The organism is Chitinophaga sp. sic0106 (assembly GCF_019219075.1).
Classification (GTDB): Bacteria; Bacteroidota; Bacteroidia; order Chitinophagales; family Chitinophagaceae; genus Chitinophaga.
On the sequence record NZ_JAHUWJ010000004.1, the window covers coordinates 57672 to 115342 of the forward strand.

Genomic DNA, 57671 nt, shown 5'->3' on the forward strand with positions numbered 1-57671 from the left:
TTACAGGTGTATGATACTGCGAATGTATTACTATATAATGCTGTTGGACTACAATATATAGATAAGCAGTAAAAATAGCCTATATTTGGCTGCCGGGTAGTTTTTTCATACTGTTTTAGGGAGATGTAACCGCTGCCCGCAGAAAAATCATACTGCCATGGATACACTCGATCATACGGACAAACGGATATTACAGCTCCTGCAAACAGATGCAAAGCTCAACACCAAAGAAATCGCTCACCGTATAGGCCTCAGCATTACACCTACCTACGAACGCTTAAAGAAAATTGAGAAACTGGGAATCATCCGTAACTACGTCACCCTGCTCGACCCGGAGAAGATCGGGAAAACATTAATGGCCTACTGTAATGTATCGCTGCAGCTGCATTCCCTACCGCTGCTTCGTAAATTTGAGGACGCCGTTATGAACCTGGAAGAAGTAATGGAATGCTTTCACCTGGCGGGAAATTATGACTACCTCCTGAAAGTGGTGGTCGACGACATGAAAAGCTACCAGCAGTTCATCACCCTAAAACTGGCCAGCATCGAAAATATCGCACAGGTGCACAGTTCCTTCGTGATGACGGAAATTAAGCACACCACCGCTTTTCAGCTGTAGCAGCTATTTGAGCACGCTCATGCCATTGGTACCACCATTCTGAACCACCAACGTGTAGCCTCTCACGTTAGCATCCGTTTCTTCTGAAAGCGGCACGGTAAAAGAAAAGCTGCTGCCGCTGCCTGGCGTGCTATGGAACCAGATACGCCCATTGTTGCGTTCCACAAAATCCTTGGATAAGTGTAACCCAAGCCCACAACCTTTTTCATTGCGGGTGCCGTTAGTAGAGTAGTAGATGTTGGAAAAAATCCGGTGCTGGTTTTCGATAGGAATGCCGGTACCATTATCGCGCACCATCACTTCTACCGAAGTTTTATCAATACGGGCACTCACTGTAATGCGCCCGCCTCCGGGGGTAAACTTAATAGCGTTGTTGATCAGGTTGCGGACTACCATCCGGATCATCTCCGGATCGCCATATACCAGCACCGCCCCGTTTATTTCATGGTGCAAAGCCACATCTTTTTGTCGCGCCAGCGTTTGCAGCAACTCAAATTCCTGGTTTAGCAACAACGTAAAATCAAAATCATCTGCCCTTACGCCAATACCTTTCATCTGGTTGCTGGCCCATTGCAGCATATTGTCCATCATATAGGCCGTGTTTTTTACATCTCTCCACAGCTCATCGGTATAATAGCGAAACTGTTCCGGCTCAATCTTTTCATCTTTCAATAAAAACAACAAACCTTCCAGTATAGCCAGGGGAGAGCGTAAATCGTGACTGATAACAGAAAATATTTTGTCCTTCACCTGGTTCAGACTTTCCAGCGTGGTATTTTGTTCCAGTATGATGTGATTTTGCAGGGATACCTCCTGGTTCTTGCTGTTCAGCGCGTGGGTAAGCACCTGCTGCCGCTTGTACATACGGTAAAGGATAAACGTAATGATCAGCAGTATAACAAACAGCAGGGCCGCCGACAATACCAGTATCCGCTGTTGCTGTATGGTGGCCAGGTGTATCTGTTGCTCTTTTTTCAACAATTCGTTTTCCTGCTGCTTTTTTTCGGCTTCATATTTTTCCTGCGATCGTGATATCTGCCGGCTCTTCTCCAGGTTGAAAAAGCCCATATTGCGGTCGGTAAACGCTTTGAAGTGCTGGAATGCTGCCTGGTAGTCCTTTCGGGCGCTATCCAATTCGTACCTGATCTTGTAATAGATCATATCATTTTTAACGTTCTTCAGGGTACTGTTTACGTCAAAGGCATGCGCCAGGTTTTTTTCAGCTTCAGAAAAATTGCCCATGAAGGTCTGCACTTCGGCCAGGTTCAGGCTCGACTTCACGATCCCCAGCTGATTATCCGCATCATGGTAGCAGGTGGATGACAGCTCGTGATAACGCAACGCATCCGGGAGTCGCCGTTGCAGCATAGCCACCAGACCCAAATTTTCGTAAGTATAGGCCAGTCCGCGCTGATCGTTCAGGGAAAGTTTGATGGCTTCGGCCTGGTGCAGATAGTGCAGGGCGGAGTCGAGTGTGTGTAAAGCCAGGTAGGCAGATCCAATATTGTTGAGCGTTTTACTGATTTCAGGGGCTTCTTTTAATTTGTTTTTGATTACCAGAGATTTATGGAGATAAATCAATGCATCCCTCGGACTATTTTGTTCCGTGAAGATGTTACCCATGTCGTTATACAAAATGCTGAGGGTATGTTCATCGTTCACGGCCTCGGCCAGCTTCAAAGCGCTGAGGGTAAGCTGCATCTGCTTATCCAGGTGCCCCCTGGTATTTTCTACCAGGGCGAGGTTGCGTTGTGCCCAGATTTTTCCTTTGGTGTAATTGAGGCGCTGACTGATTTCCAATGCTTCCACCGCATATTTCTCCGCCATCACCGGGTTCCGGGTAAAATAACTCCTGGAAGTGGTGTTCAGCAAATCGATTCTGGCCTTATCCTGCTCGGTATGTTGATGCAGGGCTTGTTCAAGGCTATCGGTAGCGGGTGACTGCGCACGGGCGGCAGGCGTGAGTAATAATAAGTACAGGGGCACCAGTAGGCATCTTCTCAAAGGATTGGCCGGTAGCATAGCAAGAGATTAATTTTGGCAGATGAAGGACCGGTTTGGGGCGTGTCCTACGTAAAATTGAGATAAAAATAATCATAATGCGTGATCAAACAAAACGGAATTCCCAATTGGCGGCCCCGCAGGTAAATTTTCCGGCCTGATACGTTGATATCCAATTACGTTTGTATTTTGCAAAAAATTAAACCTGCAACATGGCTGTTAAGAAAAGTGCGGCACTGGGCTTTATCTTCGTTACCCTGCTGATCGACGTTATAGGATTTGGGATTATCATTCCGGTGATGCCGAAATTAATCGAAACCCTTACTGGTGAAGGCCTTAGCGGCGCATCCTGGTGGTCGGGCTGGCTCACTTTTGCCTATGCCATCACGCAGTTTTTTATGGCGCCGGTGATTGGTAGTCTCAGTGATGCTTATGGCCGCCGGCCTGTATTGCTCTCCTGTCTGGCCGCATTTTGTCTTGATTATATCTTTCTCGCCTGGGCGCCTAACATCGCTTTGTTGTTCGTAGGAAGGATCATTGCAGGCGCCACGGGCGCCAGCATGAGCACCGGCGCAGCCTATATTGCGGATATCAGTACGCCGGAAAAGCGTGCGCAAAATTTCGGTATGATCGGTGTGGCCTTTGGCCTCGGCTTTATCATAGGACCCGGGCTTGGCGGTGCGCTTAGCCATTGGGGACCAAGGGTGCCATTCCTGGCGGCAGCCGGTCTCACCCTGCTCAACTTCCTGTACGGCCTTTTCGTACTGCCGGAATCGTTAGCACCTGAAAACAGGCGTCCATTTGAGTTGTCGAGGGCTAACCCCTTCGGCGCACTGAACCAGTTGCGGAAGTATCCCGTGATCTCCGGCCTCATCTTCTCCCTGCTACTCATATACATAGCCAACTTTGCCGTGCAGTCCACCTGGGCATTTTTTACCATGGAAAAATTCAAATGGACAGAGCAGTGGGTAGGTTACTCACTCATGTTCGTAGGATTAATGGTTGCACTGGTGCAGGGAGGCCTGATCCGCATCATTATGCCAAAGCTGGGTGCCAAGCGCTCCGTGATCATCGGGCTGGCCCTGTATGCCATCGGCATGGCCTTGTTTGCCTTCGCCGGTAAAGGCTGGCAGATGTTCGTATACCTGGTGCCGTATTGCCTCGGCGGAATCTGCGGACCTGCTTTACAGGGTATCATGAGCAACCAGGTGCCGCCCACCGAGCAGGGGGAGCTGCAAGGCGCCATGACTTCACTTGTGAGTCTCACCATGATCTTTGGACCGCTGATGATGACGAGCATCTTTACTTACTTTACCAAAGCATCGGCCCCGGTATATTTCCCCGGTGCGCCATTTCTGACCGGTAGCCTGTTGCTGGTGCCCAGTATCATCCTGGCTATTATTTCATTTAAGAAAACGCACGCACCGGCATCTTCCTAAAAACCTGCTGTTCAATGTGCTGCATGTTTCGAATTCCCGTTACATTTGCAAACTATGTTCAGAAGAATTTTTGCTGCGGCTATATTGACAGGAACGGTTATCAGTGTAAAAGCCCAACAGGACTCTGTTGGCAAACGGGAGCGCCCGTTATTCGGCACCCAGGATACGGTATTGCGTAAACGAAGTTTCTTTCCGCTTCCCGTCCTGGGATACTCCCAGGAAAAAGGACTGGAAATAGGAGCGGCTATGCTGTATTCGTTTTATACGGATAATAAAAATCCGCACCCGCAAACGCGTAATTCCACCATCAACCTGATTCCCAGTATCACCACGGAAAATCAGTACAAAATAGATCTCAAGACAAATATCTGGACAAGGGCCAATCTGTGGCATTTTAAAAGCAACTTCCGGTACCATGATTTCCCTATGTATTTTTATGGTTTGGGAGATACTACCCATGCATCGGACAAGTCCCTGTTAAATAACACCCGTTACAAGTTCCAGGTAGAAGCGGAGCGCCGCTTAAGCGGTAATTTTTACGTAGGGGCTACGGCGTTATACCAAAATGATACCTACAGCAGCGAAGATCATAAAGGGATCTACGAAACGATGCCTTTGATCGGCAAAACAGGCGGTCATGTTACTTTCCTCGGGCTTACCGGCATATTCGACAACCGCGATAATCAGAACTATACCCGCAAAGGAACCTGGCTCAAACTCAATGTTTCCTTCGCACCTAAATTCCTCAGCTCCGAAGAGCTGACCCGCATCGAAGCCCAGGGTACGCAGTTTTTTTCTTTCGGGAAAAAGAGCACCATCGGCTTCAATGGTTATTTCAATACCATCCAGGGCGGTCAGATTCCATTCTATCAGCTCTCTGAAATGGGGAACGATATGATCATGCGCGGCTACTATACGGGCAGATACCGGGATCAGAATTACCTCGCCCTGCAAACCGAATACCGCTACCTGATCGATCCGAAGATGCGTATCAAAATATGGTTTGTAGACCTCCATCCTAAATTTGCACTGGCCGCTTTTGCGGGTACCGGCACGGTATATAAAAACAAAGATTTTCATTTCGATGGATTTAAGCCCAGCTATGGCGGTGGCATCCGTTGGTTCTATGATGAAAGTTCAAAACTCACCATTCGTATAGACTATGCCGTAGGGGAGAAGCGCCCCGGCGAAAATCGCCAGAGTGGTTTCTATCTGTCTCTGGCTGAGGCGTTTTGATTCGCCAAATTATCAGGATAGGTCGCTTGTTATGTGCTAACTATTGAGTAACTTTCAATAGACTGCAAACGGAATGCAGTCATAAACAAATCACCAAAACCATGTTTATGATGCGACCCATCCTGTTATCAGCAATGGCCCTCATGCTGGCTGCTACTAGTACCCTATATGCGCAGGACAAATCTTCCCGTCCTCCGCATTCTAAGTTTTACCTTAAAGTTGCCGGTGGCTATTTCTTCAGCATTACGCCCGGGCAGTTTCCTAACGTAGGTCCATACCCGCCACAGGATTTGCATACGGAATATAATCCCGCCAACGCTAATCCGTTTGATACCGTGAGCCGCAAGGTGCTGACAGGCTCCTACGGGCAAGGTGTAAGAGGTGGACTCAGCTTCGGGTATAACATCAACAAGTACATCGCCATTGAAGGAACCTTTAATTATTATCATAGCTCCAAGAACCTGATGACCCGTACACTCACCACCGTAGCAGGGTCCGGACAGGTGTTGGGAAACATAACCTCACACGGTCACGTAAATGCAATTGATTTTGCGCCCAGCTTTGTGTTCAGTCCCGGCCTGGAAAAAGTGAATCCATATGTGCGATTTGGTGTAGTGGTGCCACTCTGGGGTCGCCTGTACATAGAAACGGACGCACTGCAAACTTCCAACCCACCGGCCGGCCTGCCGCTGCCTCCGGGCACCCTGGTGAAAACCGTCATCCACCGCGAAGAGGAAATCAAGCCTAACGTTACCTTTGGTATGCAGGGCGCACTGGGTGTGAGCTTCAATGTATCTTCCCGTTTTGATGTGTTCGTGGAAGCAGAATACCGTAACGTACCAGTAAAAAGCAAAAGCAAGGAAGTCACTGAATACAGTGAAACCAATACCGCCATCAACGGCAGCACCGGTGCTGAATTGCAGGTGCTCAGTCAACGTGGCCTCGGTGACCTCAGCGTGGCGGAGAAAAATACAGACTACGTTACCACCCTCGACAGAAATTCAAATACTGAAGTCAATAAGCAAGGCACTAAAACCTTCTACAAGGATGATAACGCCCCTTCCAATGACTTAAAGTCTTATATCAACATTGGCGGCATGGGCTTTAATGCTGGCCTGAAATTCAGGTTGTAATCTCTGCAAATGAAAAGCTGGTGTTTCTTGCGCAAGGTGGCACCAGCTTTTCAGATTGTAGTGCGAGGCTTACCGTTCAGGTTGTGATCCATATGCTGCTTTGCTGCCACCCCTTGCAAATGAAAATGTTGGTACCGCGCGCGACGCGGCACCCCAGGAATGACACCGAAGGTGTCATCCCTACCCACAAAAATCCCATAAAACAGGTATAGTTTATCTAAACTTTTGTTTATATATTAGTAGGGAACAATCCATAAAACCCTACGAACAATGAAAAAAATCTACCTCCTGAGTGCGGGCCTCCTATGCGCACTCCATTCCTTTTCTCAAACCAAAAAAGTCCTCTTACTGGGCATCGACGGCTGCCGGCACGACGCAGTAATAGCCGCCAACGCACCCACGCTGGACTCCCTCATCGGAACATCGGTATACAGCTTTGATGCACTAACGGAAACGCCTACCTGGAGTGGTGTTGGCTGGAGTGCCATGCTTACCGGTGTATGGAGAAATAAAACCGGCGTAGTCGATAACTCCTTTGCCGGCTCCAGTTACACCGTATATAAATCATTCCTGGAACGGGTACAAAACGTAACGCCTGCACGCCGCGTGGTGTCAGTTGTCCATTGGACACCTATCAACACTTTTGTAGTCAACAACATCGACGCGGAGGTAAACGTAACCACCGACCTGGATGTTAAAAACAATGCCGTAGCTGAACTCACAAACAACAACCCTGACGTGCTTTTTGTGGACTTCGACGATGTAGACCATGCGGGACACTCCTACGGATTCGGCCCTGGCGTCTCCCAATACCTCAGTGCAATACAAACCACTGATACCTATATCAAAAATATACTGACCGCCCTGAAAAGCCGCCCCAACTACGCCAATGAAGATTGGCTGGTAGCTGTAACCACCGATCATGGTGGTAACCTGGCCGGCCACGGCGGCAGCTCCTTCGACGAAAGAAATATCTTCTCCATATTTTCCAACAGTAACTTCACCCCCGCACAGATATCCAAACAAGTGGTGAGCTTTAACATGGGTGGCCAATACCTTTCCTTTGATAATGGGGCCTATGTACAAGCCGCCGCCGCACCGCATAGCTTCGGCACTTCCACCGATTTCACCATCGAATGCCGCGTGAAACTCACCGCAGGCTTCTCCGGTGATCCGGCCATCCTCGCCAATAAAAACTGGGCCAATGGCCTTAACAAAGGGTTTATTTTGTCCGCCGTAAGTGGCAACTCCTGGAAGGTAAACGTTGGTGATGGGAGTCACCGCGTAGACCTCAACGGCAACATCATTGCTGATGGCCGCTGGCACCACCTGGCCATTGTGGGAAAACGTAATGGCAACATCAGTATGTATGAAGATGGTACACTGGTAAGCAGCAAAAGCATGACCACCATCGGTGATATCACCAGCAACCTCCCATTAGCCATTGGGCAGGATGGAACGCTGAACTATGGCTACCATCCTAATGGTAACATAGCAGAAGTGCGCATCTGGAACAAGGCGCTGGCAGAATCAGAGCTGATCACCTGGATGTCGCAACCGGTGACCAGCAGCCACCCCTCCTGGAGTAACCTGCTCACGTATTTTAAAGGCAACGAAGGTAGCGGCAGCAGCTGGACAAATACGAAAAGCAGTGGTAACGGTACTATAACGGGAACGCCTGTATGGCAAGGACCTGTAGCACAACCAGCAGCGCTGAATTTCGCTGCCGCCTACGCGAAACCGGTAAATGCGTTGAACTACAGCTTCGATACCGGTGATTTTACCATGGAATGTAAAGTGAAAGTGGCCAACTGGTCCGGTGATCCGGCTATCCTTGCGGATAAAAACTGGGCCAGCGGCACCAACAAAGGCTATGTGCTGGCACTCACTTCCGGCGGCTGGAAAGTTAACATCGGTGACGGTTCCAACCGCGCAGATGTGAACGGAGGTAACCTCATCACCAACACCTGGCACCACCTGGCATTTACCGTAAGTCGCAGCGGTAATCTGATCACCTATCTTGACGGGGTACAAACCGGTAGCACTTCCTTGTCGGCAGTGAAAAAAGGGATTGCCTCCGGCTTACCTTTCGCCATTGGTCAGGATGGTACTTTAACCTATGGCTATGCGTTTCAGGGCAACATCTCCGATGTAAGAATATGGAATAAGGTGCTGTCGGCAACAGTGATCAACACCTGGAAAAATACAGCCATTACTTCTGCCCATCCGGATTATACCAGTCTCACTGGTTACTGGCCAGCTCATGAAGGTAGCGGCAGTACCTTGCTGGATGGCCTGAGTGCAGGCAACAACGCCGCTATCACCGGAACGGCCAGCTGGCAAACTGCTCCGCCCGATACCACTTTTACTTACGGCGTATTTAACAATACTCCACGACAGGTGGATATGGCAGTCAGCTGCCTCGACTTCCTCGGCATCAACATTGATACGGCCTGGCAACTGGATGGGCGTAGCTGGATACCACCGGTATCATCTCTTGCAGCCAGCGCTGGTAAACAAGTAACCACCACAGCAAACATGCTGACGGTAGCGCCAAATCCGGTAGGTAAAACCATGCGTGTGAATGTTGAAACGAAAAAAGAAGAGGCAGGATTATTAGTGCTATATAACCTGCAACGCCAGCCAGTGAAAGTTTATCGGCAGCAATTGCGTAAAGGCAAACAATTATTAACGTTGGATGTGCCGGACCTGCCTGCTGGCCTGTATTTCCTGGATTTGCAGACAACCGGGGTGCACCAGGCAGTGAAAGTATTTGTTCAACAATAATCCATTTTGTAGAGACGGGCTGCGCCCGTCTCCCAAATTCGAGGAGACGGGCGCAGCCCGTCTCTACATTATTTTAATAGGCACTCGCTTTATTCAGTACATCCAGATCTTGTTGGTTCAGCGTCAGCTGCACCCCTTTAATCAGCTCCTGCAGCTGCGCAATACTGGTAGCACTGGCAATTGGGGCTGCAATAGCAGGGCGGGTGAGGAGCCAGGCCAGTGAAATTGCAGATGGCGTTACGTTATATTTTTTCGCGCAATTATCCAGCGCCTCCAGAATCTTAATGCCGCGGGCACTGAGGTAGCTCAAGGCTTTCTGTCCGCGCGCACTGCTTTTATTGATGTCCGCTTCCGAGCGATATTTTCCGCTCAAAAATCCACTGGCCAGGGAATAATAGTTGATCACGCCAATATTTGCTTTCAGGCAGATGTCAGCGTATTGTTGTTCATATTTTTCACGGTCATATAAATTGTATTCCGGCTGGAATGTTTGGTAGCGGGGGAGTCCATGCTGATCACTTGCGCGCAGACTTGCCAGTAACCGCGAAGCGCTCATATTGGAAGCACCAATGGCGCGTATTTTTCCTGCCTTTATCAGTTCATGATAGGCCTCAAGTGTTTCTTCCACCGGGGTATCCTCATTATCGTAATGTGTTTGGTAGAGATCAATGTAATCGGTTTGTAGTCGCTGCAGCGAGTCTTCCACACGCTTACGGATATACGATTTTGACACATTGATGCCTTCTCCCATATCAGCACCTACTTTGGTAGCAACAATTATTTTGCTGCGGTTGCCACGGGCTTTCATCCACTGGCCAATGATGGACTCCGATTCACCACCCTTGTTGCCCGGCACCCAGCGGGAATAAACATCCGCGGTATCCACCAGATTAAAACCCTGCGCGGCAAATTCATCCAACAGGTCAAACGATGTTTTTTCGTTGGCCGACCAGCCGAAAACATTTCCACCAAATGCCAACGGCGCTACTTCCAGTCCTGAATTTCCTAATTTACGTTTTTCCATATCTGAGCGTTTAAATTTATTCCAGTTCAGCTTCCCCCTAATTTAACTAAATTTGGGCGTTTATACGAATACATATGACACTTAATATATCAGCTGCGGATTTCGCACACATCACCTCCACGTATGGTAAAATTAATGGCCACTCCATCCTGGATGCCCGTGAAAATGTAACCCACGAAATCTTTCCGGACAAGGTGGTGATCGGTACCAACTTCGCCAACTTTGCCACTTACCAGCTGTACTTTACAGCCGATACACTGCATGTACATAAATATGCTTTGGAAGATGTAAATGCTGACAACGCAAAAATGATTCCGGATGAAATGTCGGAAGAAGACCAGGAAGAACTCCAGTCACGCTGGGATACGCTTGTGCAGGACATCAAAGCTGCTGAAAAGCTCCAGCAAAGCGGTAATGCCAGGCAAACCCTGGCGCAGTTGTACCTCGATATTTTTGATGAAGATACCGCTGTTGCATTAACAGATGAACTACCTCCCTTCGTAAAACCAGATCCACACGCCGTTTGGGAAGAGCTGGCCGTAGCCTTACAGAACAGTGGCAACCTCGCCGAGTTTGAATGGTCGGACCTTACCGACACCGGCGTTTACGCACTCAACGAACTGGAACCACTGCAGCTGGAAGGTATCATCCTCGAAGTTCCTGCTGAAGATGAGTATGAAGAAATCGTTTCCGCCGATGATTTTGCGCAGGCCTCTATTGATTTTGTAAACAGGCAGCTGGAAGAATATGAACTCCGCATCGTAGCCCTGGGGCCCGTGCTGGACGAATACCAGGCATTCACCTGTATCTCCACTGCGGATGATAAACTGGCCCGCGTAGGAAAAAAGTTGCGCGCACTTTGCCTCGTCTATCTCTACTAAATAATTAAAATCAGATTAAATATTATAAACGGTTTTAAGTGTTACATAAATTTTTATAATTTAACGGTTCATAATTCCGTTGGGTTGTGAAAGTTGTTGTTAGGTTAGCTATATTATTTGTCCTTGCTTTATTTCTATTGCCATCCGGCAAAGAAGGCGCCCTCGTTGTGCCCGGAGGAAAAATACCCGCACTTACAGCCAGCCTGCTTTCACAGCATCCCTTCGTAGCGCCCAAACTTAAGAGCGAAAAATTTAAATCTTCACTTACCCGACATAAGCGCAGGCCCGTTGGTATTAACGATTATAGTGATCATCCCTGTAATGTTAACATCACTACACTGAAGAACCGCTTCATTTATGTAGTTCATACCACTGGCTTTTTGCGCCCTTGCTACCATGAAGTTTTTACCCCGCTTCGTAGCTGGAGAGGTCCGCCTGTAGCCTGATCCATATTATTTCTATTTCAATTTACATTTCAGTAATTCTACGATTTTATGCACATACATAACATCGTGAAGCATTGCTGCGCGGTATGCCTTTGCCTGCTTACCGCCAGTAGTGGCTTCGCGCAACAGCCTGCGGACAGCTTTTCGCTGCACATGGCTATATCCCGCACGTTACAAAATTATCCTGCCATACAGGCTAAACAGGCACAGATCAAATCAGGGGAAGCCAACCTGACAGATGTTAAACATGACTGGTATCCAGCCCTGCGGGTACATGAACAGGTAGACGTAGGTACGGATAATAGTATCTATGGTTCCTATTTTACCATGGGTATGATACCATCGACCTCCGGTGGCATCCGCGAAAAAAATACTAACCAGTTAATGAGTGGCAATATCGCCATGGCCCAGATGCAATGGGAAGTCTATAACTTCGGCGCCTTCGGAAGTCGCACCATGGTTGCCCACGCAGCTTTAAACACGCGCAAATCAGATCTCTCCAATACCCAAAACCAGCTGACCATTGCTATCATTCAGGACTACCTGGAACTATTGCGATTAACAGCATTGCAAAAAGTTACCGCCGATAATATTCAACGCACAGAAGCCATCCAGCGCGCGGTAAACGCCACGGTGAAGTATGGTCTCAAACCGGGGGTTGACAGTGCCGTGGCCGCCGCCGAGCTATCCAAAGCAAGGTTAAACCTCCTGGAAGTAAAGGGTCAATACAACCGCCTGCGAATTGAATTGGCAGCATTTACTGGTATTGATACCACGAATATAACAGCAGATACATTGAATGAGTTAAAGCTGGCAGGTCTCCTGGCACGCTTTGCCCCGCAGGAGGCAGTCACCACACAGCACCCGCTGCTGCAATTTTATCAGTCGCAATATGAGCAGCAGAAAGCATTGGAAACCGTAATCCGCAAAGCCAACCTGCCAAAAGTAAATGTAATGGCAGCAGGCTGGATGCGCGGCTCCAGTGGGGAGTTCAACGATTACTATAATAAAAACCTATGGAGCGGATTGGGATATAAAAGATACAACTACCTGCTCGGCCTGGGTATCACCTACAATTTTACGGACCTGAAGCGGACCCGCGAAAAAGCAGCCGTACAACACTTTACCGCCGATGCGGCAGCAAAAGAACAGGAAACCATGGCGGTGAAACTACAGCAGTCACTCGATGAAGCACAGTCAGATATCGCCATCGCTCAACAGCGCCTGGCCGAAATTCCTTCGCAACTGCAAGCTGCACAGGCAGCCGCTATACAAAAAACAGCGCTGTATAAGGCCGGTCTCACCAACATTATTGAGGTCACCAACGCCCTCTTTTTACTGAACAGAGCGGAAACCGATATGATCCAGGCCCGCGATGCCGCCTGGAAAGCCTTGTTCAGAGCTGCATACGCCGGAAATACTTTACAGGACCTGTTACCGGCATTACACTAATCCTAAACTGAGATAATTATGTCATTAGTGACTTCCGCATTAAAAAAACCAGTCGCTGTAGTGATCATCACTACAGGGGTGCTGTTGTTTTCGTTGCTGTCGGTGTTCAAAATACCGATTGATATCTTTCCTAAACTCAACCTGCCCACTATTTACGTGATTGAGCCGTACGGCGGTATGTCCGCCAAACAAATGGAAGGCTTTTTCTCTACCCGCCTGCAGGACCAGTTCCTCTACGTGAATGGGGTGAAAAATATTACCAGCAGAAATATTCAGGGACTCACCATGCTTAAACTTACTTTCTACGAAAGTACAGATATGGCGGAAGCCTCTGCACAAGTAGCTTTGCAGGTAAATCGCGCAATGAAATTTTTCCCTCCTGGCGCGCTGCCGCCACAGGTGGTGCGCTTCGATGCCTCCTCCTTGCCGGTAGGGCAGCTGGTGCTTAGTAGTCCCACGCGCACACTCAAAGAAATGGCAGACCTGGCCGGAACCCGTATCAGACCCATGTTTTCAACAGTGCCGGGATTGTCGGCTCCGCCGCCGTTTGGAGCAAACTCACGATCCGTAGTGGTCAGCGTAGATCCGCAAAAACTCAGGAGCTTCAACCTCTCTGCGGATCAGGTGGTAGAGGCCATCGCGAAAAATAATGTGATGACGCCTTCGGGTAATATTCGCATCAACAACACGATGTATGTAACCACCCTTAACAGCCTGGAAAAAGAGGTGGCCGACTTCGGCGATATTCCGATTGCCAGCAATGGGAACAGTAACATATTCATCAAAGATGTGGCCCGGGTGGCTGATGGGTCGGACGTTACCGTGGATTATGCCCTGGTAAACGGAAAGCGCTCGGTGTATATCCCTGTTGTTAAAACGGCGGATGCCAGCACCTGGGACGTGGTGAAAACATTGAAACAACGCATTCCCGAAATGCAGTCGCTGCTGCCCGACGATGTAAAGCTCAGCTATGAATTTGATCAGTCAGTATTTGTGATCAATGCCGTGAAGAGCCTGATGACGGAAGGGATCTTAGGTGCGCTGCTGACCGGACTCATGGTGCTGCTATTCCTCAAGGACCTGCGTAGCTGCCTGGTGGTGGTTGTCACCATCCCCGTGGCAATAATGGCGGCTGTATTATTCCTGCAGCTGAGCGGACAAACCATTAATATCATGACACTGAGCGGGCTGGCCCTGGCCATTGGCATCCTCGTGGATCAGGCCACTGTTACCATTGAAAATATTCACCAGCATCTCGAATTAGGTAAGTCCAAAAAACAGGCGATATACGATGCCTGCGAAGAAATTTCTTATCCGCTGCTGCTTATCTTACTCTGTATCCTGGCGGTTTTTGCCCCTTCCTTTATTATGACGGGGGTACCTAAAGCCATGTTCCTGCCGCTGGCACTGAGCATCGGCTTTGCCATGATCGCTTCCTATTTTGCCGCGCAAACATTAGTGCCGGTAATTGCCAACTGGTGGCTGAAAGCGGAGAAATATCAACACACACATCATAGCCTGGCACTGGACGCAGCAGAAGTGGAAGAAATACAGGAACAGGTAGCTTACGAAACCACGCATGCGGGTGAGCTGAAAGGCTTTGAACGCTTAAAAGTTGGTTTTATGAATTTACTGGAGAGATGGAAGTCCCGCGCCGGCCTGATCACGGGTGTTTACCTCGTGCTCGCACTGGCAATTGCTGGCGGCTGTTATTGGTACATTGGTAAGGACCTGATGCCGCATGTAAACGGCAACCAGTTTCAGGTGCGACTCCGCGAGCCGGATGGTACCCGCCTGGAAAGAACGGAAGCCAGGGTACATCAGCTGCTCAACCTGATCGACTCCACCACCCATGGGCATGTGGCTATCAGCTCAGCGTATGTAGGGCTGATTCCCAGCAGCTACGGCACCAGCAACCTCTATATCTTTAACAGCGGCACTCACGAAGCAGTATTACAGGTAAACCTGGAGGAGGAGTATAAGGTGGATATGGATGAACTGAAAGAAACGTTGCGCAGTCAGGTAGATAGCCTGTTTCCCAAGTCGCGCATTTCCTTTGAGCCCATTGACCTCACAGAAAAAATCATGAGTCAGGGAGCCAATAATCCCATAGAGGTAAGAGTGGCTGGAAAAGATATAAAACAAATCGAAGACTATGCAAAAAAGATAGTTGGCAACCTGCAACAGGTACCATTCCTTCGGGATGTACAAATTGCACAGCCCCTGCATTTTCCGGTGATCAATATCAATATTGATCGCTTTAAGCTCGCACAAATGGGGCTGGACATCAGCCAGGTCGCTAGGTCTATTACCGCTTCCACGAGTTCCAGCAGATTTACGGAAAAGAACCAATGGCTCGATGAAAAGGTGGCGTATACCTACCAGGTTCAGGTGCAGGTGCCGGAATATAACATGACCTCTTTATCTGATCTGAAAGAGATTCCGTTGGTCAAAGGCCAGGCACGGCCAGTGCTATCTGATGTAGCTACTTTTAGTATGGGGGAGATGCCAGGGCAGCTGGACAGATCAGGGCCGCGTAGGTTCGTTACCGTTAGTGCGAATATTCACAAGATGGACCTTGCTACTGCCACGGAAGCAGTGCAGAAAGCGATACACGACGCAGGAGAGGTGCCCAAAGGCCTGAAAACGGAAGTAAAAGGAGCAAGCAGCCTGCTGGTAGAAACCCTGGATAGTTTGCAGTCCGGACTATTAATCGCCGTACTGGTGATATTTCTCCTGCTGGCGGCCAACTATCAGTCCATGCGTGTTTCGCTGGTGGTGCTCACCACTGTGCCTGCGGTGATAGCAGGATCATTGATAGCCTTGTTGCTGACCGGCGCCACGCTCAATCTGCAATCTTACATGGGCATGATTATGTCCACCGGTGTATCAGTGGCCAATGCGATTCTGATTGTTACCAACGCTGAAAAGCTGCGGCTTGAATACCGCGACGCCGGGAAGGCAGCGGTGGTAAGTGCGGGCATTCGTTTGCGCCCGATATTGATGACAAGCCTGGCAATGATTGCTGGTATGATTCCCATGGCTTCAGGCCTCGGTGAAGCAGGTGATCAAACAGCACCATTGGGCCGTGCCGTAATCGGTGGTCTGATAGCTTCTACTATTGCGGCCCTGCTGATATTGCCACTGATCTACGCCTGGGCGCAACGGAAGGCCGGCTTTAAGTCACCTTCCCTGATGCCGTCAGAAAAAAAAGTTTCTCATTCAACTAAAAATAATATTCATGCAACCATATAAATTATTCAGCACCCTGGTTATTTCCGGATCAGCATTACTCTTAGGTGCTTGCCATAGTACTGCACCACAGGTGAAATCCAACCGACATAAGGCTAAAGCATATGAACTAGCCACCGTGGTGAAACAGCCACTGGCATCTTCCATACAACTGCCGGGCGCGCTGGAGGCTTTTGAAAAAGTGAGTATTTATCCCCGCATCAACGGCTTCATTAAAACAGTAGCGGTCGACAGAGGGAGTCGCGTAAAAAAGGGCCAACTGTTATTGCAACTGGAAGCACCGGAAGTGATGCAGCAATATTTCGCTGCACAGTCGCGCTACCACCAGGCGGCAGCCTTGTTTGCCGGCAGCAGGGATAATTACGAACGTATGCTGGCTACGAGTGCCACACCGGGTACTATCGCACCGCATGACCTGGAATTATCTAAAGCAAAAATGATTGCCGACAGCGCATTGATGAATACCGAACGTTCTAACCTGGCAGGTGCTGCGGCGATGAAAGATTACCTCACTGTTACCGCGCCTTTTGATGGCGTAATTACAGAGCGTAATATACATCCCGGTGCATTGGTAGGATCTGCAACTAAATCAGAAGACAAACCGATGCTGATGTTGGAGCAGGAAGATAAGCTCAGGTTGGTATTACAGGTGCCGGAAATTTTAAGTGCGCAGTTGCAGGAAGGGGCATTGGTAACCTTTAAGGTGAATGCGATTCCTGGTCAGCAATTTCAGGGAAAAATTTCCAGGCAGGCAGGTACGCTGAATAATAAATACAGATCAGAAGCAGTAGAAATTGATGTGCTGAATGTGAATGGTCGTTTAAAACCGGGCATGTATACCGAGGTGAATATTCCCGTGAGCGGTTCTTCAGGGGCCATGGTAGTACCTGCAACAGCTGTGGTAACATCTACCGAAAAAAAATATGTGGTATTGGTAAAAGACAAAAAAACAAAATGGATAGATATCCAGGAAGGCAATCACCACAATGATTCCACAGAAATTTTCGGGTTGTTGCATCCTGGTGATCAGGTAGTAGAAAATGCAACGGACGATATCAGAGAAGGAGAAATAATCAACTAGAACAGCTATAAAAACCGGCCGTCCCGAAGAATCGGGACGGCTTTTCTGCTAACTGTTCCGTCTATATTGATTTTTTTTAGTTCCTATTGAAAAAAGGGAACGATAACATCCACCTAGTAATCAATAACGGATTTTACCTGTTGTTAATCGAAAAAATATCCTCGCGCCATTTTGCAATGACGGTTTAATGTCTTTATATAAGTTAAAGGATTGTGGAAGATCACAGATAGATCGGGTAGGGGCCGATGTTTTCTTTGCTATAAGCCTATTTATACTTTAATAACACCAGCTAAAATAAAATTGTTCTCTATGTGGAAAGAAAAAAAATTAAAGTTTAAAAAGCTCCATAACTCCCAATGCGAGCATCTGTACGCCGATCACAGCCAAAATCAGACCCATCATTTTTGTGATTACCATCATTACGTTGGTACCAATTACATTCACTATTTTATCGCCTGCAAGAAACAGCAGAAAAGTGATATAGCAAATCAATCCGTATACGCCCATAACGATAGCAAGGTGATAAACATCTTTGGCAGCGGAGTAACTCATGGCAGTGGTAATGGTGCCGGGGCCAGCCAAAAGCGGCATCGCCAGCGGGGTAATGGCAGCACTGATACCGTGGTCTGCTTTAACGGGCTGATCGCCCAGTTTGGGATTGCTTTTTTCTTCGTCCTTGCCGCGCACCATTTCGTATCCGATCACAAATACCAGTATACCGCCCGTTACGCGCAAGGCGGCGAGGGTGATTCCAAATACATGAAAAATCAATTTGCCCGCCACACTAAATACTGCGATAATACAAAACGCAATCAGCACTGATTTGGTCGCAATATTTCTTCGCTGCGGCTTGTCCATATTGGACGTAAGTTCCAGGAATACCGGTATGGAAGAAATGGGATTCACGATGGCGAATAAACCCATGAACACCGTGGTGGCAAAAGCAAAATAATTATCAAATATTTCCCTCATAACAGCAATATAGGAATTTTATATTATGTAGAGAAGAATGAATTTTGGTGCCTGGATTACCCGCGCAAGCGTGGTAGCTGCCAGTTATAACGCAGGCTCACCAAGCGTATGGCGACTATAACGGCAACGGCTACACTCTGTAGAAAATCTGCATCGGCATTGTAATAAGTGCCGGCCACATAAATTGTTCCGCCCACAATGGATGCGGCAGCATAAATTTCACGGGTAAACAAAATGGGTTGCTCACCTGAAATGACATCGCGAAGTAAGCCGCCAAAGGTACCGGTGATAGCACCCAGGGCTACGCATATCGGCATGGGGAGTCCTGCCGCAATACCCTTATTGATACCGGTTACGGTAAACATCGCCAACCCGATGGCGTCAAATACCGTGAGCCAATGATGCAATTTTTTTACATAGGAGAAAAATAAGGAAGCAATGATGGCAGCAATGATAATGGCACTGTTGCTTAATTCGTCCTGCATCCATGCTACGGGCGTAGCACCGATCAGCAGGTCCCGGATGGTTCCTCCGCCTATGGCCGTCACAAATGCCAGGGTGAGCAAACCAATTACATCATATGATTTGTTGATAGCGGCAGTAGCGCCGGATATGGCAAAAGCAAATGTTCCCAGTAGTTCCAGGACGTGAATAAAAGTAAGATGCATCCGCTGTTCTAAGATTTAGCTGCAAGTTATAGAATAGTTATACGCAGTGCATATAACAGCGGAAATGTTTTACAGATCAATAGTCGTAGTCATACTCACCACGCAGGGTGCGTTCAATCTGATCCTGCAATCCGCTGCTGAATCCTTCTACTTCAATTTTGGGATGGTTGTCGAGGTTAATGCGGAAATGACCCTTTTCCTGGATCAGCAGATCGTAAATATCTTCCAGCAAAGCATACAGTAGCTTTTTGGTGTTCTCGGCAATCTGCGCCAGAAATGAATCTTCCAGTTGTACAAATTCGCGGTTTTTGTAAGACAGTGTAACTTGAATCATAACTTATTATGGTTTTTCTAACAGGATAATAATTTTGTTCGATCTCGTCAGTCAGGCTGCCACCAATGGGTGCAACCCGCTGATACTCATTATGTAATTGTTATTTCTTGCATAAAAATAGATAAAAACCTATGAATATTTTTGAATTACACATGTTTTTTTATCCACATAATAAAAAATAGTTTAAAATATTTTTACCTTACCTGGTTTCCGCTTCTTTTAACAGAACGTTCCCCCTTTTGTTCAAATTGTTATTATTTTTTAGTTACCATTGCAACTTATTCTAATTGACAATGAAGAAAATAGCCCTGTTGATACTGCTGCTGCCAGGAGTAGCCGGTATCGGGAAAGCCCAGCCTGGTCCGCAGTTTAACTGGAGCACGGATGGTAAAGCCTATTACGACATTCGCGAAGAAGGCATTGCCTACGTTCCATGCGATGGTACCACCCCTACCGTGAAAGTACCCATGAACCTGCTCAAACCCGCTGGTGCCGGCCAACCGCTGGAAATCAAAACATTCCGCTTTTCGGAAAATGAACAACAGGTACTGATCTACACCAATACGCAACGCGTATGGCGTTACGAAACGAAAGGTGACTACTGGCTGCTGGATCTGCGCACGCAAAAGCTCCGCCAGCTGGGCAAAACACTGCCTGCCGCCTCGCTGATGTTTGCCAAAATTTCACCCGATGGTAAGTTTGCCGCCTACGTTAGTCACTCCAACCTATACCTCGAAGACCTTGCCACCGGCATCATCAAACCGATGACCACCAACGGCAGCCGCCGTTTTATCAACGGTACCTTCGACTGGGTATATGAAGAAGAACTGGATTGCCGCGATGGATTCCGCTGGAGCCCCGATAGTAAATCCATCGCCTACTGGCAGCTGGATGCTACCAAAACCCGCGACTTCCTCATGATCAATAACACCGATTCTATCTACTCCTTCACCATCCCGGTAGAATATCCGGTAGCAGGTCAGGACCCATCTGCCGTGAAAGTGGGCGTAGTGAATATCCAGACTGCCCGCACCACCTGGATGAACGTGCCTGGTGATAATCGACAGCACTACATCCCACGCATGGAATGGATTCCCGGTACAAATGAACTGATCATTCAGCAACTCAACCGCCGCCAGAATCAGAGCAAAATCATGATCTGCCGTGCTGATAACGGTAGCACCCGCACCATCTATACCGAAACAGATAAAGCCTGGATCGATGTAAAAAGCATGTGGGACGATAACGGTATCAAGGGCTGGGACTTCCTGCCCGATGGCAAATCGTTCCTCTGGCTCAGCGAGCAGGACGGATGGCGCCACCTGTACCGCATTGCACTCGCCGATGGTAAAGCCACGCTGCTCACCTCCGGCAATTACGATGTGATGAAACTGCTGCGCGCAGATCAGGGCACGGGCAAAATTTATTTTCATGCTTCGCCCTACAACCCGGTGCAGCAATACCTCTACAGTATCCCGCTGAACGGAGGCGATACGACCCGCCTCACACCGCACCAACTGGACGGTACCAACAAATACGAACTATCACCCTACAGCCTTTGGGCTGCCCATTCCTTCAGCAGTTATAAGCTGGTAAGGCCTGCGGCCGAATTCCTTCAGCTGGGCGATACGCCGGTATTGAAGCCGGCAATGGCCAATGCACTGCAACGTTTCTCCGGCAGAGGGAAAAATATGGAATATCTCCGCATTACCACCGCAGACGGAGTACCAATGGATGGATATATGGTGAAGCCCGATAACTTTGATCCGGCTAAAAAATACCCGGTTGTTTTCAGTGTTTACGGCGGGCCTGCTATGGCCATGACGCTGGACAACTACTACACCGGTGAAGATCCATTGTATAAAGGTAGTATGGCTGCCGATGGCTACATCTACGTGTGTTTCGACAACAGGGGTACGCCATTGCCAAAAGGCCGTGAATGGCGCAAAAGCCTTTACGGGAAAATAGGTGTCATCGATACCCGTGATCAGGCACTTACCGCCCGTGCATTATTTGAGAAATATCCGTTTATAGATTCCACCAGGTCCCTGATCTGGGGCTGGAGTGGCGGTGGTACCATGACGCTGAACATGCTGTGCCAGTATCCAGGCTTATTCACGGCAGGCGTGGCAGTAGCACCGGTGACCAATCTGCTCACCTACGATAATATTTACCAGGAGAGGTATACCGGCTTACCGCAGGAAGATATGGAGGCTTACAAAAAAGGTTCTCCCGTAACCTATGCGGCACAAATGGAAGGTAAACTGCTGCTGATCCAGGGTACAGGCGATGATAACGTGCATTACCAGAACTCAGAAATGATGCTCAATGCGTTTATCCGCTACAATAAACAGTTCCAGTTTATGGCGTATCCTAACCGCACCCACAGCATTTCAGAAGGCGAGGGTACCAGCGAACACCTGTCCACCCTGTTCACCGACTTCATTAAATTACATTGTCCTCCTGGTGCACGTTAGGAAATAAGCGTTTATTCTTTACCTTCGCATCCCTAAAATTAGAGTTATGGCAAAAACCAGGATAATTGGTATTGTTGCATCGCTGGCAGTGATTATCTGTGCATTCCTGCCTTGGTCTGAAGTCAACGATAGTCACCTGAAACACTTGGTGTTCACAGGCGTAAACACGGCAGGCTCCAACTATGGAGAACCCGGCAAATTGAATATTTTCCTGGCAACAGCGGCCCTGCTATTTTTTGCGCTTCGTAAAAAATGGACCTTAAGGGTGAACCTGTTTATCTGCGGATTTATGCTGGCGTGGACTTTCCGCAATGTGATGATTTTCGGAAGATGCGAGATAGGTATCTGTCCACAAACCCATCCCGCTTTATATATTTCCCTGGGAGCGGCTATAATAGCCTTTGTGTCTGTATTGCTGACACGCACCGATAAATAACTAGAATACTTTCTGGAGTATCCATGCTCCGCCTAAAACACCGGCGCCCATTAACCAATAACGAATGATGATTGGTAATGGGCGTTGTGCTGTAATCCTGGCCTTGAAAAAGCTGAAAGCAGTTAGTCCCAGAAAAACCAGCATCATACTGGTTTTAGCGGCAGCCGCAAAGTTTTCATTCGCCAGATAAGGACATACTGATAAGGCGCCGCCGCCAATAAAAAAGAGGCCGGTCATGATGGCGCTGCGGATGGCACGGCCACGACTAAACGTAGTTTCCCGCACATTTTCCGTTACAAGTGTTTGTTCCCACAAGTCGGCATCCTTCTGCATTTCACCGGCAATATGCGCGATGGTGGCATCGTTGATATCCAGTTTTTCCAGCTTTCTTTTTTCTTCAGGCGTCAGCAGTGGGCTGTCGTGCTGCAGGTCGCCCCTGTTGGCACGATAGGCGCTGAACATCACCAGCAAAGCACCGATGAGCCAGATGGCCAGCTGAATGTTATAGAAAGTTTGTACTGCAATGGTGAATCCCTGCATTACCTGGGTAGTAAAGAAGAGCAGAAATAATCCGTCCGGGAACCCAATTAATAAATCCGTTTTCCATCCGGAGCTGCGGATGGCTTTGTGGCTGTCCGCCATGTATATAAATTTTCAGCGTACTTAAATCAAATTATGAGCGGTGGAAGGTGGCTTCCAGGCTGCGTTGGATGATGTTCACACAGTCTTTCACCTGTTCTGCGGTGATCAGCAGGGGAGGTGCAAAGCGGATTTTATCGCCATGGGTTGGTTTAGCCAGTAATCCGTTTTCTTTTAGGGAGAGACATAAGTCCCATGCGGCTTCGGGGTCATCGTGTTTCACCACGATTGCATTAAGTAAGCCTTTCCCGCGTACCGTTGTGATATAGGGTGATTGCAGATCCAGCAGGCCTTGACGGAGCAACTGGCCCATGGCAGCTGCGTTTTCAGCCATTTGTTCTGATTTCAGCACTTCCAGGGCAGTAATAGCCACCTTACAAGCCAGCGGGTTACCACCGTAGGTAGAACCATGTTCGCCTGGTTTGATCGTGAGCATGATCTCATCATCGGCTAATACGGCGCTCACCGGCAAAGTGCCACCAGATAAGGCTTTGCCGAGAATCAGGATATCCGGATGTACGTTGTCATGATCACAGGCCAGCATCTTACCGGTACGGGCAAGGCCGGTCTGGATTTCATCAGCAATGAATAGTACATTGGCATCTTTACAGTACTGGTATGCTTTTGCGAGGTAGCCCTCCTCAGGTACTACTACGCCGGCTTCGCCCTGTATGGGCTCCACCATGAAACCTGCTACGTTCTTGTCCTGTAAGGCCTGTTCCAGTGCAGGGAGGTTGTTAAACGGAATGATTTCATAGCCCGGCATATATGGACCGAAATTATTACGTGCGTCCGGATCAGTGCTGAAAGAAATTACGTTCAGCGTACGTCCGTGGAAGTTATGACCGCAAACGATAATTTTTGCCTGGTTGGCAGGAATGCCTTTAACCTGGTAGCCCCAGCGGCGGCAGAGTTTCAGTGCCGTTTCCACTGCTTCCACACCGGTGTTCATGGGCAGTACCTTATCGTATCCGAAGTATTTAGTAATGTATTGTGCGTATTCTCCCAGGAGGTCACTGTGGAACGCGCGGGAGGTAAGCGTCAGCTTTTGCGCCTGCTCTATCAGCGTAGCAATAATGGCAGGGTGACAATGCCCCTGGTTTACTGCGCTGTAGCCGGACAGAAAATCATAGTATCTTTTGCCATCTACATCCCACAGGAAAACCCCCTTGCCGCGATCCAAAACCACTGGCAGCGGGTGATAGTTATGTGCGCCATACTGTTCTTCCAGCTCCAGAAAATGTTGCGTTCTTTCGGTCATTATATTAGTGGGTATCATGATGCAAAATTAATGTAATTATCCTTTTAATCGCTGTACCAGCGCTACATATTCCTTCATGGCATCTTCCCTGGACTTGCCTTTCAGCTCTTCCCAGGCATTGTGCTTGGCTTTCGCTACAAAATCAAACGGATTGGATGGACCCTCGCCGCTCACATCACCTTCTGTAGCCTGTTTGTATAAGGAATACAACTGCAATAGGATTTCGTTCGATGGTTTTTCAGCTAAGGTTTTGCTCTCTGCCACTGCAGTTTCAAATTGTTGTGCGAGTTCCATAATCCTGTTTTTTTTATGAAGAAATAGGTGTTGTTTTACTAAGGTGCTAATAAATTAATCATTCACCAAATAAACCAACTTATTTTAATACCTTTGCGGGCTGAAATGGCCGGTACTGAATCGGATCGGACATTGGACCAGTAAATCATCATATGAAGAATATTCGCAATTTTTGTATCATTGCCCATATTGACCACGGTAAAAGTACCCTGGCTGACCGCTTATTGGAGTTTACCAAAACGATTTCTGACCGCGATATGCAGGCCCAGGTTTTGGACGACATGGACCTGGAACGTGAGAAAGGTATCACCATTAAGAGTCATGCTATCCAAATGACCTATACCGCCAAAAACGGTGAAAAATATACTTTCAACCTGATTGATACTCCCGGACACGTTGACTTCTCCTATGAAGTTTCCCGCGCACTGGCTGCCTGCGAAGGTGCCTTGCTGCTGGTAGATGCTGCCCAGGGTATCCAGGCTCAAACCATATCCAACCTCTACCTGGCCCTGGAAAACGACCTCGAAATCATCCCTGTTATCAACAAAATTGATATGGCGGGCGCTATGATCGAGGAAGTAAAAGACCAGATCATCGAGCTCATCGGTGTGAAAGATGAAGATATCCTCCTGGCATCCGGAAAAAGCGGTATCGGTATCGAGGAAATCCTCGAAGCCATCGTTGCACGTATCCCGGCACCAACCGGCGATCCGGAAGCACCACTGCAGGCGCTTATTTTTGACTCTGTATTCAACTCTTTCCGTGGTATCATTGCCTACTTCCGTATTTACAACGGTACCATCAAGAAAGGCGATAAAATTCAATTTGTTAATACCGGCGAAGAGTATTTTGCAGATGAAGTAGGTATCCTCAAACTGGGCCTCGACCCAAGAAATGAAGTGCATACCGGCGACGTAGGCTACATCATCACCGGTATCAAAAATGCCAAAGAAGTAAAAGTAGGGGATACTATCACACTCGCTGCCAATCCTTGCACAGCTGGGATTAAGGGCTTCCAGGAAGTAAAACCAATGGTATTTGCCGGTATATTCCCGGTAGTAACGGAAGACTTCGAAGAGCTGCGCGATTGTATGGACAAACTGCAGCTGAACGATGCTTCCCTGACCTATGAACTGGAAACTTCCCAGGCCCTCGGCTTCGGTTTCCGTTGCGGATTCCTCGGTATGCTCCACATGGAAATCATCCAGGAACGCCTAGAACGGGAGTTTAACCAAACCGTGATCACCACCGTTCCCAACGTAGGCTTCATTGCGTATGATACCAAGGATACCAACAAAAAGATCATTGTAAACAATCCATCCGAAATGCCTGACCCTACAAAAATGTCGCGCATTGAAGAACCATGGATTCGTGCTCAGATCATCACCAAACCTGACTATATCGGTAACATCATGACCCTCTGCCTGGGTAAACGTGGACTGCTACTCAATCAGAGCTACCTGACCACCACCCGCGTAGAACTCATTTTTGAGTTACCGCTGACAGAAATCGTATTCGATTTCTATGATAAACTGAAAAGCCAGACCCGCGGTTACGCCTCTTTCGACTATACCCCAATCGGGTTCCGCGAAAGCGATATCGTGAAAATGGATATCCTGCTCAACAGCGAAAAAGTGGATGCCCTCAGTGCCCTGATTCACCGCAGCCGCGCCCACGATTTTGGCCGCAAACTCTGTGAAAAACTGAAGGAACTGCTGCCACGTCAGCAATTCCTGATCGCCATCCAGGCCGCTGTAGGTGCTAAAATCGTTGCCCGTGAGAACATCTCCGCCATGCGTAAAGACGTTACAGCCAAGTGTTATGGCGGTGACATCTCCCGTAAACGCAAACTCCTGGAGAAACAAAAAGAAGGTAAAAAACGTATGCGCCAGATCGGAAACGTAGAAGTACCACAGGAAGCCTTCCTGGCCGTACTGAAACTGGATGATTAAGGTGTAATATTCCTACTTCATTATAAAGAATGAGGGTGTTTCTGCTCAATAGAGACACCCTCATTTTTTTTATGCCAGCCTCCGCCAGACAGCGCAGCTGCGCACAAATTAAACTCCACCAATGAACTTTTTACCCCAGACGGTCGTTCCACTATTGTAAGGAAGCTATTCATTAACGGTCAAAATCTTGTTTGTTATGAGTACACACACAGTAAGAGAAGTGAAGAAAACGACGGATGTATCCCTGGAAGAATTCCTGGGTATCATGTTCTCCTTCAACAGTAGCCTGAAACTGATCCACTGGGATATCCAGGGCAAAGGCAGCTATGCCGCGCACATCGCATTGGACCAGGGACACCACGATACGCGGAAAATCCTGGATCGCCTGGTAGAAACCACCATGGCTACCAAGGGAGACATGAACATCATTGTTCCGGAAACCAGGCGCCCGAAAGATTATATCGCCTATATAGAAGGATTTTACATGGTGGTAGATGCAAAACGGGAACTATTCCCGGACCAGTTTACCCAATCAATTATTGATGAATACCAGGAATCCATCAAGCAAATGCTTTACCGGCTTAAACGGTTACAATAACTACTAATTAGGTGTAAAAGAGGGGGGCGCAAAAGTGATTTTTGCCCGAATCCTGATGGAGAGCGTTTTGATCGCTGTCATTCTCAGTGCCACAGATTACTTTTGGAGCACCCCCTCTTAGTCTTATCAAGTGCTTTGCAAAAATGATAGGTTTCAGTACCAGATTTTCTGTCCGCATCCCCTATAAAACCGATCACCGTTTGTACTCTATATAGAAAAATGAAAATATAGCCAATAAAAACAATACCATTGGAGTGCTATATCTTACTACCTCTGCCTCAACTTAAAAAGTCCTTTCCATCTCCCAAGAAATTATGTAAATCATTATAAAAGTTCTGTAACAATTCCGGGACCATGCTGACCGACCTTTGTATTGTTAATTCAAAACATATGCAAGCAACGGATCAGATAATAAAGAAGACATTTCCTATCACAGGCCTCAGCTGCGCCTCCTGTGCAGTGAGTGCAGAATCAATGCTCAGCGCTACGCCCGGCGTCATCCACGTCGGTGTCAACTTCGCTAACGCCAGTGCAACAGTAGAATATGAGCCTCAGCAGGTAACCCTGCAACAGCTGAAATCCGCCGTGCAATCCATCGGCTACGATCTCGTTACCGACGAAAGCCCTGAAGCAGCAGAAGCCCTGGAAGACCTCCATCAGCAACAGTTCCGGACGCTGAAGAAAAAAGCAGTCTGGTCCATTATATTCTCCGTACCACTGGTGATCATCGGTATGTTCTTTATGGACATCCCTTATGGCAACTATATCATGTGGGCGCTCTCCACCCCGGTGGTACTGGTTTTTGGCCGACAGTTCTTCGTTAACGCATGGCGTCAGGCCAAACACCGTAATGCCAACATGGATACCCTGGTGGCACTCAGCACCAGCATCGCCTATATCTTCAGTGTATTCAATACTTTGTACCCTGAATACTGGCATAGCCGCGGACTCCATGCCCACGTCTACTTTGAAGCCGCCGCTGTAGTCATCACCTTCATTCTCCTGGGCCGGCTGCTGGAAGAAAAAGCGAAGTCCAACACTTCCTCTGCCATCAAAAAACTGATAGGCCTCCAGCCTAAAACGGTAACGCTTATACGTAGTAACGACGAAACCATAGAAGTGCCGCTGGCACAGGTGCAGGTGGGAGATCTGCTCCTGGTTAAACCCGGAGAAAAAATTCCGGTAGATGGAATTGTAACCAGTGGCAGCTCTTACATAGATGAAAGCATGATCAGCGGAGAACCGCTGCCAGTGCTGAAAGAAAAAGAAGCGGAAGTCTTTGCCGGTACCATCAACCAGAAAGGCGTGCTGCGTTTTAAAGCTATCAAAGTAGGTGGTGATACCATGCTTGCCCAGATCATTAAACTGGTGCAGGAAGCGCAGGGTAGCAAGGCCCCGGTGCAGCAGCTGGTAGATAAAATCGCAGGTATCTTTGTGCCGGTAGTAACGGGGATTGCCCTGCTTACCATGTTGATTTGGGTGATCTTTGGCGGCGACAACGGCTTCACCCAGGGGCTCCTGGCCATGGTCACCGTACTGGTAATCGCCTGCCCTTGTGCACTCGGACTAGCCACACCAACTGCTATCATGGTTGGGGTAGGGAAGGGAGCCGAAAACGGCCTGCTCATCAAAGACGCCGAAAGCCTGGAACTGGCACATAAAGTAGATGCCATCGTACTCGATAAAACGGGTACTATTACAGAAGGTAAACCTGTGGTAACGGGCATCGAATGGGCCAACACCCAGGCCTCCACACTGGCTGCTGTGCTTTATTCCATGGAACAGCAATCGGAACACCCGCTGGCTTCTGCTGTGGTAAAATACATGAACGCAGAAAAACCGGTACACCTGGATCACTTTGAAAGTAAAACCGGTAAAGGTGTTGAAGCAACCTACAAAGGTCAGCAATACTACATCGGCAGCCGCACCTACATCAACGAACAAAAAGTAACGGTACCGGCTACACTGGAAAGCAAATCCAACGCCTGGCTGGCAGATGCCGCCACCGTTATCTGGTTCGCCAACCAAAAAGAAGCCCTCGCTGTTATAGCTATCGCCGATAAGCTCAAAGATACTTCCGCAGCCGCCGTAGCACAGCTGCAACAAATGGGAGTAGCCGTATACATGCTCACCGGTGATAACGCGCAGACGGCCAAGATCGTAGCCGAAAAAACCGGGATCAAAAACTATAAGGCCGGCGTACTGCCATCTGAAAAAGCAGCCTTCGTAAAAGAACTGCAGCAAAAAGGCCTGACAGTAGCCATGGTAGGAGATGGCATCAACGACAGCCACGCCCTGGCACAGGCAGACGTAAGCATCGCCATGGGACACGGTACTGATATCGCTATGGACGTAGCCAGGATGACTATCATCTCCTCCGACCTGCAGCAATTGCCAAAGGCCATCCGCCTGTCACGCCAAACCGTGAGGCTGATCAGACAAAACCTGTTCTGGGCCTTCATCTATAACCTGATAGGTATACCACTGGCCGCCGGCATACTGTATCCGATCAACGGATTCCAGCTCGATCCCATGATTGCTGGTGCAGCCATGGCACTGAGTTCAGTATCAGTAGTAAGTAACAGTCTTCGCCTCAAATGGAGTAAACTTTAATCAATATAAAAACGTAAATATGGAAACGTACAAATTCAAAACTAATATCAATTGCAGTGGTTGTGTAGCAGCCGTAACACCTCATCTCAATAAAACTGAAAATATCAGCCACTGGGAAGTAGATACAACTGATCCTGCCAAGGTACTGACCGTGAAAGCGGATGATACAGATGCAGCAACCATCGTGGAAATCGTAAAGAAAGCAGGTTTCACGGCAGAGAAAATTTAAAATCCGATTGCTTCATAATACCAGGAGGGAGAAGGTGCGGGCAGCGCTTCTCCCTTCCTTCGTTTAACCAGAACCGATACCCCGGAAAGATTTGGCAGGATTAATGTCTATAATATTGGGTCCGCTTCGAACATCCCGGACTTATATTATGTTTTAATCCTAAAAAACACAGCATGCGTAAATGGCTTCGGCTGACATTAATTATCCTGGGGTCCCTGATTGCATTGATATTTTTACTGTTTCTTGGACTGGCCTTATACATCAGAGCCAATAAAGCGGCCTTCCTGGAGCAGGTGACCGCCCAGATAAATGACAGAATCGATGGTAAAGTCCTTATTGCCGATATGGAACCCAGTTTGCTCCGGAACTTTCCCAATATCTCCCTCGGACTTAAAAAAGTGCAGTTGCAGGACAGCCTGTATGCTGTTCACAAACGTCCGCTCCTGGATGTACAGGAAGTGTATATACGCCTCAATACGTGGTCAATCCTCCGCAAGCGCGTAGATGTGAAGGAAATCATTCTTGAAAACGGCAAGATTTGTTTGTACACCGATACCAGCGGGTATACCAATACCAGCATACTCCAACGGAAATCCACTGCCCCTAAGAAGAAATCAAAAGATGCTGACATTGGCCATCTCCTGTTACAAAATATCACCTTCATTATAGAAAATAAACAAAAGCAGAAACTCTTTGAACTGGATGTCAAACGGCTGTCAGGCAGAATGCAGCACCAGGGTGATAGTCTAAAAATTGCACTGAATATTGCTATGCTCAGCAAGCATTTCGAATTCAATACAGATAAAGGGAGTTACCTGAAGGATAAATTGATGGAGATGCCATTACATCTCTCCTTTAATACAAAAACAAAAATACTCCTGGTGCCGGAACAGCAGATTAAAATTGATCATCAGCCGGTGCTGATAGGTGGTCAGTTTGTATTTGCCCAAAAGCCGCCTGCCTTCTCCCTGAAAATAACCGCTAACCAGGTATTGCTCAAGGAAGCTGCCTCCTGGCTGCCTCCCAATATTTCAGGAAAACTCAATACCATTGGCCTCGAAAAGCCGCTGGATGCTGTGGCTAACCTCGACGGCCATATGAAATACCGGGATACCCCACGGGTAGTGGTGACCTGGAAAACCACCGATAACGAATTGCATACCTCTCTGGGACAATGGACCAGCTGTAGTTTCAGAGGTGATTTCAATAACCAGGTGTTGCCAATAACAGATCATACAGATGCCAATTCCGCCGTGAATATTTTCAACCTTTCCGCTTCCTTTGGTGAAGTGCCGGTAAGGGCGGATACCATTCGGGTCGTGAACCTGAAGCAACCATTACTGCACGGGCACTTTCAGTCGTCGTTTCAATTGGCTAAACTGAACGGGGCAGAGGAACTGCCGCTGGCATTTACCGCAGGTACTGCGGTGGCTGATCTGAACTATTCCGGGCCACTCATGAAGGACGATCCCACGCCATCAGCGTTGCTGGGTGTGGTGCAGGTTACCAATGCTGCATTCAGCTATCAGCCCCGTGCCCTGAACTTTAAAAACTGTAACGCCACCTTGCGGTTTACGGGGCAGGATCTGCTGCTGGAAAACATAAAATTACAGTCGGGCAACAGCAGCCTGTTTATGAACGGGCAAATGAAAAATGTATTGAGCTTCTACTTCACCGCACCGGAAAAAATTGTGCTGGACTGGAATATCAAGAGCCCCTTAGTGGACCTGAATGAATTTAAATCCTATCTGAGCCCAAGGGTGAGTAAGAAGAAGCAGGTGGCGAATCGCAAAGCCAGGCTGAGTCGCGTAGGTGCTCAGCTGGATGAAGTGCTGGCCGCGAGCAACGTGAATATGAATGTGCAGCTGGACAAAACCACCTACAAACATTTCACGGCGCAAAATGTGAAGGCAGTGCTGGCACTAACGGAGTCGGATATACTCTTAAACAATATCGGTCTGCAACTGGCAAGCGGCTCGCTGAATATGAAAGGAAAAGTGCATCAGCAGGGGAATAATAACTTCTTTGATGTGGTGGCAGGACTTACAAACGTGAATATGTCGCAGCTGTTTTATGCCTTCGATAACTTCGGCATGGAGGGGCTGACGTATAAGAACATCAATGGCGTAGCCACTGTACGCACTAATATGAAAGGTAATATTCTTGATAACGGCAGTCTGGCGAATCGTTCGCTGAACGGTTCGATACAGCTGGCTATGAAAAAGGGGGCACTGGTAGATTTTGGGCCGCTGGCGGATATCGGCAATTTTGCATTTAAAAAGCGCCGGTTGGACAGTATTACTTTCGATAACCTCAATAATACCTTCCGGGTGGAAAATGGAAAGATCATCATCCCTCCGATGCGTATTGCCTCCAGTGCCGTCAATATTGATTTGCAGGGTGTATATGGGATTGGCGGAGGTACCAATATCCAGATGCAGATTCCGTTGCGTAACCCCAATAAGGATACTGCCATTACGGATGAAGCTGAAAGGTATCGCCGTAGTCGTAAAGGAATTATCCTGAATCTGCGTGCGGTGGACGGGCCCGACGGTAAAGTAAAAATCAAAATGGGAAAAGGAAATGAGGACTAGCGCCAACAATTAATTATATTTATTGAAACATGTTACAAGACTATGAAAGCTGTTGCAATAGAACAATTTAAAGGTCTGCCCCAGTTGATGGACCTGCCAAAGCCGGCGGTGCGCAAAGGTGCCGTGGTGGTTAAAATGCAGGCTGCAGGCTTGAATCCATTTGACTGGAAAATGATAGACGGCATCCTGGATGGGCAGATGAAGCATCAGTTTCCCATGATCATTGGCGTGGATGGTGCTGGCATCGTGGAAGAAGTAGGTGAAGGGGTGACGCGGTTTAAAAAAGGAGATCAGGTATACGGTCAGTTTATTCACTCGCCGATAGGTGAGGGTAGCTTTGCTGAATATGTGGTGGTGCCGGAAAAGTCCAATATTACTTTGGCGCCCAGGAAGGCAGAGCCAGCGCAGGCGGCAGCCGTTCCTACTTCGGGGATGACTGCACAGCAACTGCTGGAGAAATTACATTTGCATAAAGGCGACTTGTTACTGGTGTATGGCGCCACAGGTGGTGTAGGGTCCTACGCCGTACAGCTGGCAGCCTTGCAGGGGATTAAGGTGATAGCCACTGTTTCTGATGGAGCCGGTGCGCAGCGAATGAAATCCCTGGGTGCTGCAGTAACGATCAATTATGAAGATGCTCCGATTTATGAGCAGGTGAAACAACTATATCCCGATGGTATCCATGGAATAATTGACCTGGTTAGTCAAGCGGCTGGGTTCAGTAAAAACCTGGATCTGCTGAGCCCTGGTGGCAGCGCGTATACTACCGTGTTTGTTGCTGATGAACATGAGATCAGGGATAAAGGCCTGCACGGAGGAAATTTTGAAACGGAAAGTTCACCGGAAGCATTGGATAAATTGGCACAGATTATCGACAGTGGAGAGTTGGTGATTCCGTTGGAAACTAAAATAACTTTGGAAGATGTACCCCAGGCGATTGTAGCTAGTCGCCATGGCAGAGGGAAGGGAAAAACGGTGATATTGATTGGTTAGTTTATACCGCATTTGAGGGCCACCAGGTGGCAGCCTTAAATTGCGACTGCACCGGAGCCTTGGTTCCGGTGCAGTCGCAAAAAAAATTATTTCACCGGAACGGTTGCTTTATACAATTCCGCACTGTTATCAGCAGTGATCTCATATGTTGCCTCAAACGCCACAAATACACATTGTCCTTTCTGCAGGGCAATCGTTTCTGTTCCTTTGATGATCGCGCTGCCACTCATTACTATGAGAATTTCAGGCGCATCCGCGGTATGTTTATAGGTTTGATTTGTTTTTACAGAGATGTGGCTCACCACGAAGTCAGGCGCCGGGGTAGGGTATATCCTTTCAAGGCCATCCGCACTTAATTCACCTGTAAGCACATGGGGATGTACACCTTCAAAACGCGTATGTTTAAGGAGTTCAGGTACATCAATGTGTTTAGGGGTAAGACCACCTCGCAGCACATTATCGGAGTTAGCCATCAGTTCTACGTTCTGTCCTTCGAGGTAGGCGTGGGGGATGCCTGCGTCCTGGAACACTGCCTGTCCGGGATGTACATGCATGATGTTAAAGAAATAGATAGAGAAGATGCCACGGTCCAGTTTATCGGTGCCGGCGGGTTCATTCAATACCGCGCGGGCTGCCCAGAAGGCAGGATCTGATTTTTGCAGTTTTCCTGCTTTATAGAGCGGGATGGCTCTTTCGGTTAATGGACGCAGCAGGATATTTACCATTTGCTGCGGCATTTCCATTACGGTCTTGTATAAACCAAAATATCCTTCTGCTTCGTATATACCTACCAGTGAGGTGAACTCAGGTGTATCCTTTAAAACTTGTTTGAGTTGGGCATCGGGGAGAAAGCCGTGCAGCAGCCAGAATTCGCTGAGTGCCACCATAATTTCAGGTTTATGGTTGGCATCCTTATAATTTCTGTCAGGCGCGTTTAAAGCGATGCCTGCTTCATTTTCACGGGCAAAGCCTTTCTCTGCTTCTGCTTTGGTGGGATGAACCTGGATAGAAAGCATGTCTTTCACGTCCAGGATTTTGAACAGATAAGGCAGCTGGCCGAATTGATTCCAGATCTGCTGACCGGTGGTGGCAGCGGGGTCCTGGGCTATCAGGCTGTTTAGTGCCACTGTACCTTCGTTGGTAGTGATGGCACTTGGAGCGCTTTCATGGGCCCCCATCCAGTATTCCGCACTAGGTTTGTCTGTAGCCGCGATTCCGAGCAGTGCAGGAATATAATCATGTCCGCCCCAGGCATAGTGTTGAACTTTTCCGTCCAGTCTGAATAGTTTCATATCGAGTAACTCGGTTTGTTAAGTTGAGTCGCAAAAATAATAGATATTTATGAACACACGAGGCAAAACCGGTAAACAGGGAGAAGAGCTGGCGCAGGCGTATGTGCGGCAGTATTGCAGTATTCTTGCGGTCAACTGGAAGTCGGGCAGATATGAACTGGATATTATTGCCGAAAAGAACGGGCAGCTATTTTTTATCGAGGTGAAAACAAGGACATCAGATAAATTCGGTTACCCGGAGGAAGCGGTAAATTATAAAAAGGAGCAACACATACGTGCGGCTGCGGTCAGTTATATGGAAGTCCATGACCTGGACCCGGTGGCTATTCGCTTTGATATTATTGCCATTATTTTACATCCGGACGGTAGCCATTCACTTTGCCATCTGAAGGATGTTTGCTGATTTTTGAAATCCTTGCTGGTAAAGCATTTTAGCGTTAACTAACACTTAACAAAAAACACACCTGTAATATTTAGATAATTCGATGTGGGATCATATCTTTGTTAGAGTAATCAAATAGAAATTAACCCTAGTACCTTATTAATACTTGACAAGAGGCAACATTTTAATCGCGTTGTCTACATTGCTTTCGTGAGTCATTGAAGGTCCGCTACAAGCGGGCCTTTTTATTTTGTGCCATTAAGCCTCTGGCTGTGGGCGAAGCCGTGAACAAGGCTTATTAAAAAGGCGGCCGGCAGGGTTGGTGCGGATGTAAAAAACGCATGACGTAAATGGCTGCCTGAGGCCCTCACGGGGCCTAAACAAACAGAGGCCGTATCTTCTTTGATACAGCCTCTGTTTGTTTTTTGGTCAGCACGGAAAAACTATTTCCAGATACCGGTATAATTATGCGGCGTAATTGCTTTCAGCTCTTTTTTCAGGGCAGCGCTGATCTTCAGGCCGTCGATGAATTTATGCATGCTTTGTTTGGTAATGCCGCCACCACCACGTGTCAGCGCTTTCAATGCTTCGTATGGCTGCGGATAGTTTTCTCTGCGCAATACTGTCTGAATGGCTTCTGCTACCACTGCCCAGTTATTTTCCAGGTCGTCATGCAGTTTCGCTTCATTGAGGATGAGTTTGGACAATCCTTTTTCAATGGACTTGGTGGCGAGGATAGTATGGCCGAACGGAACACCGAGGTTACGGAGTACGGTGGAATCTGTCAGATCGCGCTGCAGGCGGGAAATAGGCAGTTTCGCACTCAGGTGCTCAAACACGGCGTTTGCAATACCCAGGTTACCTTCTGCATTTTCGAAATCTATCGGGTTTACTTTGTGCGGCATGGCAGAAGAACCCACTTCATCTTTCTTAATTCTCTGCTTGAAATAGTCCATAGAGATATATGTCCAAATATCGCGGCAGAAATCTATGAGGATAGTATTGATACGTTTCAGGGTATCAAACTGGGCGGAGATGTTGTCGTAATGCTCGATCTGCGTGGTATATTTCATCCTTTGCAGCCCCAGGTTGTTGTTGACGAATTTCTCACCGAATTTTTCCCAGTTGATTTTAGGGAATGCTACGTAATGCGCATTGAAATTACCGGTAGCACCACCAAATTTGGCTGCAAAAGGAATATCACCCAGCAGTTTGATCTGTCCTTCCAGGCGTTCTACGAATACCAGGATTTCTTTGCCGAGAATGGTAGGAGAGGCAGGCTGACCATGTGTACGGGCCAGCATAGGCACTTTCATCCAGTCTTTTGCCATTTTGGTGATTTCAAGCACCAGGTTGGCTAAAGCAGGCATGTATACATGCTCGATGGCATCTTTCCAGAACAGCGGCGTAGCGGTGTTGTTCACATCCTGGGAGGTTAAACCGAAGTGTACCCATTCCAGTTTGTCTTCCAGGCCCAGGTTTTTTAGCTCATTTTTCAGGAAGTATTCAACTGCTTTCACGTCGTGGTTGGTGATCTTCTCCGTATCCTTGATGAGCTGTGCATTCTCAATAGTGAATTCCTGGTAGATCTTACGCAGCGCAGGCACTTTGGCCTTTGGCAGTGTAAATAATTTTTGCTCTGCGAGCGCAATAAAATATTCCACCTCTACCATCACACGGTAACGGATCAACGCAAATTCAGAGAAATAATTGGCCAGCTCGTCCAGTTGCTTGCGATAGCGCCCGTCCAGCGGAGAAATGGCAGTTAATGGTTGTAATTGCATATTTTAGTTACTTTTGCAGCCTCAAAATTACAGAAATTGGAACGGAAAGTAAAAGTAGCGGCAGTAAGTTATTTAAATACTAAGCCTTTATTGTATGGATTCAGGAACCATCCGGTGATGGAAAGGATGGAATTATCGATGGATTACCCGGCTAAGATCGCCCAGCAGCTTGTAGATGGAGAGGTGGACGTTGCGCTGGTACCAGTAGCCATTATACCTAAATTAAAAGAATATCACATCATAGCAGACTATTGTATTGGCGCTGAAGCACCCGTGGCATCTGTGTGCCTCTACAGCGACGTGCCATTACATGATATTAAAAGAATATACCTGGATTATCAGAGTCGCACTTCTGTGGCCCTCCTCAAGGTGCTGGTACGCGAATACTGGAAGCTGGACGTAGAATTTGTAGCTACCTCAGGTGATTATGAGTCCAATATCAAAGGCACTGATGCCGGTCTGGTAATTGGCGACAGGGCCCTGAAACAACGTAAAATATCTCCGTTTATATACGACCTCGCTGAGCACTGGATGCGCTTTACCAGCCTGCCTTTTGTATTTGCAGCCTGGATTGCCAACAAAGAGTTGCCGGCAGATTTTATTGCTGAATTTAATAATGCTACCGGTATCGGTTTACAGAACATCCCGGCAGTAGTGGCGGAGAATCCGTACGACGTGTACGACCTCACCACCTACTATGTGCAAAATATCAGCTATCCGCTCACACCAGCCAAGCGCCAGGGTATGCAGAAGTTCCTGGGCTACCTGCTGGCAGAACAGCAAAGCTAAACCCTTTTTCTTTTAGCCGGATTTGCTTAACTTCATAGTTCACCCAACATCTTTACGGGCTATGAAGATCGGCATACTGGGAAGTGGTCCGGTAGGACTCTCCCTCGGTAAAGGCCTCATTCAAACTGGGCACCATGTGACTGTCGGAACCAGAAATCCGGCCAGGGAAGCCTTGCAGCAATGGGCCAGACAACAGGGAGACAGCGTGGCGATTGGTACCTTTCGCCACGCCGCCGAATTCGGCGAAATAATCCTGATCTGCACCAGCTGGACAGGTACGCAAAAAGCGATCGAAGCAGCAGGTATCTGGAATTTTAAAGCAAAAACAGTAGTGGATGTCACCAATCCCGTGGATGGTAAAGGCCCCGACAAATTTGGCCGCCTGACCCTCATGATTGGCCATAAACATTCTGCCGGCGAACAAATCCAGGCCTGGCTGCCGCCCGATGCCAGTGTAGTAAAAGCCCTCAGCTGTATTGGCCACGAACACATGCTCCAACCCAACTTCGAAGAAGGTACCCCCACCATGTTTATTGCCGGCAACAATCCGGAGGCCAAACAACTGGTTACCGACCTGCTGAAGGAAATGGGATGGAACGATGTAGCCGATGTAGGCCGCATTGAGATGTCCCGCAATATAGAACCACTCTCTGTACTGTGGACCGCCTACGGCTTCCTCAACAACAGCCGTGGACATGCCTTTAAACTCCTTAAAAAATAACGGTACTGCTAGGCTGACCCTTTGGATTTCACGCGGCTGAGCGTGCGAAAAGCCGTGCAGGCGCTCACCTTACAAAGCCTTGTTATAGGAAAAAAATTACATCTCCCCGTAAGAATAATTGAAATGCACTTTTTAAGTGCCCCATTAATTGTTATTTTTGGCCCCTAAAACAGCGTGTTTTGAAAACCATACTAAACGGGAAACAATTGTCTATTACGATAGACCGGCTTTGTCACCAGTTGATAGAAAATCATCTGCAATTTGAGCAGACAGTGCTGATAGGGTTGCAGCCGCGCGGAATTTTCCTTTCAGACAGGATTTATAATACCCTCCGCAAACTGCTGCCGGATGCGAAAATACAGTACGGCAAACTGGACATCACCTTTTACCGCGATGACTTTAACAAAGGCAAAGGGTTACATGTTCCCAATGAAACCAGCATCGAATTTTCTATAGAAAACAAAAAAGTAATTCTGATTGATGACGTGTTGTATACAGGCCGTACCATCCGCTCGGCCCTGGATGCAATGCTGGATTTCGGCCGCCCTGCCTCGGTAGAGCTGCTCACGCTGATCGACCGCCGCTTCAGCCGCCAGCTGCCGATCCAGCCTGATTATACCGGCCGGACCATTGATGCATTTATCTCGCAAAAAGTTAAGGTATTGTGGGAAGAGAGAGATGGTAAAGACGAAGTTATTCTGGTTGATTAACAATTCGGATTTTACAATTCAGGTTTCATCCTTTATATTTGCACATTAATGTCACTTTCTGTAAAACACTTACTCGGAATTCGCGATCTGCAGCGTCAGGATATAGAACTCATTTTTCAAACCGCCAGGGAGTTTAAAGAGGTTTTACAAAGACCCATCAAGAAAGTTCCTACGCTCCGCGATACCACTATTGTCAATGTATTTTTCGAGAATTCTACTCGCACAAGAATTTCATTTGAGCTTGCTGAAAAAAGACTCGGCGCAGATACCATCAACTTCTCTGCTTCCGGTTCTTCTGTATCCAAAGGCGAAACGCTGATCGATACCGTCAACAACATCCTGTCTATGAAAGTAGACATGGTGGTGATGCGCCACAGTGCCAGCGGAGCTCCGCATTTCCTTGCTAAACACATCGATGTGCCCATCCTCAACGCAGGCGATGGTATCAACGAACATCCCACACAGGCGCTGCTCGACGCTTTCTCCATCAAGGAAAAACTAGGTAGCATCGAAGGACGCAAAATCGCCATCTGCGGCGATATCATGCATTCCCGTGTAGCCTTGTCCAACATCTACTGCCTGAAAAAACTGGGTGCTGAAGTAACGGTGGTAGGTCCTCCCACACTGATCCCTAAATACCTGGAATCAGCACTGGGCGTAAACGTTACCTATAACATGCGCGAAGCCCTCCAGTGGGCAGACGTCGCCAACGTACTCCGTATTCAGCTCGAACGCCAGAACACCCCGCTGTTCTCAAGTTTAAGAGAATACGCCATCGCTTACGGTATCAATCGCAAGCTGCTCGACAGCCTCCAGAAAGATATCGTGATCATGCATCCAGGGCCAATCAACCGCGGCGTGGAACTGAGCTCCGATGTAGCCGATTCCGGACATTCCATCATTTTGGATCAGGTGGAAAACGGTGTGGCCGTGCGTATGGCAGCACTGTACCTGCTGGCAGGCAAACAGGCATCTTAATCATTCATACACATCAACAACATATCGAAAGGCTGGTATCGGAAGATGCCGGCCTTTTTTTGGCAAAAGCCATTAGCATCTTTTCAACATAGGAAGCCGCAGCCCGCGTGCAGGGCGGAACCAACTCCATGACCCCGAAGGAGTCATTCAAAAAAACAATTAGAAGGAAATGTTCAGCCCCAACGTATACGACCTGAAAAACGGATATACATTCCCGTTATATCCTCCTGCCTGCTCAGGATCATAATATTTAATTTTCATATTATTTGTTTCCCAGAGATCCTGACCAGAGAAATAAATGCGGAGCTGCTTAATGGATAAGTGTTTGAGCACAGCAGGAGGTAGGGAATAGCCCACCTGTAGGTTTTTAAGGCGTATATAGGCTCCGTTCATCACCCAGTGACTGCTCGGATAGGTATTCTGACTGGCGCCTTTGTAAAGCCTTGGAAAGGCAGCATCAGGATTTTCAGGTGTCCAGTAATCCTGGTTGATGCTCCATGGCTCCTGCCAGCCACTGGTAAACGGCAGGTTGTACCGGGGATCCGGCATTACTTTCCGATTGCCCACCCCCTGGAAAAATACGGACAGCTCTATTCCTTTCCAGCTGATGCCGGCATCGAGGCCGTAGGAATACAGCGGATCTGTTGTTCCCAGGTAGATAAGATCGCGGCCGTCAATGACATTATCGCCGTTCTGGTCCTTGTATTTAATGTCGCCGGGCGCCGTTTGCTGGCTCTGCCACGCATGTTGGCGCACCTCTGCATCGCTGTTGAAATAGCCTTCGGCCTGGTAGCCGAAGAGAGAGGAGTAGGCATACCCTGGAACTCCCTGGTTCCAACCTGCCTGCGCATACACGCCCTCGCTTTTCAAAACCTTGTTTTTGTTATAGAGCAAATTGGCATTGATATACCAGTTGAAAGCCTTGGTGGTATTGCTTTTCCAGCCTGCGTTAATTTCCCATCCTTCCGACCGCATCTCGCCTTCGTGATAACTCAATGGCCATGCGCCATTAGCCGAGGAGGTGAGCTTGGGAATCTGCATGTCCCGGTTATAGCGGATAAAGTAATCAGCAGATAAAGTCAGTTGTCCCTTAAAGAGCGCTGCATCCCAGCCAAAGTTGCTGGCAGCAATATTTTCCCAGCCGGTAGGCTGTGGCAGCGGATTATGGAAAACGAAAGGCTGCAGCGCGGTGGAATGATTGAAGGTAAACGTCTGGTAACGCTCATCTGTATTGATGGTATTCCAGCTGTTGACATTACCCAGCTGTCCCCACGACCAGCGCAGCTTAAATTCGTTGAAGAATGGCAGTGCCTCATAAAACCAGGTTTCATTATTGAGTCGCCACCCGGCAGAGAAAGAAGGGAACATCTTCCACTGCGTCACTGAAGAATAGAAGTTAGCTCCCTGGTACAACCTGGCGCCAATGATGTTCGCTTCCAGCAGCAGGCGGTTATCAAAGTTATAATTAAGCTTGCCGAATACAGAGGTAAGTGAGCCGGTGATGGCGAGCTGTCTGCTGTATTGTGGCTCCCCGCTGAAACTAGCGGCGTTGATTTCTCCGGGACTGATATCGTAAGATGCCAGTGTATTTTGTATGGTGTTATAGGTTTCCTGTGTGATGCCACCGAGCAGATGGATACTGTGCTTTTCATGCAGCCTGGTTTCGTAATCGCCCAGCAGTTGCAGGTTACCGCCTTTTGCCTCCATCTTGTTTTTTTGCAGCATATTGTTTTCCTGTACACTGGAAACCACGGCTACACGATTCCAGAGTGGAATAGTCTGCCGGCCGAGGTCATCGCGGAAGGTCTGCTTTTGCGGACTATAAATCAGGCGGAGTGTCAAGCCTTTCACGAGGCTGTCGGCCCGTAAGGTAAATACGGCATCTATATAATTATTCTTTTCCACGCGTTTGCCTCCATCCTGCAATATGGCATATACCGGTGCGCCGCCGTAGGCGTAGTGGTCGGTTTCAGGCACATATACCGGCACATTGCCGGGACCTCTGTAAAGGCCTGCCAGTAAGCCGGAAGGGCCTTCTACGATCTGGGAAGGAGAGTAGGTGTCGCTCTGCGCCACTGACATCCGGGATTCGAGACTGAAATGTTTATTGAAGCGGTTATGCAGACTGAAACGGGCATTGATACGGTTGGTTTTATCCGGGCCTATGGCAAACAGGCCTTGTCGCCCGAAATAGCCCAGTGAGCCAGTAAATTGGTTGGTTTCAGAACCTCCTTTCACGGACAGATTATAGTTCTGTACCGCCGTTTTATTTTTTGTTAATAAAGCCAGCTGGTTGTAGTTGTAATAGTATTTGTAGTAATCGGGGTTATTATAATCGATCATGTATTTATTACCCTGCTGTAACAGCTCAATTTCAGCGGGCTGCCAGGGTTGGGGGAGTCCGGCATTGGAAGCGGCTGTATTTTCCATGGTGGCATCTGTGGCAGAGGATAGTCGCTGCGGCAGCCGTATGGGCTTTTCAAAGCCGCCAAGGGTGTTAAAATCGACCGACAGTTTACCCGGCTTACCGGTACGGGTGGTTACCAGGACTACGCCGCCGGCGCCTCTGGCGCCGTAGATAGCAGCAGCGGCTGCATCTTTCAGGATACTCACTGATTCGATATCATCCGGATTGAGGACGGACAAGGTGCCCGGTACGCCATCCACTATCACAGGGGCATTGCTGCTACCACCGGTTACGCCGCGTACCTGTACATTAAAACCTTCTTTACCAGGCTGGCCATTGCTGCGCGTTACCACGAGGCCGGTGGCGGTGCCCTGGAGTGCCGCCATCACATTAGGTACCGGCCTGCTTTTGAGACGGTTGCCTTCTACCTGTGAAATGGCGCCGGTGATATTAGCGCGTTTTTGCAGGCCGTAACCCAGTACTACCAGTTCGTTTAGCTTTTTAAGGTCGGGTTGTAGGATGATGTTGATCGCGTGTCTGTCGCGCACCGTAATTTCTTTTGTCTGAAACCCGATCAGGGAAACGAGCAGGGTGGCTTGTCCGGAGGCCAGGTCCACGCTGAAGTTACCGTCTTCTTTGCTGGCGGTACCGTTCTGGGTACCGCTTTCGCGGATGGAAACGCCGCTCAGTGGCTGCATCCCATCAGTAATAATGCCTGCTACATTCCACTTGCCGTTATTGGTCGGGCCGGTGTTGCCCGGTACCAGCGCGGGGTTGTTGGCGTTGCCGGCAGGTATGACTACGATCTGGCCATCTCTAATTTCGAAAGAGTAGCGGGAGGGAGGAAAGAGCAGTGGCAGTACGGTATTTAAAGGTGCTTTGTTCACCTTAATGGTGACGCCTCTTCTGTTTTCCAGCTCATCGGAGGAAATAGCGAAGGTATATTTGGTTTGTTTTTCTATATCGCGTAACACCGCTTTAAGGCTGGCGTTGCGATATTGGAGGGTGACATTTCTGGGAACGGAGTTTTGAGCCACTGTGTTTACAGCGGCAAATACCAGGATAACAACGAAGAAAAGTGCAGACGACCGGCCTAACCTGGTAACTGAGCGTAGCGCCTGAGAAAAAGTTTGCTGCATAAGCAGAAATCTGCAGGGCTATTAGTAAAATTCTACCAGGTTATTCTCGTGTTTAATGTTGATCTGTAATGCTTTTCTGATGATGTCGAGCACCTCATCCAGCGGCAGGTCACGGAAAGTGGCCAGCAGTCTGGCATCCGCCAGCTTTGGATCTTTGATATCCACCTGTACATGGTAATAATCCTGCAGTGCTGCCGCTACTTCACTGAGCGGACTTTCGTCAAAAACGAGGCAGCGGGTTTTCCAGGCCAGGATATTAGTAGATTTCTTGTGTTCGGTGGTATGAATATTATCACTGTTGCGTTGGAGACTGGCTTCCAGTCCGGGCGTCAGGATCACATTCTTATCAGCATGTTTATAGGCAGCGCTCACCTTTCCGGTTTGCACAAATACTTTCACGTTGTTGTCGGCCGATTTTACATTGAAGGAAGTACCCAGCACGCGGATGGCTACATCGGGCGCATCGACGGTGAAAGGTTGTGATTCCTGCTGTGCTACGTCGAAGAAGGCTTCACCTTTCGCAATAGTAACGTTGCGGCTGGTTTTGCCGAAATCACGCGGTACTTTCACTACGGTGTTTGCATTCAGATATACCGTGGAACCATCTGTCAGCTTCACGCTGTCGATCTGCTGATGGGTGGCGTAGGTTTTATATTTGCCTGGGCCAAGGTACACCATTGATACGGCGATAGCGGCCACAGCAGCGGCTGCCCACCAGTATCGTACCGGCATTTTCCTGACCTTCGGTGTGGCTGCCGGTGCAGCTTTTATTTCTTTTATTTCAGCCGGCATTACCGGAAGCATGTCTACGGCGTCGCTAAATCTCGACCATTGTCCCTGGGTGTCAAAGGCGGATGCGGCAGGGAGAGGATCTCCATTCCACATATCCCTCATGTCCAGGAAGATGTCGAGGTTAGCCGGGTCCTGCTGTATCCAGTCATTAAGCAGGCGTTTGCTCTGCTCATTCTCCGGATGCTCCAGGTAACGGATCACTATATCTATGTCGGTTTTGCTATTCATGGCTTCTTATTAGTAATACAACCAGGGGAGTCTATACCATTAGTCAGTTTGAAAAAAAAATTCGGCGCGGGTTATTGTTTATTAATGAGTACCACCCTAAGCTTTTTGAGAGCGGTGGTCAGATGGGCATATACGGTATTAATAGATATGTCCAGTTGTTCCGAAATTTCTGTAGGGGACAGCCCTTTGAACCGGCTCATTTCAAATACCCGTCTACACTGGTCTGGTAATTTTTCGAGCGCATAGCGGTATTGGGCTTCCAGTTCTTTATGTTCCAGGAGCTGGTGTGTGGTTTCCGCTGGTGTGGCTGTATGCATTTGTTCTTTGGTGTAGGCTTCCTTCCGCTGTTCTTTTTTTATGCTGTTCAGACAGGTGTTTACGGTAGCCCTGGCCAGATAGTGCTGGATGGGGGCCCGTTCGTCCAGGTTTTCCGCATTCTTCCACAAGTTGAGGAACACATCTTGTACCATATCATTGGCAGTATCCTCATCTTTTACATATCGCACCGCTATATTATACATAGAGGGGGCGAACTGTTTAAAGACAGCCTCAAATACATCTTTGTTCCTTATCCTGATGCCTTTTACTATTTCTTCATTACTCAGTTGCAACATGCGCTGATCTTTTGTTTCCGCCGATGCGAAGATAGACGATTATATCTTTTTTTTCACTTTAACATTTTCTTCACTAATGGTAAGTGATGTTTCGGGTGTATTGTTATTATACGGCCACCAACAAGAGTGCAAATAAGCAAAAACCATGCACAATCAATTGGATGCCAATAAGAGTCATCATTATTTTAACCATATCAAAATTGTAATGCCATGAAAAAAACAATGACAGGAATGTTCGCATTAGCCGCAATGGTTCTCGGAATGACTGCTTTCAACAGCACCGCCGCAACACCGGTAAAAGGAGCTGATAGTATTGCTGTAATTTCAGCTGATTCATTGGCAGGCGCAGACACCGCAGCTATTCGTACCGGCGTAATCGTTAGCCTCGATTCCATCGCAGGCCGTATCGATTCCATCGCAGGTCTGGATTCGCTCAAAAGCGTAGACAGCCTCAAAGGTACCGATTCATTGCGCGCAGTAGAAGCCGGATCAATTACCGGTAAAATTAGTCCTGCGGACGGAGCAACTGAAGTAGAAGCGGTAAATGGTGCCGATAAACTGAAAGCTGCTGTTTCTCAGGGTACATTTACCATCCCTGGCGCCAAAGCAGGAGCTTATACCATCACCGTGGTAGGTAAAGCACCTTACAAAAATGCAGAGGTAAAAGATGTTAAAGTAGAAGATGGTAAAGTAACCGATATCGGTGAAATTAAACTGGAACAATAATTAATAAAAATACTAGCAACCAACAACACACTCATCCTAACAGAGAACCCTATTGGTTTGATCCACGAGGCTATTTCATTCTTGAAATGGCCTCTTTTCTTTTAAGCAGTTTATCTGGTATATTCGCAATTCGAAAAGAAAACTCATGCGCACCATCATACTGCTCATTATCTCGAACTCCTTTATGACCTACGCCTGGTACGGTCACCTGAAACAAACCGAAACCGCTCTGTGGAAAGTGATCCTGCTCAGCTGGGGGATCGCATTTTTCGAATACTGTTTTATGGTGCCGGCAAACCGTTTGGGCTACCAGGAAGGATTTAGCGGCTTTCAGCTCAAAACCATCCAGGAGGTCATTACCCTCTCCATCTTTGCCATTTTCGCTGTATTTATTCTTAAGGAACCCCTGCGATGGAATTACCTCATATCCTTCCTGTTCCTTGTTGGCGCCGTTTATTTTATGTTTAAGAAATAATTTATTTATAAAACCTGCCGTTCAACCCATTTCACTTTGAGCGCCTGGATTAATCACTATTTTTGAAGCTCTGTAAACCTTCTGACCGTACATGATTCAAAGAATCTATACCGCTCTGGCCCTGTTGCTGTTGTTAACAGCGGGGCCGAGAGCTTTCAGCCAGCCAACACCAGTATGGAATGCCGCCGACATCAAATTACAGTTAAAAAAACTGGATACCCTCGGTAGCGTCCTTTATCTTGCCGCTCATCCGGATGATGAAAACACCAGGCTGCTGGGCTACCTGGCTAAGGAAAAACTTTATCGGACCGGCTATCTGTCGCTCACCCGCGGTGATGGTGGCCAAAATCTGGTGGGTAACGAACAAAGTGAACTACTGGGCCTGATCCGCACCCAGGAGCTGCTGGCCGCACGCCGAATTGATGGCGCCGAGCAGTTCTTTACCCGTGCACAGGATTTCGGGTTCTCTAAAAATCCCACAGAAACCTTTTCCATCTGGAATACAGAAAAAATTACCAAAGATGTAGTATGGATCATCCGTAAGTTCCAGCCAGATGTAATCATCTGCCGCTTCCCTGCGGATTCCCGCGCCGGACATGGCCACCACACTGCCTCCGCCATGCTCGCTGCTAAGGCATATGAACTGGCAGCCGATCCTAAATATGCGCCAGAACAATTTGCAAAAGGAGTGAAACCATGGCAGGCAAAGCGTTTGCTCTGGAATACTTTCAACTTTGGCTCCAATAATACTATCGCCGATGATCAGTTTAAAATTGATGTGGGCGTCTTTAACCCATTGCTAGGTAAGGGTTTTGGGGAGATAGCATCCGAATCGCGTTCCCAGCACAAAAGTCAGGGCTTTGGTGTACCAGCAGGCCGTGGCAGCTCCTATGAATACTTCGCGACCATTAAAGGCAATACCCCCACCAGTTCGCTGCTGGATGGTGTAAACCAGTCCTGGTCCCGTATTGATGGCGGTAAAGCCATCGGTGAAATGGTTGACAAGGTGATCGCCGCTTATAACATGGAAAACCCGGCAGCCTCCGTTCCGGCGCTGCTCAACATCCGGAAAGCCATACAGGCACTGCCCGACGGCTACTGGCGCAACCTCAAACTGAAGGAAACCGAGCAACTCATATTTGCCTGCGCCGGCATCTGGGCAGAAGCCTACAGCACCGCTAATACCGTGGTACCAGGTTATAAAATGAATACTACCGTGCAGCTGATCAACAGAGGCAATATACCGGTGACCATTAAAAACATAGACCTGCCAGGCCTTCGCAATGCCACCAGCGCTCAAACGCTGGAGTACAACAAGCTCACCACTTTCAGCAACCCGGTTACGGTACCGGAAAACACACCGTTTTCCCAGCCTTACTGGTTGTCGGAACCCCACCCGCTGGGCACTTACACCATTACCGATCCTTTATTAGTAGGTAACCCGGAAAATATTCCGGCGCTGCAGGCTACCATTGACTTGACAATTGGCGGAGCTGACTTTACCATCTCCCGACCTTTACAATATAAATATACAGACCCCGTAAAAGGAGAACTCTACGAACCCGTAGTGGTAGCCCCTCCGGTGGTAGGCAATCTTACCAACCAGGTGTTTATTTTCACCGGCAATACCGCACAGCCGGTAACAGTGAAATTACAGGCAATGGCCGATGGCGTGAAAGGTAATATCTCCCTGAAACTCCCTGCAGGCTTTGTAAGTAAACCAGCTTCCCTTCCTTATGACTTCAATCAGAAAGGTGATGAGCAGGAGTTTACTTTCTCCCTGCTGCCAGTAAAAACAGGTGGTAGCAACCACGTAGATACTTTTGAAGTACAAATGGCCACTAACGGTAAAGTATATACGGAAGGAATCCAGCATATCCGATATGATCATATTCCGGTGATTACCCTGTTTCCGCCGGCACAGGCGCGACTGGTAACAGTGGACCTGAAACATAACGGCAATAACCTGGGATATATTCCCGGCGCAGGAGATATGGTGGCCGCTTCGCTGCGACAGGTGGGGTATAACGTAACCGAACTGACAGAAAAAGATATCATGTACGGCGACCTGTCACGCTACGACGCCATCATTTCCGGAGTGAGAGCCTATAATACCAACTCACGCATGAAGTACTGGCAGGGTAAGCTGATGGATTATGTAAAAAATGGCGGTACTTATTTGGTGCAGTATAACGTAAATTCGCCGCTGGTGATGAATAATATGGGGCCATATCCTTTCAGCCTGTCACGCGACAGGGTAACGGAAGAAGATGCTGCCGTAAAAATTCTGAATCCTTCGGACCCGGTACTGCATTATCCGAATAATATCTCTGCCAGCGATTTCAACGGCTGGGTGCAGGAAATCGGACTATATTACACTGCCGGTGCCGATAAGTCATATGATAAATTATTTGCCATGAACGATAAAGGGGAGTCGCCACTGGATGGTTCCACCCTGGTTACCAGTTATGGTAAAGGTAGATATGTGTACACTTCCCTTTCCTTCTTCCGGCAGTTGCCGGCAGGTGTTCCGGGAGCATACCGCATATTTGTGAATCTGATATCTGCAAAAAAGGGGTAAAAGTACATGAGTGAAAAAAACGTAAAGGCCAAACGTCCACGGCTCCGTATTGCAGCGGTGATGTGTATTCTGCTCGGACTCTTTATCGGGTTTGAAATAAAGAGAATCCATATCGGTCTGCTGATTGGTATAGGGCTGGGGTTGCTCACGGGAGCGATGTGGAGTAAGAGTCACCACGATTAAATAGACTTTTGACAGCCGGGATGGGGCTGGGCTGAAAGCCCGGTGCCATCCCGGAACAAAAATAATGAACCTGTAATTCCGCTGTTCCATGCAAGATAAACACCTGCAGGAAGAGAAGCCACCGTTATTTCCAACCTGGAACTACTGGTATATCCTGGTAGTTGCCTGGCTGGCACTGCTGATTATTCTCTTCTATTGCTTCACCAAAACATTTTCATGAGTTCATTAGACTGGATCGTGCTGGTAGCTACCTTGTCCGTCATCATACTGTATGGTGTATGGAAAAGTCGTGGCAAACAGAGTATGGAAAGCTATTTCCTGGGCAATCAATCTATGCCCTGGTACATTGTTTTATTATCAATTATCGGTACACAGGCGAGTGCCATTACCTTTATATCCACGCCTGGCCAGGCGTATACCGACGGGATGCGCTTTGTGCAGTATTACTTCGGACTCCCGTTGGCGATGGTAGTGCTGTGTATCACCTTCGTGCCTATATTTCACAGACTAAAAGTTTATACGGCCTACGAATTTCTGGAACAGCGTTTTGATTTGAAAACCCGTACGCTAACGGCAGCATTGTTCCTGGTGCAGCGTGGTTTGTCTACCGGTATCAGCATTTGCGCTCCCAGTATTATCCTTTCTTCCTTGCTTGGCTGGAACCTATACTGGACCAACCTGATCATGGGTGGGCTGCTCATTATCTATACCGTGGCGGGCGGCACCAGGGCGGTATCCTATACACAAACATTGCAGCTGCTGGTCATCTTTGCGGGTATGTTTCTGGCTGGTTGGATGGTGGTACATCTGCTACCGGAAAATATTGGTATGAAGGAAGCGTTACAGGTTTCCGGAAAGATGAATAAGCTGAATGTAATCGTTACCGACTTTGACTGGAAAGACAAGTACAATATATGGAGCGGGCTAATAGGTGGCTTCTTCCTTGCACTGAGCTATTTCGGTACCGATCAGTCGCAGGTGGGCAGGTACCTGACTGCTAAATCCGTGAAGGAAAGCAGGCTGGGATTGCTCATTAACGGCCTGGTAAAAGTGCCAATGCAGTTTCTGATTCTGCTGATTGGCGCACTGGTATTTGTGTTTTACCTGTATTTCAGGGCGCCGTTATTTTTCAATGAAGCACAGCTGGCCCGTGTACACAAAACGGAGCACGGAGCCGCATTGACGCAGCTGGAAAATGAATTCAATTCCCTTAGCACCACTAAGCAACAGCAGGTAAAAGAGCTGGCGGTGGCGCTGGACAAGGGGGAGCAGACGGAAATTGCGACGGCACAGCAAGCCTTGCAGGCAACGGAAGATAAGGCCCAACATGTACGCGCAGAGGCGGTAACACTGATTAAAAACGCCGATCCGGCAGGAGATGCCAATGATACGAATTATATATTCCTGCATTTTGTGGTAAACAGTTTGCCTAAAGGACTTGTTGGTTTACTGATCGCGATTATCTTTCTGGCTGCATGGGGAAGTATTGCGGCGGCACTCAACTCGCTCGCCTCTACAACGGTGGTTGATGTATACAAGCGATTGTATAAGGGGGAGGAGTCGCCGGAGAAATACGTACGCATGTCCAGGATATGGACCCTGATATGGGGCATATTCTGTATTGCGGTAGCGCAGTTTGCGAGTGGCCTGGGTAGTTTGATAGAGGTGGTAAACGTGCTGGGGTCCTGGTTTTACGGTACTACCCTGGGTATATTCCTCGTAGCTTTTTACCTGAAAAAGGTAGGAGGGACGGCTACTTTTACGGCAGCTATTATTGCACAGATTGTGGTGCTTATATTATTCTGGATGGAGGTGGTATCCTTCCTCTGGCTGAATGCGATTGGCTGCATGCTCGTACTGGCGTTAGCGTTAGTGCTGCAGCCGTTTATGAAAAAGACAGCTTAAACTGCTTTGCTTCCTGCGAAGACCACCAATAAAAAAGAGACGCAATTTATTTTGCGTCTCTTTCCTTTTTATAGCTTGTTAGCCTATTTCAGTTTTGCCAGCAGCTTCTCGTTGAGAGCTACATAGTCAGCGCTTTCAGCTTTTTTAGCCAGTTCCAGTGATTGTTGAGCGGCAGCTTTTGCCACGGCGTTATCTTTCACGAGGGAGTGGATACGAGCTTTGTGGTAGATCACCCAGAAAGCATCTGGTTGCTGTGCGGCAGCCTGGTCGATGTAGGATACTGCTTTCTTCAGGTCCTTATTCATGTCAGCATAGTACATAGCTGCCTGGAAGTAAGGTTTTTTGTCGGTCTGCATGGCAGCCTCGATCTGTCCCTGGATCTGACCGTCGATGTTGGCGGCGATAGCTACAGGTACGCTGAATTTATCCCAGCTGATCACCAGGTCCATTGATTTGTACTGGATGTTCTGGAAATCGATGGAGAAGGTTTGCTGGGAAGCACCGTTACGTTTAGGCGTAACAGTTACGCGTGCTACGTCGTCTTCCTGTTTGTAGTCTGCTGGTTTGGTGATGTTCAGGTTTTTGCTGAGGATCACGGTCCAGGATTGTTTACCAGGGATGGTCACGAGGCCATATTTGCCGGCAGCAACTGCTTTACCGCCAAAGGTTACATCTTCACCGAAAGTGATGGTAGTAGCGCTGTTAGCACCGGTTCTCCATACTTTATCGTAAGGCACCAGGTCGCCCAGAATGGTACGGCCATTGATGTTTGGACGGGAGTAGTTCAGTTCTACGCTGGAGAGAGCGAATTGTTGTTTGATAGTCTGGCTGGGGCTTGGCGCAGGTACTTTTACCTGGGCGAAAGCTGATCCTGCGTACAGTACGATTGCGCAGCCGGTGGCTACCGCAAGTGTTTTGATCGTTTTCATATTATATGTTGAGAATATTGGTGGCATTATTCGATCAGGCCGTTTCTGAAGGCATAGAGTACGATTCCGACGCTGTTTTTTACGTTCAGTTTTTCCAGTAGTTTCTGGCGGATACCTTCAACGGTACGTGGGCTGAGGAAGATTTTCTCTGATATTTCCTGCGTGGTTTGTTCGTTGCAGATCAGTTTGAGTACTTCCATTTCCCGATCGTTGAGCTGCACTTCATTTTTAAGTGTTGGCTTGATATGCTGCTTGGTTTTATGCAATACTTTTTTGAGCAGCGCAAGGTTTACATTCTCGTTGAAATAAAAACCTTTATCGTAGGTGGTACAGATGGCTTCGTAGATTTCTTCCGGCTCGGCATTTTTGAGCAGGTAGGCGTTGGCGCCGTTTTCTACCAGGTGTACGATGAAGTTGTCATCTTCGTACATGGTGAGGATAATGACTTTAACATCCGGGTATTTGGCTTTCACTTTTACGGTAGCTTCAATACCGTCGAGGTTGGGCATTTTTAGATCCATCAGGATAACGTCGGGCTGTTGTTTTTCCATGATATCCAGCAAATGCTGGCCATCATCAGCCTCGAATATTACACTGATATTTTCATACGGGATAAGCGTGTTAATGACTCCACTGCGGAAGATCTTATGATCGTCGGCAATCGCCACTTTTATATGGTGTGTCATCTGGAGGACAGTTTATAGAGAATTACATTATTATTCGAAGAATTATCAAATCACACTGATTCATACCGGAAAGTATGAATCAGTTGGCAATTTAGAATAAAACTACATAAGAATCAATTAATTCTGAGCAGATTACTGATAGTTCTCTACATTAATCTGTGCCACGGTTCCACCTGAATTTCGCTTGTTGTAGGAGATGTTGCCGTGGATGATATTGAGTCTGCTCTCTATATTCTTCAATCCCAGGCTGCCTGTTTTCTTTTTTGATTCCGTAAGGGTTTCGAGCAATTTGCCGTTACCATTGTCTGCCACTTCAACAGTCAGGAGGTTGGGAGTACATTTATAGGCGATTTCAATGCTGGTAGCTTCCGCGTGCTTTACAATGTTATTGATCAGCTCCTGCACTACACGGTATACGTGCAGCGCTTTGGATTTATCGACCGGTATGGTGTTTTCCGGTGTTTTAAAGAGAATAGCTACCTGCTTGTTTTTATTCATCAGGTTACAGAAAGAATCCAGTGCATGTGCCAGGCCCAGGTTGTCGAGTGCTTGCGGATGCAGGCTTTGTGAAATAAACCTAAGTTGCTGAATTATGGTGTCAGTGAATTCTTTGGTTTCCTTTAACCGTTCAGTTTCTCCGTTTCCTGTTTTAAGGAGAGGCTGGAGGCCGCCGATGGTTAATTTCAGCACAGACAGCTGTGCGCCCACTTCATCATGGAGGTCTTCTGCGATGCGTTTACGTTCGAGTTCCTGGCCTTGAAGGATGGCTTCGAGGCGTTCACGCTGGAGTTGGAGATCCTTATCCTGAATCACCAGTTTATGTTGAATTACTTGTTTCTGCTGCAGCATTACCAGCAGGATCACTACGATTGCCAGGATCAGCATGATAGTGGTGCCAAAGATAATGATGTCAGTGATCCGCATATTTCAACAATTTCAGCTTGGTAAAACCAACATAGAAAAGGATCATTGTTATACTACCCATCATATAGGTGATAACATACGTAAGGAGACCCATATTATCTATCGTAACTGGTTGTAATTTCTGTAATAGATTAAAACTCAAAGAAAATAGAATAGTAGAGCAAAAGTACAGGAATAATCCTGAATTATACCAGAAAGTAGGTAAAGAGTTTATGTATATCGATTTTTCAATCAATTCTTTATCACTTAGTTGCTGCATGTATAGCGATATCGCATAAAATATCATCAGTGCAGCTTTAATCCCGGTGGTTACCGAGTTGTAAAATTTCATACCATCGAGTTTGAACAGGTCGATGGAGAAAACAAATAACATGACAATGGGAAGGCGAACAATGATGTATCGGAGTTTAGGGGATTTTATACAGGTGAGATAAAACATGGATAATACTACAAACTGAAGAAAGTGCATCAGGTTGAAAAGCCACATATTATTTTTATACAGGATCATGATCAGGTAGGAGCCTGATGAAAAGAGCAGTGAGATGACAATGTAGAAAAATATCCATTTTGAAGAAGGGTCCAGTTGTCTGTATTTTAATAGGAAGGGGATCAGAACCAGGAATTCGATCCCCAACATACACCAAAATACCGTTAGCATTATTGTAAGCACAAGTAATCTATCTTTCTTTTATGATAATTTGGGCAACAGGTATTATTCTGGTTTTTGGTCAGTGGTACCACCACCGCCACCACCACAATATTGTGGGCAGGGAAGTCCTTCATCCAGGATTAACGCCATGTCTTTAGACTGCACACCATCCAGTGAAACACCGGCAGGGAGGATGTCGTCACCATTAGCATCGGTAGCTACCAGTACCATTTTCTTTTCTTTGATACCATCACCATCCGTATCGATGTGAATACCGTAGTAGATTCTCAGGCCTGCGGCTCTGTCGTCAGCCAGCAGTTCCAGTACTTTGTCTTTAGAAAAGCACATAGCTTTTACAAAATCGGCAGATTTCTGATCAGCATGTTCTGCTGCATAGTTGCCAAGCAATGTATCCATTCTCTCTTTAGAGATGAAGCCACCGGCTTCAGAAATGGAAGGGCGGTTTGAAGCGCTCATAAGTGTTAGTTTTAGATTTAGGAGTTAGAAATAGTTTGTGGTAAAATTATTATAAATTTTTACACTACCAATAGTCCTGGAGCGCTGCTGATAAGCATTTAAACTGATCATGTTTGGGTGTAGTCCTTGATAGTAAAGGATTTGGCTAGGTATTGTGTATGATGCCAACAAATGTAATCAAGTGTCAGTGTCATAAAATTGCGTATTTATACGCAATCTGATTAATCAGTTGTTTAACGCTTGCCAGGCCTGCCGAAGTTATGAATCTTTGTGATGTCAATATACCGACGGACTATTTTATCAACGGACAGTACATTCGATACAGAAAACAGGCCTTTCTACCATGTTTGTTTGTAGTTAGCATTTTGCAGAGGGTTATACTGTTCCCTTAAACAGTATTAGGTTATACTCGTTAACCCCTTTTTAAAAAATTTAACTATGAGTTACCTGTTAATTGGCAACATCTCTGCGTTGATTGGTGACGACTGCATTGAGCCACTGGTTAATGCACGCATCAGGGTCTACTTACCGGAAATCAACCAAACCGGTGATCATCTGACCATTGTAAAAGGCCACTTCAATAATCTCCGCCCGCTTACGGCGCATGAAGTATTGCTGAAGGCGGACCGGCTACTGGCGGAGGCCACCCTGGATGACATGGGCAACTTCCGCATGGAGTGGGAGGAAATACACCTGTTTACAGAGGCACTGGAATTAAATTTATGTCTGGATGAGATGCCGGGTAAGACCGGAAATCTTAAATCCCGCAACTACCGGCTTAGTTACCTCGTACCCCATTGGAAAAAGCAAAACGGACAATACATGGCAGCATATGCCTACCTGATTCCTCCGGATGCCTGGGCGGAAATATACCGCACGGCAGGTGCCTGGGTAATTACTGGTATGGTGAAAAGTCAGTCCGGTTCGGGCGGAGAAGCATACCTGAAAGTAGCGGCGTACAATGCCATTACAGGTAAAAGGGTGGCCGAAACTTATACCAACGAGTTCGGGAGGTATACCATGCATTTTTCGAGGAGAGATTTATACACCGGGAGATTGCAGTTGGTACGTGAAGGACGTAGCAACCAGGGCCCGGATATCTTTTTTAAAATCTACCGTCATGATCAATTGATCTGGGCAGAAGATGAGTCCCATGCCATGGCCACCAACCGGCAGGATGTGGCGCCTTGTTCCCACCTGGATATTTTTTATAAACCTGGCATTTTTATCAGGGCTACCCGTCATATCAGTACCTGGCTTCATCATGTAAGGAGCCGCGTGGACCATCGTAAGGGCCGCGCACATGTTCCCGGAGCTTTGGTACGCAGCAAGCTTATTGTGAAAGATTAACAACCCAATGTTTGAGAGCGGCTCCGTTAACAGCGGGGCCGCTTTGTTGTTGGCAGCCAATTTTTGCGACCCTTTATCAGGGAAGGCTATCGCGCAGACAGCAAACAAAACATAGTTTTCAGCATCATTAAAACCTCGGATGAAACCGTTGCAGGGTATCACGCAGATACTCTCTGTCGATATGTGTATATATTTCGGTAGTGGTGATGCTCTCATGTCCCAGCATCTCCTGGACGGCTCTCAGGTCGGCACCACCTTCCACCAGGTGCGTCGCAAATGAGTGCCTAAAGGTGTGTGGCGACACATTCTTTTCTATGCCGGCCAGTTTCACCAGGTCTTTAATAACCAGGAAAATCATCACCCGGCTCAGGGCGCTGCCTCTGCGATTGAGAAAAACCGTGTCTTCCTCACCATGCTTAACGGGCACGTGTATACGTATATTGCGCCGGTACATATCGATCTGTTTCATGGCCTCTTTGCCGATTGGTACCAGTCGCTCCTTATTTCCTTTTCCTATAATCCGAAGGTATCCTACATCGAAATGTAGTTGTGAGATTTGCAGGTTTACGACTTCACTTACGCGCAGGCCGCAGCTGTACATGGTTTCCAGGATAGCTTTATTGCGGTGTCCTTCGGCTGTATCCAGTTGAATTTGAGAGATGATCAGTTCTATTTCTTCAAAAGTGAGTACATCCGGTAGTTTCCGCTGGAGCTTAGGCGCTTCCAGGAGCTGACTGGGATCTTCCCTGGCCATGTCTTCCATGAGCAGGAACTTGTAAAATGCCTTAATACCCGAAATGGTCCTTGCCTGGGAGGCGGGCGTCATTCCCAACTTTGCAACCCATTGCACACATCCTTGCAAATCTTGCAGGCTCACATCCTGCGGACGCAATTTCTCCTGGCCGTTAGCCTGAAGGTATTGCTCCAGTTTCTCCACATCACGAAGATATGCTTCAATGGAATTGGTGGAAAGTGACTTTTCCAGCTGGAGGTAACCTTTGAATAGTTTACGGAATGATTCCCACATATTGGCAATATAAGCGCAATTTGTGAAAGTCGGCAATTCAGGATGCAAAATGCAAGTTATGCATGAAAATAGGGTAGTGGTACTTTTTACAGGTGGGTTATTTTTAATGTGAAGGCCTTATTTTAAGCATTACTTTAATATAAATTGATTATATCTCTCTAAATCAATAAAATATGACATTAAAAATTTGGTGAGATGAGATATAATCGATGGGCAGAATCGCTGACCATGGCGCCATATTTCTTGCAAATTCTTGTTAATTATTAAAATAGTTTAATGTATAACGATGATTTTTTAACTCACCTGAATGATTAGTTTAGATAAATATTTTTATTTCATTCAATATGAATTGTTTATGATAAAATAAATATCTCTCGTTATTTATTATGGCCCCTGGTCTCACACCCAAACATTTGTCCTGCCGGTCCAACCATTGAACTCCGGTTACGCAGCTACGCGAACAATTAATCCCCCATTCCGAACCTTCTTGTCCAGGCCAATAATACTTACGG

General features: G+C 47.6%; 47 protein-coding genes and 1 pseudogene. 30 read left to right on the plus strand and 18 right to left on the minus strand.

The features are described from left to right. The first annotated feature begins 157 nt into the window (after positions 1-157). Positions 158-619 (plus strand): Lrp/AsnC family transcriptional regulator, encoded by a 462-nt coding sequence (locus tag KW844_RS07400; protein ID WP_218376081.1) that lies wholly within the window; start codon positions 158-160, stop codon positions 617-619. A 3-nt stretch (positions 620-622) separates the two neighbouring features. Here KW844_RS07400 and KW844_RS07405 read toward each other — a convergent pair whose 3' ends face one another. Beyond that, on the minus strand, positions 623-2641 hold the full coding sequence (locus KW844_RS07405; RefSeq protein ID WP_218376082.1) for a tetratricopeptide repeat-containing sensor histidine kinase: 2019 nt from the start codon (positions 2639-2641) through the stop codon (positions 623-625). Between the two features lie 191 nt (positions 2642-2832). Here KW844_RS07405 and KW844_RS07410 point away from each other — a divergent pair, with 191 nt between their 5' ends. The 5 genes and pseudogenes from KW844_RS07410 to KW844_RS29375 all read left to right on the plus strand — a co-directional run bounded on the left by KW844_RS07410 (position 2833) and on the right by KW844_RS29375 (position 9215). Further along, complete coding sequence (locus KW844_RS07410; protein ID WP_218376083.1) at positions 2833-4059, plus strand: TCR/Tet family MFS transporter; 1227 nt, start codon at positions 2833-2835, stop codon at positions 4057-4059. Positions 4060-4113: 54 nt separating this feature from the next. After that, positions 4114-5295 (plus strand): outer membrane protein assembly factor, encoded by a 1182-nt coding sequence (locus KW844_RS07415; protein ID WP_218376084.1) that lies wholly within the window; start codon positions 4114-4116, stop codon positions 5293-5295. Positions 5296-5402: 107 nt separating this feature from the next. Then, positions 5403-6428 carry an outer membrane beta-barrel protein gene (locus KW844_RS07420; RefSeq protein ID WP_218376085.1) on the plus strand — a complete coding sequence of 342 codons (1026 nt, stop codon included), beginning with the start codon at positions 5403-5405 and terminating at the stop codon, positions 6426-6428. Positions 6429-6698: 270 nt separating this feature from the next. Then, a pseudogene (locus KW844_RS07425) lies at positions 6699-8897 on the plus strand (LamG-like jellyroll fold domain-containing protein); the annotation flags it as partial. Between the two features lie 105 nt (positions 8898-9002). Beyond that, on the plus strand, positions 9003-9215 hold the full coding sequence (locus KW844_RS29375) for a T9SS type A sorting domain-containing protein (RefSeq protein WP_370626488.1): 213 nt from the start codon (positions 9003-9005) through the stop codon (positions 9213-9215). A 73-nt stretch (positions 9216-9288) separates the two neighbouring features. Here the strand turns inward: KW844_RS29375 and KW844_RS07430 are convergent, their stop codons facing one another. Continuing rightward, positions 9289-10239, minus strand: coding sequence for an aldo/keto reductase (locus KW844_RS07430; RefSeq protein WP_218376087.1), 951 nt, complete (start codon positions 10237-10239; stop codon positions 9289-9291). Positions 10240-10313: 74 nt separating this feature from the next. Here KW844_RS07430 and KW844_RS07435 point away from each other — a divergent pair, with 74 nt between their 5' ends. The 4 genes from KW844_RS07435 (at position 10314) to KW844_RS07450 (ending at position 17351) form a co-directional block, all read left to right on the plus strand. Next, positions 10314-11120 carry a hypothetical protein gene (locus KW844_RS07435; protein ID WP_218376088.1) on the plus strand — a complete coding sequence of 269 codons (807 nt, stop codon included), beginning with the start codon at positions 10314-10316 and terminating at the stop codon, positions 11118-11120. Between the two features lie 494 nt (positions 11121-11614). Next, positions 11615-13018 carry a TolC family protein gene (locus tag KW844_RS07440; protein WP_218376089.1) on the plus strand — a complete coding sequence of 468 codons (1404 nt, stop codon included), beginning with the start codon at positions 11615-11617 and terminating at the stop codon, positions 13016-13018. 18 nt (positions 13019-13036) lie between these two features. After that, complete coding sequence (locus KW844_RS07445) at positions 13037-16273, plus strand: efflux RND transporter permease subunit (RefSeq protein ID WP_218376090.1); 3237 nt, start codon at positions 13037-13039, stop codon at positions 16271-16273. Continuing rightward, the gene (locus tag KW844_RS07450; RefSeq protein WP_218376091.1) at positions 16260-17351 is read left to right on the plus strand and encodes an efflux RND transporter periplasmic adaptor subunit; all 1092 of its coding nucleotides are present in this window, start codon (positions 16260-16262) and stop codon (positions 17349-17351) included. Before KW844_RS07445 ends, KW844_RS07450 begins: the two co-directional genes overlap by 14 nt. Positions 17352-17678: 327 nt before the next feature. On the opposite strand, the gene KW844_RS07455 is transcribed toward KW844_RS07450, so the two are convergent. The 3 genes from KW844_RS07455 to KW844_RS07465 form a co-directional block, all read right to left on the minus strand. Beyond that, positions 17679-18323: a MarC family protein gene (locus KW844_RS07455; RefSeq protein ID WP_218376092.1), complete on the minus strand. Its 645-nt coding sequence runs from the start codon at positions 18321-18323 to the stop codon at positions 17679-17681. A gap of 56 nt (positions 18324-18379) precedes the next feature. Continuing rightward, the gene (locus tag KW844_RS07460) at positions 18380-18991 is read right to left on the minus strand and encodes a trimeric intracellular cation channel family protein (protein ID WP_218376093.1); all 612 of its coding nucleotides are present in this window, start codon (positions 18989-18991) and stop codon (positions 18380-18382) included. Positions 18992-19067: 76 nt separating this feature from the next. Then, the gene (locus tag KW844_RS07465; protein WP_073080358.1) at positions 19068-19325 is read right to left on the minus strand and encodes a hypothetical protein; all 258 of its coding nucleotides are present in this window, start codon (positions 19323-19325) and stop codon (positions 19068-19070) included. A gap of 293 nt (positions 19326-19618) precedes the next feature. Here KW844_RS07465 and KW844_RS07470 point away from each other — a divergent pair, with 293 nt between their 5' ends. Next, a complete protein-coding gene (locus KW844_RS07470) occupies positions 19619-21802 on the plus strand; it encodes a DPP IV N-terminal domain-containing protein (RefSeq protein ID WP_218376094.1) in 2184 nt (727 codons plus the stop codon). Positions 21803-21848: 46 nt separating this feature from the next. Next, a complete protein-coding gene (locus KW844_RS07475; RefSeq protein ID WP_218376095.1) occupies positions 21849-22238 on the plus strand; it encodes a hypothetical protein in 390 nt (129 codons plus the stop codon). Here the strand turns inward: KW844_RS07475 and KW844_RS07480 are convergent, their stop codons facing one another. The 3 genes from KW844_RS07480 to KW844_RS07490 are packed head-to-tail and all read right to left on the minus strand — an operon-like array spanning position 22239 to position 24432. Beyond that, positions 22239-22880, minus strand: a complete 642-nt coding sequence (locus KW844_RS07480; protein ID WP_218376096.1) for a VIT1/CCC1 transporter family protein — start codon at positions 22878-22880, stop codon at positions 22239-22241. A 31-nt stretch (positions 22881-22911) separates the two neighbouring features. Continuing rightward, positions 22912-24138, minus strand: coding sequence for an ornithine--oxo-acid transaminase (rocD, locus tag KW844_RS07485; protein WP_218376097.1), 1227 nt, complete (start codon positions 24136-24138; stop codon positions 22912-22914). A gap of 36 nt (positions 24139-24174) precedes the next feature. After that, entirely contained in the window at positions 24175-24432 is a 258-nt protein-coding gene (locus tag KW844_RS07490) for an acyl-CoA-binding protein (protein WP_218376098.1), read from the minus strand. A 152-nt stretch (positions 24433-24584) separates the two neighbouring features. Here KW844_RS07490 and lepA point away from each other — a divergent pair, with 152 nt between their 5' ends. The 6 genes from lepA (at position 24585) to KW844_RS07520 (ending at position 33411) form a co-directional block, all read left to right on the plus strand. Then, a complete protein-coding gene (lepA, locus tag KW844_RS07495; protein ID WP_218376099.1) occupies positions 24585-26384 on the plus strand; it encodes a translation elongation factor 4 in 1800 nt (599 codons plus the stop codon). A gap of 196 nt (positions 26385-26580) precedes the next feature. Further along, complete coding sequence (locus KW844_RS07500) at positions 26581-26982, plus strand: DUF5856 family protein (RefSeq protein WP_218376100.1); 402 nt, start codon at positions 26581-26583, stop codon at positions 26980-26982. A 390-nt stretch (positions 26983-27372) separates the two neighbouring features. Next, positions 27373-29595 carry a cation-translocating P-type ATPase gene (locus KW844_RS07505; RefSeq protein WP_255578271.1) on the plus strand — a complete coding sequence of 741 codons (2223 nt, stop codon included), beginning with the start codon at positions 27373-27375 and terminating at the stop codon, positions 29593-29595. Between the two features lie 19 nt (positions 29596-29614). Then, positions 29615-29824: a heavy-metal-associated domain-containing protein gene (locus KW844_RS07510; RefSeq protein ID WP_218376102.1), complete on the plus strand. Its 210-nt coding sequence runs from the start codon at positions 29615-29617 to the stop codon at positions 29822-29824. Positions 29825-29997: 173 nt separating this feature from the next. Continuing rightward, complete coding sequence (locus KW844_RS07515; RefSeq protein WP_218376103.1) at positions 29998-32418, plus strand: AsmA-like C-terminal region-containing protein; 2421 nt, start codon at positions 29998-30000, stop codon at positions 32416-32418. 42 nt (positions 32419-32460) lie between these two features. Next, positions 32461-33411 carry an NADP-dependent oxidoreductase gene (locus KW844_RS07520; RefSeq protein ID WP_218376104.1) on the plus strand — a complete coding sequence of 317 codons (951 nt, stop codon included), beginning with the start codon at positions 32461-32463 and terminating at the stop codon, positions 33409-33411. Between the two features lie 86 nt (positions 33412-33497). Here KW844_RS07520 and manA read toward each other — a convergent pair whose 3' ends face one another. After that, positions 33498-34703: a mannose-6-phosphate isomerase, class I gene (gene manA / locus KW844_RS07525; RefSeq protein WP_218376105.1), complete on the minus strand. Its 1206-nt coding sequence runs from the start codon at positions 34701-34703 to the stop codon at positions 33498-33500. Between the two features lie 49 nt (positions 34704-34752). Here manA and KW844_RS07530 point away from each other — a divergent pair, with 49 nt between their 5' ends. Beyond that, positions 34753-35106, plus strand: a complete 354-nt coding sequence (locus KW844_RS07530; protein WP_218376106.1) for a YraN family protein — start codon at positions 34753-34755, stop codon at positions 35104-35106. Between the two features lie 422 nt (positions 35107-35528). Here the strand turns inward: KW844_RS07530 and purB are convergent, their stop codons facing one another. Next, complete coding sequence (gene purB, locus KW844_RS07535; protein WP_218376107.1) at positions 35529-36869, minus strand: adenylosuccinate lyase; 1341 nt, start codon at positions 36867-36869, stop codon at positions 35529-35531. A gap of 36 nt (positions 36870-36905) precedes the next feature. On the opposite strand from purB, the gene KW844_RS07540 reads away from it, so the two are divergent. The 4 genes from KW844_RS07540 to KW844_RS07555 all read left to right on the plus strand — a co-directional run bounded on the left by KW844_RS07540 (position 36906) and on the right by KW844_RS07555 (position 40067). After that, complete coding sequence (locus tag KW844_RS07540; RefSeq protein ID WP_218376108.1) at positions 36906-37658, plus strand: menaquinone biosynthetic enzyme MqnA/MqnD family protein; 753 nt, start codon at positions 36906-36908, stop codon at positions 37656-37658. Between the two features lie 61 nt (positions 37659-37719). Then, a complete protein-coding gene (locus KW844_RS07545; RefSeq protein ID WP_218376109.1) occupies positions 37720-38379 on the plus strand; it encodes an NADPH-dependent F420 reductase in 660 nt (219 codons plus the stop codon). Positions 38380-38558: 179 nt separating this feature from the next. Then, positions 38559-39089, plus strand: coding sequence for a bifunctional pyr operon transcriptional regulator/uracil phosphoribosyltransferase PyrR (gene pyrR / locus KW844_RS07550; RefSeq protein ID WP_073080332.1), 531 nt, complete (start codon positions 38559-38561; stop codon positions 39087-39089). A gap of 48 nt (positions 39090-39137) precedes the next feature. Then, positions 39138-40067 (plus strand): aspartate carbamoyltransferase catalytic subunit, encoded by a 930-nt coding sequence (locus KW844_RS07555; protein WP_218376110.1) that lies wholly within the window; start codon positions 39138-39140, stop codon positions 40065-40067. 159 nt (positions 40068-40226) lie between these two features. Here KW844_RS07555 and KW844_RS07560 read toward each other — a convergent pair whose 3' ends face one another. From KW844_RS07560 to KW844_RS07570, 3 genes are all read right to left on the minus strand, one after another. Beyond that, a complete protein-coding gene (locus KW844_RS07560; RefSeq protein ID WP_218376111.1) occupies positions 40227-43613 on the minus strand; it encodes a SusC/RagA family TonB-linked outer membrane protein in 3387 nt (1128 codons plus the stop codon). Between the two features lie 21 nt (positions 43614-43634). Then, positions 43635-44633 (minus strand): FecR family protein, encoded by a 999-nt coding sequence (locus KW844_RS07565; RefSeq protein ID WP_218376112.1) that lies wholly within the window; start codon positions 44631-44633, stop codon positions 43635-43637. Positions 44634-44704: 71 nt separating this feature from the next. Continuing rightward, entirely contained in the window at positions 44705-45247 is a 543-nt protein-coding gene (locus KW844_RS07570) for an RNA polymerase sigma-70 factor (protein ID WP_073080325.1), read from the minus strand. Between the two features lie 210 nt (positions 45248-45457). Between KW844_RS07570 and KW844_RS07575 the strand changes: the two genes are divergently transcribed. From KW844_RS07575 to KW844_RS07595, 6 genes are all read left to right on the plus strand, one after another. Next, positions 45458-45973 (plus strand): hypothetical protein, encoded by a 516-nt coding sequence (locus KW844_RS07575; RefSeq protein WP_255578272.1) that lies wholly within the window; start codon positions 45458-45460, stop codon positions 45971-45973. Between the two features lie 145 nt (positions 45974-46118). Beyond that, positions 46119-46448 carry a DMT family protein gene (locus KW844_RS07580; protein WP_218376113.1) on the plus strand — a complete coding sequence of 110 codons (330 nt, stop codon included), beginning with the start codon at positions 46119-46121 and terminating at the stop codon, positions 46446-46448. A 91-nt stretch (positions 46449-46539) separates the two neighbouring features. Further along, complete coding sequence (locus KW844_RS07585; protein ID WP_218376114.1) at positions 46540-49029, plus strand: PIG-L family deacetylase; 2490 nt, start codon at positions 46540-46542, stop codon at positions 49027-49029. Between the two features lie 6 nt (positions 49030-49035). Continuing rightward, positions 49036-49212 (plus strand): hypothetical protein, encoded by a 177-nt coding sequence (locus tag KW844_RS07590; protein WP_218376115.1) that lies wholly within the window; start codon positions 49036-49038, stop codon positions 49210-49212. 88 nt (positions 49213-49300) lie between these two features. Then, the gene (locus KW844_RS29060; RefSeq protein WP_255578273.1) at positions 49301-49432 is read left to right on the plus strand and encodes a hypothetical protein; all 132 of its coding nucleotides are present in this window, start codon (positions 49301-49303) and stop codon (positions 49430-49432) included. Further along, entirely contained in the window at positions 49429-51117 is a 1689-nt protein-coding gene (locus KW844_RS07595; protein WP_218376116.1) for a sodium:solute symporter, read from the plus strand. The genes KW844_RS29060 and KW844_RS07595 overlap by 4 nt, the downstream gene beginning before the upstream one ends. Before the next feature lie 83 nt (positions 51118-51200). Here the strand turns inward: KW844_RS07595 and KW844_RS07600 are convergent, their stop codons facing one another. The 4 genes from KW844_RS07600 to KW844_RS07615 all read right to left on the minus strand — a co-directional run bounded on the left by KW844_RS07600 (position 51201) and on the right by KW844_RS07615 (position 54782). Next, positions 51201-52046, minus strand: coding sequence for a DUF2911 domain-containing protein (locus KW844_RS07600; protein WP_218376117.1), 846 nt, complete (start codon positions 52044-52046; stop codon positions 51201-51203). Between the two features lie 26 nt (positions 52047-52072). Continuing rightward, positions 52073-52732 carry a response regulator transcription factor gene (locus KW844_RS07605; RefSeq protein WP_218376118.1) on the minus strand — a complete coding sequence of 220 codons (660 nt, stop codon included), beginning with the start codon at positions 52730-52732 and terminating at the stop codon, positions 52073-52075. Positions 52733-52864: 132 nt separating this feature from the next. Next, positions 52865-53656 (minus strand): sensor histidine kinase, encoded by a 792-nt coding sequence (locus KW844_RS07610; protein WP_218376119.1) that lies wholly within the window; start codon positions 53654-53656, stop codon positions 52865-52867. Between the two features lie 712 nt (positions 53657-54368). Beyond that, positions 54369-54782, minus strand: a complete 414-nt coding sequence (locus KW844_RS07615) for a hypothetical protein (RefSeq protein ID WP_218376120.1) — start codon at positions 54780-54782, stop codon at positions 54369-54371. Between the two features lie 438 nt (positions 54783-55220). Here KW844_RS07615 and KW844_RS07620 point away from each other — a divergent pair, with 438 nt between their 5' ends. Then, entirely contained in the window at positions 55221-56132 is a 912-nt protein-coding gene (locus tag KW844_RS07620; RefSeq protein WP_218376121.1) for a hypothetical protein, read from the plus strand. Between the two features lie 127 nt (positions 56133-56259). On the opposite strand, the gene xerD is transcribed toward KW844_RS07620, so the two are convergent. Further along, on the minus strand, positions 56260-57159 hold the full coding sequence (gene xerD / locus KW844_RS07625; protein ID WP_218376122.1) for a site-specific tyrosine recombinase XerD: 900 nt from the start codon (positions 57157-57159) through the stop codon (positions 56260-56262). Between the last annotated feature and the right edge of the window lie 512 nt (positions 57160-57671).

Bases quoted from the DNA above. Each gene is read 5' to 3' on its own strand.
- KW844_RS07475 (WP_218376095.1), top strand. From the start codon at position 21,849: ATGGCAAAAACCAGGATAATTGGTATTGTTGCATCGCTGGCAGTGATT.
- KW844_RS29375 (WP_370626488.1), top strand. From the start codon at position 9,003: ATGCGTGTGAATGTTGAAACGAAAAAAGAAGAGGCAGGATTATTAGTG.
- KW844_RS07545 (WP_218376109.1), top strand. From the start codon at position 37,720: ATGAAGATCGGCATACTGGGAAGTGGTCCGGTAGGACTCTCCCTCGGT.
- KW844_RS07560 (WP_218376111.1), bottom strand. From the start codon at position 43,613: ATGCAGCAAACTTTTTCTCAGGCGCTACGCTCAGTTACCAGGTTAGGC.
- KW844_RS07605 (WP_218376118.1), bottom strand. From the start codon at position 52,732: ATGACACACCATATAAAAGTGGCGATTGCCGACGATCATAAGATCTTC.
- KW844_RS07470 (WP_218376094.1), top strand. From the start codon at position 19,619: ATGAAGAAAATAGCCCTGTTGATACTGCTGCTGCCAGGAGTAGCCGGT.
- KW844_RS07620 (WP_218376121.1), top strand. From the start codon at position 55,221: ATGAGTTACCTGTTAATTGGCAACATCTCTGCGTTGATTGGTGACGAC.
- KW844_RS07570 (WP_073080325.1), bottom strand. From the start codon at position 45,247: ATGTTGCAACTGAGTAATGAAGAAATAGTAAAAGGCATCAGGATAAGG.
- KW844_RS07580 (WP_218376113.1), top strand. From the start codon at position 46,119: ATGCGCACCATCATACTGCTCATTATCTCGAACTCCTTTATGACCTAC.
- KW844_RS07455 (WP_218376092.1), bottom strand. From the start codon at position 18,323: ATGAGGGAAATATTTGATAATTATTTTGCTTTTGCCACCACGGTGTTC.
- KW844_RS07555 (WP_218376110.1), top strand. From the start codon at position 39,138: ATGTCACTTTCTGTAAAACACTTACTCGGAATTCGCGATCTGCAGCGT.
- purB (WP_218376107.1), bottom strand. From the start codon at position 36,869: ATGCAATTACAACCATTAACTGCCATTTCTCCGCTGGACGGGCGCTAT.
- KW844_RS07400 (WP_218376081.1), top strand. From the start codon at position 158: ATGGATACACTCGATCATACGGACAAACGGATATTACAGCTCCTGCAA.
- KW844_RS07515 (WP_218376103.1), top strand. From the start codon at position 29,998: ATGCGTAAATGGCTTCGGCTGACATTAATTATCCTGGGGTCCCTGATT.
- KW844_RS07590 (WP_218376115.1), top strand. From the start codon at position 49,036: ATGAGTGAAAAAAACGTAAAGGCCAAACGTCCACGGCTCCGTATTGCA.
- KW844_RS07450 (WP_218376091.1), top strand. From the start codon at position 16,260: ATGCAACCATATAAATTATTCAGCACCCTGGTTATTTCCGGATCAGCA.
- xerD (WP_218376122.1), bottom strand. From the start codon at position 57,159: ATGTGGGAATCATTCCGTAAACTATTCAAAGGTTACCTCCAGCTGGAA.
- rocD (WP_218376097.1), bottom strand. From the start codon at position 24,138: ATGACCGAAAGAACGCAACATTTTCTGGAGCTGGAAGAACAGTATGGC.
- KW844_RS07435 (WP_218376088.1), top strand. From the start codon at position 10,314: ATGACACTTAATATATCAGCTGCGGATTTCGCACACATCACCTCCACG.
- lepA (WP_218376099.1), top strand. From the start codon at position 24,585: ATGAAGAATATTCGCAATTTTTGTATCATTGCCCATATTGACCACGGT.
- KW844_RS07460 (WP_218376093.1), bottom strand. From the start codon at position 18,991: ATGCATCTTACTTTTATTCACGTCCTGGAACTACTGGGAACATTTGCT.
- KW844_RS07500 (WP_218376100.1), top strand. From the start codon at position 26,581: ATGAGTACACACACAGTAAGAGAAGTGAAGAAAACGACGGATGTATCC.
- KW844_RS07575 (WP_255578272.1), top strand. From the start codon at position 45,458: ATGAAAAAAACAATGACAGGAATGTTCGCATTAGCCGCAATGGTTCTC.
- KW844_RS07430 (WP_218376087.1), bottom strand. From the start codon at position 10,239: ATGGAAAAACGTAAATTAGGAAATTCAGGACTGGAAGTAGCGCCGTTG.
- KW844_RS29060 (WP_255578273.1), top strand. From the start codon at position 49,301: ATGCAAGATAAACACCTGCAGGAAGAGAAGCCACCGTTATTTCCAACC.
- KW844_RS07420 (WP_218376085.1), top strand. From the start codon at position 5,403: ATGATGCGACCCATCCTGTTATCAGCAATGGCCCTCATGCTGGCTGCT.
- manA (WP_218376105.1), bottom strand. From the start codon at position 34,703: ATGAAACTATTCAGACTGGACGGAAAAGTTCAACACTATGCCTGGGGC.
- KW844_RS07530 (WP_218376106.1), top strand. From the start codon at position 34,753: ATGAACACACGAGGCAAAACCGGTAAACAGGGAGAAGAGCTGGCGCAG.
- KW844_RS07445 (WP_218376090.1), top strand. From the start codon at position 13,037: ATGTCATTAGTGACTTCCGCATTAAAAAAACCAGTCGCTGTAGTGATC.
- KW844_RS07405 (WP_218376082.1), bottom strand. From the start codon at position 2,641: ATGCTACCGGCCAATCCTTTGAGAAGATGCCTACTGGTGCCCCTGTAC.
- KW844_RS07595 (WP_218376116.1), top strand. From the start codon at position 49,429: ATGAGTTCATTAGACTGGATCGTGCTGGTAGCTACCTTGTCCGTCATC.
- KW844_RS07610 (WP_218376119.1), bottom strand. From the start codon at position 53,656: ATGCGGATCACTGACATCATTATCTTTGGCACCACTATCATGCTGATC.
- KW844_RS07415 (WP_218376084.1), top strand. From the start codon at position 4,114: ATGTTCAGAAGAATTTTTGCTGCGGCTATATTGACAGGAACGGTTATC.
- KW844_RS07465 (WP_073080358.1), bottom strand. From the start codon at position 19,325: ATGATTCAAGTTACACTGTCTTACAAAAACCGCGAATTTGTACAACTG.
- KW844_RS07505 (WP_255578271.1), top strand. From the start codon at position 27,373: ATGCAAGCAACGGATCAGATAATAAAGAAGACATTTCCTATCACAGGC.
- KW844_RS07480 (WP_218376096.1), bottom strand. From the start codon at position 22,880: ATGGCGGACAGCCACAAAGCCATCCGCAGCTCCGGATGGAAAACGGAT.
- KW844_RS07565 (WP_218376112.1), bottom strand. From the start codon at position 44,633: ATGAATAGCAAAACCGACATAGATATAGTGATCCGTTACCTGGAGCAT.
- KW844_RS07520 (WP_218376104.1), top strand. From the start codon at position 32,461: ATGAAAGCTGTTGCAATAGAACAATTTAAAGGTCTGCCCCAGTTGATG.
- KW844_RS07490 (WP_218376098.1), bottom strand. From the start codon at position 24,432: ATGGAACTCGCACAACAATTTGAAACTGCAGTGGCAGAGAGCAAAACC.
- KW844_RS07410 (WP_218376083.1), top strand. From the start codon at position 2,833: ATGGCTGTTAAGAAAAGTGCGGCACTGGGCTTTATCTTCGTTACCCTG.
- KW844_RS07510 (WP_218376102.1), top strand. From the start codon at position 29,615: ATGGAAACGTACAAATTCAAAACTAATATCAATTGCAGTGGTTGTGTA.
- KW844_RS07585 (WP_218376114.1), top strand. From the start codon at position 46,540: ATGATTCAAAGAATCTATACCGCTCTGGCCCTGTTGCTGTTGTTAACA.
- KW844_RS07440 (WP_218376089.1), top strand. From the start codon at position 11,615: ATGCACATACATAACATCGTGAAGCATTGCTGCGCGGTATGCCTTTGC.
- KW844_RS07600 (WP_218376117.1), bottom strand. From the start codon at position 52,046: ATGAAAACGATCAAAACACTTGCGGTAGCCACCGGCTGCGCAATCGTA.
- KW844_RS07615 (WP_218376120.1), bottom strand. From the start codon at position 54,782: ATGAGCGCTTCAAACCGCCCTTCCATTTCTGAAGCCGGTGGCTTCATC.